Genomic DNA, 57671 nt, shown 5'->3' with positions numbered 1-57671 from the left:
GTGCGATGTAAGATTTGGCATCGTTTAGCCAACCACGCATCGCCGGATCCATCGAGATATATTCGATTTTTATCAGTAACTCACCGTCTGAAATAGTCGGCAATTCTGACTCGGTATAATCCCAAGTCTCAGCGCTTGGCTCGCCAACGGGTCTTTGTTTTAAACGCCACTGTTTATTCATTGTTGTCATTTTTTATTCCTTTAAATTTGTATTTATTGTTAATACTAAACATGATTAAAAATTCACTTAAAACCACTCTGCTTGCATATCAGTACATACCGCATTGTCATTCTTTAACAGCTCAATATCACGATTGATTAATGGCAACTCCCAATCGATAAAGTATTTTGCCGCTTGTATTTTGCCACGATAGAAATTTTGTTTTTCAGCATCTTGCGTGCCGCTATCGTTAATTTCGCTTAGCAATTGCTCCGCTTTGCTGGCTTGGCGAATCCAAATCCAGCTGACGACGATTGAGGCAAAAACATTCATCAATGCTTGCGCGTTACCAGTCAGTGTTAGCGCTTTTTCTGTCTGCAAAATTTTGCTCAAATGAACCAGCACTTCATGTAAATGACCCATATAAGGCATCAATTTACCCGCAAGTTTGGCGGTCTCTGGTGTGGTTTTTAGAGTGACTGCGCTTTCTAAATCTTGCGTCATTTCACGTTTTAGAATTTGAATGCCAAGCCCTTTGTTTTGCCATAACTTACGAAATGACAAATCCAAAGCTTGCACGCCATTTGTGCCCTCATGGATAGGATTTAGACGATTGTCGCGCCAAAATTGCTCGGCTTGATACTCACGGGTATAACCTGCACCGCCCAATACTTGGATACCCAAATCATTGGCTTTTGGACCATATTCAGACGGCCATGCTTTTAACACAGGCGTGAGCAGATCCAACAATTCTGACAACTCAGCCTTTAGCGTTGCATCTTCACAAGTATTGATACGATCAATGAGGTTTGAGCCGTATAAACACAAAGAAATTCCACCTTCGGCATAGGCTTTTTGCGCCAGCAGCATACGTTTGACATCACCGTGCTGAATAATCGCTGTTGCCGCATCTTCAGGCTTATTGTTGGGTGCGATTCTGCCTTGCGTTCTGTCTTTGGCATAATCAAGCGAATACTGATAGCCACGATACCCAATCATCGCTGCGCCAAAACCAACGGCGATACGCGCTTCATTCATCATTTTAAACATGTAGCGTAAGCCGAAATGCTCGTCACCGATAAGATAACCGTAACATTCGCCCTTATCGCCAAAGCTCAGTGCAGTAGAAGTAGCGCCTCTATAACCGAGCTTATGAATGAGTCCTGTCAAATGTACGTCATTGCGCTCGCCAACGGATAAGTCATCGTTTAAACGATACTTGGGCACGGCAAATAAAGAGATGCCTTTGACGCCGCCCGGACCACCTGGCACTTTAGCCAATACCAAATGCACAATATTGTCAGACAGCTCATGATCGCCACCTGAGATATAAATCTTGCTACCTTTTACGCGATAGCTGTCATCGGTTTGTTTGACAGCGGTGGTTTTTATATCAGCCAGTGACGAGCCAGCATGCGGCTCCGTTAATGCCATGGTGCCCGTAAAATCTCCCGTTAACATACGCGGCATAAAGGCGTTTTTAATCTCATCACTAGCAAAATGTGAGATGACATTAATTGCCGCCGTGGTTAAAAACGGATAAGCCGTCGTTGAAGGATTGGCCGCCATAAAATAACCTGCCACCGCTGTCATGACCGTTTCAGGTAATTGCATGCCGCCATCGTCAAAGCTATAACGACCAGCGATGAAGCCCGACTCACGAAACGCATCAAACGCGACCTTGACATCGGCTATCATGCTGACTTTTTTGCCATCGAACTGTGGCTCATTCTTGTCTGCAAGATGGTTGTGCGGCAAAAACAAATCAGTTGCGACCTTGTTTGCTGTATCCAATACCGCATCAAACGTTTCGCGGCTGTGTTCTGAAAATTTGGGATGTTCGGTTAGTTTTTCTGTACCCAGTACATCATATAACTGAAACGGTAATTCAAAATCATTGATAAGCGTATCGGCTGCCATAATATTCTCGTTAGTGTTGTTGCTGTTAACAAAATAAAATTGGTTATCAATAGATACTAAGCCAATTTAACGCGTTACCGTATTGTCATTTATGACATAATCATGGTCAAATAAGACATAAATTTAGAAAAATCCACTAAAAAAACGTGATTTTTCGTAAATAAAATAATGAAGTGAGAGACTGATGCCTAATTTTAAACCTTTTAAAGTTATTATTTTGGGCTTCGATGGCGTGCTTGGTAGTGTACTCGCGGGTGCATTAGACTTATTTTCATTTACGGGTGTCAGTTGGCAGCGATTTTTGGGTGAGGCCGTAGAACCTAGATTTAATGTGCAAATAGCAAGCTTAGGCGGCGTCGATATTAGATGTAGCAATCGCTTAATCATGCAAGCGCATTGCGATATTCGAGAGGTGACAGAGTGCGACTTACTATTAATCCCAACCATTGGCGATTCAATTGATAAGGTATTGAGGCAAAATAGCGCGTTATTACCGCATTTGAAACGACTGGCAAATACCAAAGCAGATATCGCCAGTAACTGTAGCGGTGCTTTCTTTTTGGCAGAGGCAGGATTATTGGATAATAAAATAGCGACAACCCACTGGGGCTATGCCAATAAATTTAAGGCAGACTTTCCACTGGTTGATTTGCAAGAAAATCAGTTTGTCACTCAATCAAAGAATCAATCAAAGAATCAATCAAAAAGCCAGTCAAAAAGTGACTCAACAAACCAATCAGGCACTATATTTTGTGCGGCAGGAGGCAGCGCGTTTTATGATTTGGGATTATTACTAATAGAACGTTATTGCGGGCGCGAGATTTCTACCCAAGTGGCAAAAACTCAAATTATCGATAGCAAAAGAGGCAATCAAAACAGCTATACCAATGTGACGTTGCATAAACCGCATGCAGACCAACTGGTCAAGCAAGTACAAGAATTCATTGAAGAAAATTTCAATCAACTTATTCAAGTCAGCCAATTGGCAGCCATGGTCAACATCACACCGCGTACATTAAACAGACGCTTCCAAGCCGCGGTTGCCATGCGCCCGATTGAGTATATTCAAGCTGTCAGAATCGAACAGGCAAAGCGTTTATTGGAATCAGGTGATGTGACCATCAAATCACTGGCTGAGCAAGTGGGTTACGATGACATTTCATCATTTACGCGTCTTTTTAAACGTGCCACTGAGTTGACCCCAAAAGAGTATCAAGAAAAGTTTTCGAGATTGGCGATTTGAAGATAATATCCTACACCGCTGTGGCTGTTAATACATTCCATTTAAAACCAGCATAGGTCTGCTGGGGTAAATTTTTGCAGCCTCTGTCACGCTGGCGAACAGCAAGCTAAAAAATTACCCCAGTAGCACGTAGCTACTAACGTATTTATTTTATTTCGGACGGTCTATAGCACAGTTACTGGGCTACTTGCCACAACCCTTCGACATGGATAGTATCGGCTTTAATCGTTGGATAATCAGCAAATGCCAACTGATAGCCACCGCTTGTATTTGGGCTAATTTGGCACGTCGACCCCAGTGGAAAGCTGTGTTTTTTTCCAATATGCCCAAAGCTCATGCCACTATAAATCGGTAATCCTGTCAGCTCATGCAATTGACGAATCACCGTAGCAACATCATAACGCTTGTCATAACTGTCTTCACCCGTGCTCGATAGCGCCCCAAATACAATCGCTTGCTGACCTTTAAACATGCCTGCCAGATACAAATCATACAGCATCCGCTCGATACGATAAGTTTGCTCGCCCACATCTTCCAAAAAGACAATGCCGCCCGCAATCCTTGGCAAATATTCACTACCTGCCAGCGCCGACACCACGCTTAAATTGCCGCCCCAAATAGTGCCCGTTACCGTTTTTGGCTCATTATTTGACAGAATACTAGGCAGATTTGGACTGGTTAAAGATGCATCTCGGATAGTAATTGTTAGATTAGGATTGGTTAATGCTTCAGCAAATTGTTGGCAAGTCACTTGATCTGGTTTAATTTTGCCAAACTCGCTATAAAGCATGGGGCCGGCAAGGGCGCTCATCTCTCCTTTTGCCAGTAGCGCACACTGGATAGCCGTTACATCACTAAAGCCTGTGAGTATCGTGCCGCGCTCCTTCATGACACGCCCAAGCGTTGGCCAATCAATCATAGGCAGTAAGCTCATCGCCCCATAACCGCCACGTACGCCAAGCAATAACTTGGGTGCCGCTATAGCGCCAGTAGCGATATTTTGCAAATCACTCGCTCGCTGTGAATCCGTACCAGCAAAACGCAAATACTGCCGAGTGGTAATCTCGGGGTTACTCACTTTAAAACCAGCACACGCCACGCGATCCAATGCCAATTGATTGCGCTCTTCACTGCCGCCTACGTTGGAGCTAGCAAAAAGCCGCGTCTCAATACTAGGAGTAATACAGCTCGTTTGCGCTTGCAATGTCTGCGATGACGGACGCTCTTGCATCAAAGCAGATGGCAAATCATCTTTCGTCAACGAGGTACTGTCATCTTGTTCAATCGTACTAGCCGCCAGCGCCTGAGTGATACTTTGCGTGGCTAACAATCCTGCCCCTGTGCTGATGCCTAATTGACGTAAAAACTGGCGACGATTCAGCCCAATCTTGGTGCACGGTATCTTTGAATCCATATCTTGTTATTACCTTTCAACTTTTATCTTCATAATATTTTGGACAATGGCTGTCTTTGTTATTTATCGCTATCAATCAATCAATCAATCAATCTATCTATCAATCAACGATCGTTAATCAGGGACTTCATAATTGGCTTTTTCAGGATTAAGACCGAATGAATAGACAAAGGTCGCAACGAGGCTATTGACAATAATAAATGGCAAATCAATAGTGGCGTGTCCAAGGGCGTAACGACCAATCAGCCACGAGGTCACCAGCATAATAATAAAAAACCCGCCCAAATACGCTAAGATTGTCGGATGTTTTAGATTATAAGGTTGCTCAGGTGTCGGCTTTTTATCGAGCACGTAGGTTCTGACTGCCCAACCAGCAGCGTAAGAAAATCCACCCAACACCACATAACTAAAAAAATTCATATTGCCTGACTCTAATGACATAACGGTTTATAACAAAAGGTAATTTATAATAAATGACGATTACTTAATAATGACGTTTACTTAATACCGACTCAAATGTTTACTTAAATAGGCTTATCAACATTATCAATAATAATATTGGCATGCGGATTCGCTAGGATATCGGTATTGACGTCATCACATTCCACGCGATAAATGGTATTGGCACCACGATAAATATAGGACAAATACTCACTGTCTAGTAATGGATCGATATTGGCATAAACGGGTTTGACATGAGCCAGCACCAACACTCTATCCGGACGGCCAATGACCGCATCGACGTTATCAGAGTCAATAGAGAAAAACTGCGGTATATCACTATTTTTAATCACTTCTAACGGCTCAGGATTGTCCCAAACACGTTTGGCACTCGCAGGCTCTTTCATTTGCATTACCCAAGAGCCGTCTTGTTGGCTGACTTTTATTTGGGCAGGCTCGTCATGACTGACCGTATAACATCCCTCAAAAACAGATAAATCTGTCGCCTCAGCCACTTTTGTATCGTTCTGCGTATGACTGTCAGTACAAGCCGTCAAAAACACCATACTACTCACAGCGATCCTGACCGTTAGGCATGTCAGTCTTTTAGAAAAAACGTTTGAGCATAAGGCCATAATAGGGTTATCCTGCATTTGTTAGCGACTGGCGTTATTTTAACAGAAAACTAAACCGTTATTATTATCATGAGAAAGGCGATAGATGGTTTTGCGATTTTGTGCATGGCAACTGCCCATATTAATGATAGATTTGTTATACTCAAGCCCAGCATATGAAGGCATTGCTATCGTGAAAATACCGTTAGAAATCCTCTGCGCTCTCCCCTACGTTTATCATTGATTAGGTTAATAAGCTTTTATGTCAGACACTCGCACCTCAACGCAGCAATTCAATACAAATAACGCGATGAACCCGTTGGCGGCTAAATCAAATACGACCGTTGCCTATACGGACGGCGCCTGTAAAGGCAATCCTGGCGCTGGTGGCTGGGGCGCGCACCTTATTTTTAGTGACGGACGCACGCAGGATTTGTATGGTGGCGATAAAGAAACCACCAATAATCGTATGGAACTGATGGGCGCGATAAAAGCATTAACACATAGCCCAATTGAACAAAATCTTGAGATTTGGACAGATTCAAGTTATGTCAAAAAAGGCATTACCGAATGGATTGATGGTTGGAAAAAACGAGGCTGGAAAACAGCCAGCAAAAAACCTGTGGCCAATCAAGACCTTTGGCAACAATTAGATACGCTATGCCAGCAGCGTCCTGTTGATTGGCACTGGGTCAAAGGCCACGCTGGACATGCTGGCAACGAAAAAGCGGACGAGTTAGCAAACTTAGGCGTAACGTCCAGCAGTGAAAACGTCTCGATAATAGAGGCTCAAGATAACGCTAAAAAAAAAGATCAGATAACGACTGATAAAATATCATCCTCATCTAACGACGATTGGCTCAGTTTTGATCCATTAGGTCTTGATGTAGTAGATGATGAGTATGATGACGAGCATAATGAAGAAGCACTAGAAAGTCATAACAATGACGATAATCCGATAAATAAAGACGCTATAATACAAACAGATCGCTATCAAGACCATGATTACAAACAGAGTCCTGCGACCAAACTAATGAGTACCACAGATATGCCAGAAGCCCATACGCCCATGACTGATACAATCATAGATAGTAATACGCCAGTAGCAGCTGAGGCAGAAAATTTCGATGGTGATACCAGTCGCGCCAATCCACACTTTAGACCACTGCTACCTAAGCCGATACATCGCCATGAATCTGATCGCCAACTCATTATGGATACTGAGACTACGGGACTTGATCCCCTAAAAGGTGATCGTATCATTGAGGTCGGTATTGTCGAGATGATCGGGCGTAAATTTACGGGCGAAAAACTCCACGTTTATATCAATCCACAGCGCGGTATGGATGACGTGGTCATTCGCATTCATGGTATCTCTGAAGCATTTTTGACAGACAAACCCACATTCGATCAAGTCGCACAATCACTATATGACTTTATGGACGGTGCAGAAGTCATCGCTCACAACGCCTCGTTTGATATGAACTTCTTGAACATGGAGTTTGCCAAAGTCGGACTGACAGACTTTGCACAGCGGGTAAAAGTGACCGATTCGCTCGCAATGGCTAAGCAGCAGTACCCTGGGCAAAAAAACACCCTAGATGCTTTAGTACGCCGCCTAGATGTGGGTAAGCAAGATCGTACCTTCCACGGGGCGTTACTTGACTCAGAAATTTTGGCTGAAGTATATTTGGCGATGACGGGCGGACAGGTCACGCTCGCCATTGAAGAAGACACACAAACAGATGGCGGGCAGACAACTCATGCAAGCTTTGCCAATCTAGCAGCGCTATTATTAGAATCGACCATAGATGAGAATACCGACCAGAACTGGTATGCCTCGCTTTCAGACGATTATCCTGCGCTCAAAGCCAATATGTAGCCGTCGTTTAAAAAGCGTATGGCATTATCATTTACACAATACAGTCTTGAACATTGTTATATTAGGGCGTGTTTGATCCTTCAACCATGGCACTGACATGAACTATTTTTTGGGCGATTCGACGTTAAAAATCGTAAGTTTAGTCATTCTAAGCGTCTTTTTTTAACAATGAAGCGGCAAAAAAGAGTTCTGTCCTCACTGCGAGCATAGCTCTTGTCTTGCGGACGGGCAAAGCAGTACTTTGCTTACTCCGTCCTCAGGGCTGATGCTAAAATTACCCCATACTACGTTGTAAGTCTCGCTAAGGTATTAACATTATCGTCGACTTGCTCCTTGTCTGGCGCTATTTTAGCCAACAGCAGTGCCTATTTGTGAAGACTCAAACACGCCCTAAGCGTTAAAACATCACTGATAAACACTTTTAGGCATCATTTAAACCATCGCTATTCTCATCAGCACGTTATGGAAAACTCCCTATGGAACAGTCTACGCAAATGAAGTTAACCGCCCCAACGCTTAGTGTTACTGATTTCAACCTACCATCATTACATTTGTTGCATGAAGAGATCATTGCGACCCTAAAAGATACTGAGATTCATCTGAGCGAGTTTACTGATGACAGTAGTCAAGCCCCTTTATTGTTAGACTCTATTACTATCCTAAAGCAGCTGTCTTATCTCTTTAAGCTCATCTCTTTGGTCGGTGGCGAGGTCTTGAACAACGCGATTGTTCACGGTTTACAGCGCCTTTATGATAATGGCGACAATAATGATATTCACTTAATTATGGATTTATCAGAAGCGATTATGATGCTGGATCGCTATGTCGAGTTTGTGCTATTAACAGAGTCGGTAGAGCCCACTTTATTATTGCCTGTCATCAATAGGCTAAATGCTCACGGGCAGCAGACTCCTATCGCAGCAGACTATTTTTCTACTTTTGGCAGCAGTAGTGTCATCATCGCCAATCCTGAAAAAAACTTTCAATCACTAAAAGCGCTCAACCTTGATGATGAGTTACTGACTTATGCTTATCGTAGTGGTCTTGGCGTTGCTCTGCTCAATCGAGATGGCAATATTAGCGCAGACGATCAGCAAAAGCTTGATGCCATGAGTGCAGCTTGTGCGTTGATAGCCGCAAATACTACTAGCCTATTTTGGCAAGCTGCCAATGCCGCCGTCACTGATATCGCCGCTATCTTACCGCTAAATCTTAGCCAAAAACATACGTTTATTTATTTAGAGCAACAGTTCCAAAGTTATTTACCGGTGATGGATAAGCGTTTTGCTGATTTAGTCGGTTTGGCTTGCCAGCGTGACAATAAAGAGGCGCAACACCTACGTGAGCAATATGCAAACAATCAGTTAGAAAGCTGCCAGCTTGAACAAATGAAACGTTTCTTGTTCGGTCCTAATCGCGCCCTCACCGATACGTTGAACACCATCATTCAGACTCAAATCAATACGATCAAAGAACATGTGGACAGTTACGCGCGTGGTGACTCAATTAATCCTATTGACATGCAAACTGCACAAATTATCAACGATCTCACTGAATTAAGTTCGGCGCTACGCTTGCTTGGTCTATCCAGTGCCGCCGATAGCCTCAGCACAGCCGCAAAGGCTGTCCGTCATTGGCAAGCGCCCTCGCCTGATGATTTCGATCATTTACTACTGGCATTGATGCATGCGGAGAATGCCGCTATTTCTATGGCAGAAATGCACACGCCAGGGGCTATCTATTTGCCACTCAATAATCCTCATATTTCATTACATCAGCTCAATACAGCTCATAACACTTTGGTACAAGAAAGTCGTACCGCCATTGCCAGTGCTGAACAAGCCATCAATGACTATTTGGATGAGCCAGAGCGAGATCTACTCAATATTCAAAACGTACCTGAAATGATGCGCCAAGTGTCAGGGGCTGTGCGCTTCTTACAGCTGCCAACACCTGCCAGTATGCTCAGTCAATTGGCCAACTATATTGAGCAACGTATCGAAAGCGGACACCGCATAGAAGACCATACACTTGCCTGTATCGCGGATGTCATTATGGCAGTCGACTATCATTTAGATGGCTTTGAGCACAACCGTCCTGTGAGCAAACAAGCACTTGATGTGGGTCAGCAAAGCTTGAGTCATCTACTCGCGGCCTAATTATCATATGGCTCAATATGTATACGTTCTAACTATAGTGAATTCTTGTAAAACCAATACAGTGCGACGGGGAATGCATATTTTTCGAATAACAGTTCCGCAGACTCCGTAATAACAGCAAGCAAGAAAAATTTACACGAGTCGCACGTGATTATTAATGTATCGACTCTATATTGAACTGACTATAGTTATGATGTCGATATTTTTTTCTGACAGACATTTTTATTTATCTTTCTCACTTTAAACAAGTCTGTATTTTAGATACTACAGACTTGTTTTTTACGTTTTGGAAATTTTATATGACCAGTGCCTTTGTATTTAGGGATGACACCCTCCTATGTCGCCAAACCTCTGATGGCTGGTGGCCACTGCAAGTTCAATTACCACCGTCCATGACAGGCTCAGACGATAGCGAATGCCAGCCAGCTTATCAGCTTGGTTCTGTAACGCTAATCGAAAGCCTAGCGCCAAGTCATTGGCTGGCTGATAGCGCTTTAGAGCATTCGATTGATATCGACAGTGACAATACTGATATTGATACCTTTACGGCTCAAGCGACCAGCGCCGTTACTTATGATTATGCCATCGCGCATAATATTAAACTGCCACTCATCTCTGAGAAAATCGCTGATAACGACGATAACGCTTTCTTGCCTTATAGACAGCTCATCACTCAATTGCCGATTGCATTATCTAATCAAATTAGCCAAGCCATGCAGTTATTGCGTTGGCAGGAAGACACACAGTTCTGTAGTCGCTGCGCCACCCCAGCCGTTCCTGCCGAAATAGATGAGCGTGCCATGATCTGTCCAGTGTGCCATCTGCGTCAATATCCGCGGGTACAGCCTTGTGTCATCACTGCCATCACTCGCCCAAATCCACAGACGGGAGAAATGCAAATTTTGCTGGCGCATCATCATCGCTATGGCGAGCAAAAACTGCCGCTCATGTATGGCTTGATTGCAGGTTTTGTAGAAGTGGGTGAAAGCCTAGAGCATGCGGTCGTACGTGAAGTAGCTGAAGAGGTGAATCTGAGTGTGACTGACATACGCTATGTCAGTAGTCAGCCATGGCCATTTCCCTCTAACTTAATGCTTGGGTTCCGAGCGTCTTATGCCAGCGGTGACATTGTCATTCAAGAAGAAGAGCTGACGCATGCTGATTTTTTTGATCTCTCAAACCTGCCCCAAATACCCTTTAAAGGCAGTATTGCTTATGAGCTGATCGCGCAAGTCGCTGATGAACAAGGGATTCGTCTATCAAGTTAAATCAGCTTAATCAGACTACCTTACGATCTACAAAACGTTGATGCTGCCATTTGACCAGTCTTGGTATCAATAACCCAGCAATCACAATGGCCATTCCCAATACTTGTAATGCAGTGACTTGTTGACCGTACGCAAATGCTGTGAGCGCTGCAAAAACGGGCACAAAATTAAAGAATAAAGACGCATTGGCCGCACCCAATTGCTTGACCCCAGAAATCCACAGCAGATAACCACCAACTGTCCCAAAGACACCGATAAATATCAGGTCACCAAAGACACTACGACTGATAGCAAGGCTTTCTTGTAATGGATGCACTTCTGCACTGAACAACACCATAAGCGAGATCACCCCAAGACCTGAGAGCATACCGACCAAGGTATAAGGAATCATCGGCATCCAGCGGCTGATTCCTTGGGTCAGATGGGTGTACAGACTCCAGCATAGCATCCCCAAGAAAATTATTTGATCCCCGTGGTTAAACTCAAATCCTAACAATTTGGCAAACGCACCATCGGTGAGCACCAGCAGTACACCAGATAAGCACACCACCAAACTAAATAGCGCACCTTTTGTTGGCAGTTGCCGCTGCGCCACAGAACCAATCAGAGAGGTCACCAGCGGACTAAGCGCCATAATTAGCGCGCCATTATTGGCATTGGTCTGCGCCAAGCCTGTAAACAGACCCAGATTCAAACCACCAACACCGATCACAGACACACCAATGGCCCACGCCCACTGTCTTGAGGTGAGATTGGGTATGGGCATATGTTTATATTTTGCATAAAAGTACAAACATACCGAAGCAATACTAAAGCGCCACATGACCAAGGTTAAAGCATTGACTTCACCCAAAGCATGTTTGCCCACAGGAAAGCTTGCGCCCCATAAAAACGTACATAGCAATAAATACAGTACGGCATTGGTATTCATCGAACGAGTCATTTTACCTCCAAAAATATTTGTACAGATATGAATGCCAGTGTATATATTTTAGATACGATATAAATCAGTAATAATGAGAGCGTACATTTTAAATATAAAACGTGCTCGCTAAGATTTCTCTTTGCCGCTATTTTATTTAGGACTGACTATCGCCATGCATGTTGCTGAATTCTGATTGCTATGTACTCGATACAGATGTTTTAAGCCCCCAAATGTGTTAATCTTTCGCTACATAAGCGCGATAAACGGCACCATTGTATAGTACTATCCTCTATTCAGTCATAGCACTTTTTATAATGCCTATAGCGCCCTACCAAACGTGTCCATTTTCACCTAACCATTTACGGATTATAAGCCAAAAAAGCTGATAATGACCGATGTTAAGGCCAATAATTCAATGCTCAAAAACAACGCCAGTACTCTCACAGAACCAAGCGTCAACACACGCGTCAAGCTTACACGACTGTCTGATTTACCCATTTTATTTGACAGCTTAAATATCACCACGCTAAATGATGACGTGCTAGATAAAATCGAGCGCATAGACGCTTGCCTTCCCCAAACACAATGCGGTTTATGCGAGCATCCAGATGGCTGTTTGCCGTACGCCACTGCCATCGTGCTAAATGATGAGCCATACAATAAATGTGTGCCTGGTGGTCAGCCCGTGACCAATGCTATTGTTCAAATCATTAATCCTGATAGCAATGAGGCGATACTTAACGCCGTTCCGTCTCAGTGGCCAATAGACGCCACATCTGCGCGGCCGACCGAGGTACGTGCTGTTATCCGTGAGGATGACTGTATCGGCTGTACCAAATGTATTCCTGCTTGCCCAGTGGATGCTATCGTCGGCACTGGCAAGCATATGCATACCATCTTTACAGATTTATGCACAGGCTGCGAGTTGTGTATCGCGCCTTGTCCTGTCGATTGCATTGATTTGATCACCATAGAGCGTGAGGTTTCTATATCTGAGCGTGTGTCTGAACAGGAAGACTTAAGACAGCGTTATCATACTCATTTGAATCGCGTGACTGAGCAGCTTGCTGATAGCAGCCATAGTAGACCTGTGGTCAGTATGGTCGAAGCCAAACTAAATAACGCGGCGAGCCAATCTTTGAACATCAGCGAAGCACAAGCAAAAAATACCATTGCGGCAGCTAAACTACGTACTAAGATTAAAAAGCTAGAAAAGCAGCTAAGTGTTCGTGCAAACGATCAAAAACAAGCCGATCTTGAAGCGTTACAAGCCGAGCTCGAATCATTACAAGTAGCGCTTTGATTACGCGATTGATACTTTAATAATTAACATAAACGTCATCGCTAGCATATAATTTTGCAACACCAATCACTAAAACAATAGTCAAATATCATGAGTAAAACGGTCAAACATAAAACAGCGGATACCCCGCCCTCAAGGCGGATGCCCAATCGTGATATTCGTCAATTCTTTGAAAAATTGGCAGCGACGATTGACGAACCAGTCACTGAGCTCAATTATGGCAGTAATTTTGAGCTGCTTATTGCGGTTATATTATCCGCGCAGGCGACAGATGTGAGCGTTAACATTGCCACCCAGCAATTATATCCGGTGGCAAATACGCCAGAGGCGATATTGGCATTGGGTGAAGACGGCCTAAAGTCTTATATCAAAAATATTGGCTTGTATAATGCCAAAGCCAAAAATGTCATCAAAACCTGTCGTGATTTGATCGAGAAATTTGACAGCACCGTTCCTGATAATCGCAAAGACCTAGAATCACTGGCAGGCGTAGGACGCAAAACAGCCAATGTGGTGTTAAATACTGCATTTGGTCAGCCCACTATGGCGGTGGACACCCATATATTTCGTGTGGGCAATCGCACTGGTCTTGCCACTGGTAAAAATGTCTTAATTGTTGAAAAAAAGCTGGTCGAACGCATTCCAGATGACTTCATTGTTGATGCGCATCATTATCTGATTTTACATGGACGCTATACCTGTCAAGCACGTACACCCAAATGCGGTGCATGCCCTGTCTATGACGAATGCATGTTTAAGGATAAAGCAGGATTTGTAGAGTTGTGACCTTCATTTATAGTGGTAACTTTCATTTATAGCGAGAGGTTCGATGAATTTACTCTTTGTTTGTACCAAAAATAAATGGCGCAGTCCGACTGCTGAAAACATCTATTCAAATCATCCTAATCTAAATGTTCGTTCTGCAGGCATTAGTCGTTCTGCTCGCAAACAAATACATTTAAAAGATGTAAATTGGGCAGATATTATTTTTGTGATGGAAAATAAGCATAAGCGTTATATTCATGAACAGTTTCAACACCAGATCAGTCAGAAAGAACTTATTGTCTTAGATATCCCTGATGATTATCAATACATGGATCAAGCATTGGTATCATGGTTACAGGACTCAGTAAACGCCCACTTATCTTTATAAACGTTATTTTTAAATAAAGGAAAACAAATGCAAACCCTTACTGCCCTATTATTTGATGATTTTGAGACCTTGGATCTTTTTGGACCTATCGAGATGTTTGGCTGCTTGCCTGAGCATTATCGACTTCAATTTGCCTCCATCAGCGGTGGCATTATTCACAATAAGCATGGTGTAGCTGTGCAGACAGTCGCTGTCACAGAATTAGAATATCAGACCGATATTTTATTGGTGCCGGGCGGGATGGGTACTCGGCTGCAAATCAATAATAGTTCCTTTTTGCAGACACTTATGACACTTATTGATCAGGCTAACTGGGTACTAAGCGTCTGTACTGGCAGTGCATTATTAGCTAAGACCGGGGCTCTAAATAGTAAACGTGCAACGTCTAATAAAATGGCCTGGCAATGGATCATATCTCAATCAAATCAGGTCAACTGGGTAGCGCAAGCGCGCTGGGTGGTCGATGGCAAATTTTATACTTCCTCAGGTGTTAGTGCTGGCATGGATATGGTACTAGGATTCATTGCTGATAGACAGGATATTGAGACGGCACGATATATCGCCAAATATACAGAATATCGCTGGCAAGAAGACAGTGAGGTTGATGACTTCTACCCTATTTAGTCAATACCCAGTTACTTCATAATACTATCCATCGCTAGAGTTTTGCGTCGATACACGTTAAAATATGCTAATTTTTTGATTCCTTTTCGTCTTTTGTTTTTCTATACATTTAATAATGACTGAATTCGTAAACGACAGTCCCTGCAACTAAGCGATCCCATTATGCGTGAATACAACTTATTTACCTCAGAATCTGTGAGTGAAGGCCATCCTGATAAAATGGCTGACCAAATATCCGATGCTATCCTTGACGCTATCTTAGCTGAAGATTTGCATGCACGCGTGGCATGTGAAACGTTGGTTAAGACAGGCGCGGTAGTATTGGCTGGTGAAATTACCACCACAGCCAATGTCGACTTTGAGCGTATTGTGCGTGATACGGTGAATGGTATTGGCTATCACCATTCAGACTTAGGCTTTGATGGCGAGACTTGTGCGGTGATTAATATGCTTGGTAAGCAATCACCTGAAATTGCTCAAGGTGTCGATCGCCAAGATCCTGAAGAGCAAGGTGCAGGCGATCAAGGTCTTATGTTCGGCTATGCCAGCAATGAAACTGACGTACTAATGCCAGCCCCTATCGAATTTGCTCATCGCTTGATGGAGCGTCAATCTGAGCTGCGTCGCTCAGGAGATCTGCCGTGGTTACGCCCCGATGCAAAAGCGCAAGTGACATTAAAATATGATGGCAATAAACCAGTGGCGATTGATGCCGTGGTATTGTCTACGCAGCATGATCCCAGTATCTCGCAAAGCGATTTACAAGAAGCCATCATGGAATCCATCATCAAACAAGTACTGCCAGCGGATCTATTACATGCTGGCACGCGCTATCACATCAATCCAACCGGTAAATTCGTCATCGGTGGCCCTGTTGGGGATGCAGGATTGACTGGTCGTAAAATCATTGTTGATACTTATGGTGGTATGGCGCGTCATGGTGGCGGTGCCTTTAGTGGCAAAGATCCCTCAAAAGTAGATCGTAGCGCCGCTTATGCTGTCCGTTATGTTGCCAAAAATATCGTCGCAGCAGGACTTGCGGAGCGCTGTGAGATACAAGTGAGCTATGCGATTGGTGTCGCTGAGCCAACCTCTATCTCTGTCAATACTTTTGGCACTAATAAAATCAGCAATGATGAGATCATCCGTCTGATTCGCGCCCATTTTGATCTGCGTCCTTATGGCATTACTCGTATGCTAAATTTATTGCAGCCCATGTATCAGCAAACGGCTACTTTCGGTCATTTTGGTCGTCAAGGATCAGAGACTGCCTTCACGTGGGAAAAAACAGACAAAGCAGATATCTTAAAAGCAGATGCTGGGTTGTAAAAGACATACTTTTAAATTTTTACAAACCTTCTTTATACATAGAAAATTACTGACACTTATTAGGAGTCGCTTATGTCTCAAGACAATATCCAAGACAGCAACACTCAAGGCAATAATGTTGATACCAGCATTGAGATTACCCCAGAAATGCAGTCATTTTATCAACGTGCTGATGCTATCATCGGTATTGCAAACAGTCAGTTAGGTCCTGAAGCACATTCAGGACAAGTAGGCGCTTCTTTGTTGTACGCAGCAGCACGTTATAGTGCGTCAGTCGCTTCTATTGGTTTCATCAAAGGTGATGATTTTGCCAAAGAAAAAGACGATATCGTCGAGTTTTATGTTAAACAATATCGCCAAATGCTGAGCGATAATTTGACTGATTATGCGCAAAATTTTGATAAATATGTAGATTTGAATCAAGAAGGGAAAAACGCTGAATAATAGCTGTTTTTAACTTATAGAAAAAACACTGTAAAACCCAAGTTTTAATATGAGACTTGGGTTTTTTATTGACTGTCATTCGATGAGTAGATGGTAGATGACTTTTTATAAATAGGCTACTATTGGCTTTAGATCACTCGATGATCGATAGAGGTAAAAAGATTAAAACCAATGATCGATAATGGGAATTTATCGAATTTTATCTATAAGGAGATATTATTATGCACAACATTTTAATCAAATCATGGCTTTTTTTACTCAAACAACCATTGCTCAAATCACTCCTATTGGGACTACCATTAGCCATGGCTTTGGCAAGCTGTAGTAGTGTGGTCAATATTCCCGCCCCCAACACGACGCCTATTCAAACAGAGCATGCCACCGCGACTAAAAACCAAAAAACGAATGCTGGTATTTTTACTCAGTGTGCGCCTAGTAGCTCGGACAAAACCATGTGTACCATGCAATATGATCCTGTCTGCGTCAAAGTTAAAACGCCAACAGGATTTAGCACGCAAACGGCAGGTAATGCCTGTTCCGCCTGTAATGTCACTGGTGCAGTCAGCTATACAAAAGGCGAATGTTCATAGAGATATAGTCGGTAAAAAGTTAAATGTATCCATCAATAGTCAGTTACTACTGGTATAAATTTTCTTCGCTTGCTGTGCCGTTGCAGACAGTGGCTTCAAGAATCCATTCCAGCGGTACTGTCGCGCTTTTACTGTTTGTTGACTATAACACGATAAATTTTTAAAAAATACGCCATCAATTGCAACTAAAAAGTCCCAGCTTAATCATAAGCTGAGACTTTTTAATTTATGCTAATAGTACGTATTTTTTTATAGTGAATTAATTATGCTTCACTTTTATACAATCTAATCATCAGGTTTTGCCAGATCAGGTGGTCCCGTTAATAGATCTTCATCACGGAACTCGTTGGCTGAATTGTGTTCTGCAGACTCTTCAGTAATAAACCATTGCTGCTGGCGATACAAGATCAAGCGATCTCGACTCAACCCTCGCAATAACGAATACATCATAATCAATATAACAATGGCAAAAGGAAAGCCTGACACGATAGACGCTGCCTGTAGCGCACCCAAACCGCCTGCCGCCAATAACACAGCAGCAATCACCCCTTCAGTACCTGCCCAAAATAGACGCTGAATCTTTGGTGGATTGGTATCACCACCTGAAGTCAGCATGTCAATGACAAAACTGGCTGAATCTGATGAGGTGACAAACCAAAGCACAATCATCACCACAATCAGTAAATTGACTGCTGATGTTAATGGATAAGATTCCATTAATTTAAAAATAGCACTGCCTGTATCCGCTTGAACGGCCTCAATAAGACCAGGGCTTGCTATATTAGGATCAAGTGCCGCCATTAGCTCCATATGTACTGCCGAGCCACCGAATGCGGTGAACCATAAGAATAATATGGTAATAGGGATTAATAATACGCCTAATATAAATTCGCGAATGGTACGACCACGTGAGATACGAGCGACAAACACACCAACGAACGGCGACCAGCTAATCCACCATGCCCAATAGAAAACTGTCCAAGACGACTGCCAATTATCTTGACCTTCATAAGACTCCGTCCACAGACCTAGAGGTATGACTTGATGTAGGTAATTGCCGATATTTTCAAAGAAACTATTAAAGATAAATTGTGTCGGCCCTAGGATAATCACAAAGCTTAATAATAAAATAGTAGAGAAGATATTAATATCACTTAAGCGCTTAATACCTTTATCAAGCCCCAAGAATAGCGACATTCCAGCCAGTACCGTAATAAATGCAATCAGTATAATCTGTACCGTAATACTATTCGGAATACCAAACAGCGTCTCAAGACCAGAATTGATCTGTAACACGCCAAGACCCAAGGTCGTTACCACGCCGAACATCGTGCCAAATACTGCCAACGTATCGACGGTATGACCCATAGGACCATATATTTTTTTGCCAATCAGCGGATATAACGTAGAACGGATGGCTAATGGCAAGCCAACGCGATAGTGGAAATATGCCAAAGCCAAAGCCACAATGCCGTAGATTGCCCAAACGTGTAGACCATAATGTAAAAATGCGATATTCATCGCTTGCTTGGCAGCAGCAATGGTTTCAGGTTCACCAAGCGGCGGTGCCATGAAATGATATAACGGCTCGGCAGTGCCCCAATAGAGTAGCCCAATACCGATACCTGCCGAAAACAGCATACCAATCCATGAAAATAAATTATATTCAGGTTTTTCTGTTTGATGACCAAGCCTAATATCACCGTATCGACTGAATATCATATAGATACTCATGACCAAGGCGAGATTGACCACCATAATAAAGAACCAGCCAAAACGTATAGATACGAATGCTTTTGCTTGATTAAATACAACTTCTGCTTGCTCGTTAAAAAAAGCACCAAAAATAATAAACACGACAATCAAAATCGCCGAGGTTAAAAACACGGGCTTACTTACCCGTGGAAAGGGGCCTAAACGGCCAACTTTAACGTGATCCATTTCATAATCTCAATTTTTAGAACACCCGCTTTGCTGAGCCATGTACCTATCATCGAACCAAGTACAGGGCATCAAACGAAGCCAGCAGCCTTAATGTCATAAAGCACAAAATCCTAAGATTCGTCGATATCTTAGGATTTTGTGCTACAAATATTTTATCGTTTTTAAAGTAAAAATGAATACAAAACTGACGATGTAAAAGCCAATGTATACACTGACTTTTACGGTTTATCAGTCACCCTTTACAATTTTGGGTGGACCTTTTAGTAAATGTTCATCAACGAACTCATTGGCTGAATTATGATCGGCAGACTCTTCAGTAATAAAGTATTGCTGCGCTCGGTATAAGATCAATCGATCTCGACTCAGTCCGCGCAGCAGCGCATACATCATCACAAATATCACCAAGGCAAATGGTAACCCTGCTACGATAGCAGCCGCCTTTAGCGCGTCTAGACCTCCTGCGGCCAATAATATCGCTGCAATAATTCCTTCTGTTGTTGCCCAAAATAAGCGCTGAATTTTTGGTGGATTGGTATCGCCACCAGCCGTCAACATATCAATGACAAAACTCGCTGAATCTGAGGAAGTCACAAACCACAATACAATCATAATAACGATTAGCAACGTCACAGGTTTGGTCATTGGATAGTATTCAACCAACTTAAAGATCGCACTACCGATATCTGCTTGCACGGCCGAAACCAATCCCGGACTCACGACATCAGGACTCATCCCTGCCAGCAGTTCCATGTGAATAGCGACGCCACCAAACGTGGTAAACCAAAAAAACAAAATAGTCATTGGGATCAATAAAACCCCTAATACAAACTCACGAATCGTACGACCTCGGCTAATACGAGCAATAAATACCCCAACAAATGGCGCCCAACTTACCCACCATGCCCAGTAAAATATCGTCCAACTGTTTTGCCAATCTGTATTACTATATGCTTCGCCCCATGTTGCCAAAGGGATAAATGATCCTAGATAATTACCAACATTTTCGATAAAACTATCAAAAATAAACAAGGTTGGACCAAGAATGACCATAAATGCGAGTAGCACGGCCGTCAGTCCCATATTGATGTCACTTAAGCGTTTAATACCTTTATCAAGGCCTAGCATCAAAGAGATGCAAGCCATAGCAGTCACAAAAGCAATGATCGCAAACTGTACGCCAATACTATTAGGAATGCCAAATAAGTTCTCCAGACCAGCATTAATCTGCATCACGCCTAAGCCGAGAGAAGTCACTACCCCAAACATCGTACCAAATACCGCTAGCGTATCAACGGTGTGACCCCATGGGCCATAAATCTTGCGACCTAATATCGGATAAAGCGTTGAGCGGATTGATAATGGTAAACCACGGCGAAAATGAAAGTAGGCCAAAGCTAAAGCCACGATGGTATAAATGCCCCAAGCATGTAATCCCCAGTGTAAAAACGAGAGGTTCATGGCTTGTTTGGCCGCCTCTAGGGTTTCTGCTTCACCGAGTGGCGGTGCCATAAAGTGATATAAAGGCTCTGCTGTACCCCAATAGACCAAACCAATACCAATACCTGCCGAAAACAACATACCTATCCAAGAGACAAGGCTATATTGCGCACGCTCGGTTTGATTGCCCAAGCGAATATCACCATAACGACTCATGATGAGGTAAATACAAAGAACCAGTGCCGTATTGACTAGGATAATAAACATCCAGCCGAACTTCTCAGTAATAAAATTCTGTAAGAAACTAAAAATTGCACCGGCAGCTTCTGTAAAAAAAGCACCAAAAATAATAAATCCAACAATTAAAACCGTCGATGCTATAAATACAGGTTTACTCACCCGTGGAAATGGACCCAATCTCTCTACTTTTACTTCGTCCATGTGCTCATCTCTTAATGCAAGGGAGGCCACCTTAACAAAATAACGTTTAATTATCAATTAATTACAAAATAAAGCGCCGTAGAAACACTTTATCTACTTTAATAAATTCTATATTTTAGAGTACAAAAATGATAAAACACGCTGGATTTGCCATAGAAACCCAGCGTGTGACTGTCAATTTATATACTTATGACATGCCCTAAATTATTTAACAAATCGGCCTATTATTTAGGCTGCAATTGCAATAATTTACCAGCGCTGCCATCCTCTAACGCCCATACCTCACCATCCACTGCCGATACACTACGAACACGTTCGCCCATATCATAGCGATAACGCTCAGAAGCAGTATTATCATCAGCGACACTCACCACAATAAGCGCTTTCGATGATAGACCACTGATCAATAAATTGTCCTGCCACGCTGGAAAATCGCTATGCGTACCCGTAGAATATATGCTCATCGATGAAGGCGATATAACCGGTGTCCATGTGATTTTGGGCGCTTCCAATTCAGGACGAGTATCATGGTCAGGAATATCGAGACCTGAATAATCGCGCCCGTTAGAGACCATCGGCCAGCCATAATTCTTGCCTTTTTCGATTAGATTAAACTCATCGCCTCCCTGTGGGCCCATCTCATTTGCCCAAAATCTACCACTATCATCTATCGCCATACCCAGTACATTACGATTGCCTGTTGTCCAAAACTGTGAGCGAATATCGTTTTTGTCATTGGCAAACGGATTGTCTTTTGGCACCGAGCCATCAGGATTTAGTCTGATAATTTTACCCATATTCACGCTCATGTCTTGCGCTGGTTCTTTTTTCTGACGTTCACCTGAGCTGATATACAGATACTGTCCATCAGGTGAGAAGAGCAAACGGTGGCTATAATGACCTTGTCCTTCCACTTTTGGTGTCTGTTGCCAAATTGGCGCAATTGCTTGCAAGCTTGGCGTATCCGTATTTAATCCTGACAGTCTGGCTTTTATAACCTTGGCACCAAATTTATTACTGTCGTCTCCTTTACCCGCTTCTACATAGCTCATATAGACGTTATTGGAAGTTGCAAAATCTGGCGCAATGATAATGTCGCCAAGTCCGCCCTGCCCGCCATAGGCAACTTTTGGCACACCACTTACCATAGTCTTAGCACCAGTGGCAGTATCAACCACAAATAGCTCACCTGTTTTTTGTGTGATAAGGAATTTCAGTGGTTCATCATTGGTTTTAGGTAGGGCTGTCATTGCCCAAGGCTCGTTAAAAGTAGCAACGGAATTAGTGGTGAAAGTGGGTTTTTCAGTATTGGTTGAAGACTCAGTAGCAGCGCTTCTCGCTTCCTTGTATTTTGTGAGATCTTCACTGGTATTGACTACCGATTGATTGGAGCAAGCAGCAGTACTAAACAGTAATGCTGCTAGGGTAATCGGTAAAGTTAACGGCGTGCTGATATTGATTGTCGTCATTTTTTCCTCTCTATCCATTTTAAGGTCATGTTATGAAATCTTAAATTATTTATAGCATAGTAAATGTGTTAAAAAGGTAAAATAACACTAGGGCACCAAGCAAAAACCCCTTACTTGCTATTGCAAATAAGGGGTTTGATTTAACACATCATGATTAAAATCAACTCATTCTAAGCTTATCAAAAGTCAGTTTATCATCCGCACCGACCTCTACTTTTATGATATCGCCAGCGACGAAATAACCCGCCAGCAGTTTCAATGACAATGGGTTTTCGATCTCTTGCTGAATGGCACGTTTGAGTGGACGCGCCCCATAAACAGGATCATAGCCAACCGCGACCAATTTATTCATAGCATCGGCTGATAGCTCGATATCCATCTCGCGCTCGTGCAAACGTTGACGCAAGCGACCTAGCTGAATATCAGCAATGCCTGCCATCTGTGACAAACCAAGCGGATGAAAGACGACAATCTCATCAATACGGTTGACGAACTCTGGGCGAAAATGCTGACCAACGGAGTCCATAACTTCAGCCTTGATGTCCTCATAGCTTTCTCCAACCATCTCTTGGATTTTATGCGAACCCAAGTTACTGGTCATAATGATAACGGTATTTTTGAAATCGACCACACGACCTTGTGAGTCGGTCAAACGACCATCATCCAATACTTGCAGTAGAATATTGAACACATCAGGATGCGCTTTTTCGACTTCATCAAACAAAATCACGCTATACGGTTTGCGACGTACGGCCTCAGTCAATGCGCCACCTTCTTCATAACCGACATAACCTGGAGGCGCGCCAACCAAGCGACTGACGCTGTGCTTCTCCATGTATTCGCTCATATCGATACGTACAATCGCATCTTCAGAGTCAAATAAGAAGTTTGCCAATGACTTGGTAAGCTCCGTTTTACCGACACCCGTTGGTCCTAAAAATAAGAACGAACCTGAAGGACGATTGGGATCAGACAAGCCTGCACGACTACGACGTACGGCATTTGCCACCGCTTCGACCGCTTCATCCTGTCCAATGACGCGCTCATGCAGTTTTTCTTCCATGGCGAGCATTTTGTCGCGTTCGCCTTGCATCATTTTACTGACTGGAATGCCCGTCGCCGCTGCCACTACTTCTGCAATTTCATTATCTGTGACTTTATTGCGTAGCAGTTTTATGCCACTACCCTCACCTGTCTGCTCTTTTTGCTCTGCCAAGTCAGACTCATGAATACGGCGCTCTAACTGCGGAATGGTTTCATATTGCAGCTTACTCATGATCTCATAATCGCCTTCTCGGCTGGCTTTATCATAAGCAATACGGGTTTTGTCCAGCTCGTCTTTGAGCTGTTGACTGCCTTTGACCAATGCCTTTTCTGCTTGCCAAATCTCATTGAGATCAGCATATTCTTTTTCTAGCGCTTCAATTTGAGCATCGAGCACTCTACGCTCTGCTTGCGCTCCAGCATCTTCTTCATTTTTGAGCACTTCGCGCTGCATTTTTAGTTGAATCAAACGGCTATCAAGTTTACCCAATGATTCAGGCTTACTGTCCATCTCCATGCGCAAGCGACTGGCCGCTTCATCAATCAAATCAATCGCTTTATCCGGCAATTTGCGATCAGTGATATAACGATGGCTCATGCGCGCAGCAGCAATAATCGCACTGTCTTGAATATCAACGCCATGATGCAACTCGTAGCGCTCTTTGAGACCCCGTAATATCGCAATGGTGTCTTCGACCGTTGGCTCATCAACCAGTACTTTTTGGAAACGACGCTCAAGCGCCGCATCTTTTTCGATATACTTGCGGTATTCATCTAACGTCGTCGCACCGACGCAGTGCAGCTCACCACGTGCTAATGCAGGTTTTAGCATGTTTCCTGCATCCATCGCCCCTTCTGATTTACCAGCACCAACCATGGTATGCAGCTCATCGATAAATAAGATGACGTTGCCTTCTTGCTTGGCTAGGTCGCTGAGTACGCTTTTGAGACGCTCTTCAAACTCACCGCGGAATTTGGCCCCTGCAATGAGTGCGCCCAAATCTAGCGACAGTACTTCTTTACGGCGTAAACCTTCTGGCACATCGCCATTGATAATTTTTTGTGCAAGACCTTCAACGATAGCGGTTTTACCCACACCCGGCTCACCGATGAGCACTGGATTGTTTTTGGTACGACGCGATAGCACTTGGATAGTACGGCGAATCTCTTCGTCACGGCCGATGACAGGATCTAGCTTGCCAAGTTCCGCCTGCTCAGTCAGGTTAATGGTATATTTATTTAGCGCATCACGCTGATCTTCTGCATTTTGATTGTTTACCGTATCATCACCGCGCAGCTGCTCAATGACTGTCTTTAATTTGCTTGCTGTCACGCCCGCACTTTCAAATATTTTTTTGGTGTCGCCTTGCTCAGCGAGTGCCAATATTACCCATTCGGTTGCGATAAAATCATCGCCTTCTTTTTGTGCTTGACGATCTGCCAAGTTCAAAATTTTAACCGAGTTTGGGTTTAGGTTGACATCACCTGTCGGCTCACTAATCGTCGCTTGGTTGTCTAACGCTTTTGCCACGCCATTTTTTAGCGCAGGGATAGACGCGCCCGCTTGCTGACAGATAGACAAGTTAGATTCATCTTGTAGCAGTATGGCAAGCAAATGCACCGGATCGATACCAGTATGATCACGTCCTAGTGCCAGACTTTGTGCTTCTTGAATCGCTGATTGCAATTTTTGGGTAAATTTTTCGAACCTCATGATTGTGTCCTTTTATAATTGCTTATATAACTAAGCTTATATCGTTAATTAGTAGCGGTGGTTTTTTATAAGTATTAAATATTACCGCCAGCTTTTCGTTATTAACTATATAAGGTTTGTTGAGTAATATTTCAATATCAATTTAACTGTATTCAATAATAGTTGATGGCTTTTTAGGGCAAGTTGATACGAGTTAACGCCAGTAAAGAATAATGCTTTTCACATTAAACCTTACTAATAACAATGATATTGAATATAACCCCTTAATAGGCACGCTAGACAACTATTTCAAGAGAATAAACGAAAGAAATATGAGCATTCAAAAGACAGGAATGGGAATGATATATTAAAATAGAAAGGACAGAAAGTTAATATAAAAGATTACCAGTGGCTTTATAAACGCCGCTTACTCAACGATTTCAATAGGTGTGCCAACCTTGACGGCCGCCATAATTTCATCCATTTCATCATTGGTCACTGCCATACAGCCAGCCGTCCAATCACGTTGCTGATTAAGCATTGCCAATGCACCAAAGCCATTTTTTTGTCCATGAATCATGATAGCGCCGCCTGGACTGACGCCTCGTGATTTCGCATTGGCTTTATCGATGGCATTGGGGTAACTGACGTGCATAGAACGATAATATCCAGATTTTTCATTTTTATAATCGAGTGTATAACTGCCTATTGGCGTACGATTATCGCCTTCTTGTTGCTTATGACCAATGGGATTACCGCCGAGCGCAATATGATAAGATTGAATCACTTTGTCACCGCTCATTAACTGCAGACGACGCTCTGATTTATCGACCAAGACTTTATCGATAATGACGTCATGAGAAATAGACTGTTTTTGTTCTACGGCATTCTTAGCAGCAGCGATGGTACTCGTGCTAATAATAGTAGCAAAACTAAGCCCTATCGCGATGAAGAGCCAGCTTGAGTACTTATTAGAATTTGGACGAAAAAATGACATAGGCTTTAATCCTTATAATCAATGCGTGATAGCAATGAGTCATAATATATCAAAGCACTATGCCCTGTTTGATGATCAAGTTTTGTGCAAAAATGATGAATAAAATAAAAACGTGGTCTAGCAGTCGCTACACCATACGAATAGCGCCATCTAGACGAATGACTTCTCCATTTAAATAAGCATTATCAATAATGTGAAGAACCAGTTTGGCGAATTCATCAGGTGCGCCTAAACGTTTAGGATAAGGAACGCCCGCCTCTAGCTGCTCACGTGCCTTTTCAGGAATACTTTGCATCATTGGAGTAGCAAAAACACCCGGTGCAATCGTCATCACGCGAATACCATGACGCGCCAGCTCGCGAGCAAGCGGTAAAGTCAGACCGACCACACCCGCTTTTGATGAGGCGTAACTGGCTTGTGCTACTTGTCCATCAAAGGCAGCAATAGACGCGGTATTAATAATAATGCCTTGATCGACATTGGCTTCATCTGATGGTTTAGCAGCCACTCGCTTAGCGATACTAGCAGCGACAAGACGCGCAACATTAAAAGAGCCAACCAAGTTAATATTAACCCCGCGACTAAACGACTCAAGATCGGCGGGATTATTTTCACGATCCAATAGCTTTTGTACGACGACAATACCCGCGCAGTTAATCGAACCTTGCAGACCGCCAAATGCTTTTTCAGCCATAGCGACAGCCGCTTGCACGTCATCGCCACTGGTGACATCACAACGGACAAAACGTGCGTTATCGCCCAACTCGTTGACCAAGGCATTGCCAGCGGATTCATTGAGATCAGCGATGACGACTTTACCGCCTTTAGCGACAATAGCGCGAACCACTGCCTCGCCCAAACCGGATGCACCGCCAGTAACCAAAAAGCTGTGTTGTTCAATTTGCATAACTATTCCTTGGTATTATTATTTACGTCCGTTTTATTATTTGGTACATACTTTGATTTATTTAAGAAGCGGATAAACTTCTCAGTAAAAACCGTTGAATCTTACCACTTGGTGTCTTTGGTAGCTCAGACACAAACTCAATTTCGCGCGGATAGGCATGTGCCGATAGACGCTTACGTACCAAATCTTTGATTTGTTGCGCAATTTCTTCAGTGCCTTCGATACCGTCTTTTAACACCACATAAGATTTGATAGTATGACCGCGCTCCTCATCCGGGATGCCAACGGCGGCTGACTCTGCAACAGCGTCGTGTTCGAGTACCGTATTTTCAACATCGGTCGGACCCACTCGATAACCTGCGGTAGTAATGATGTCATCGTCACGCCCTGAGAACCAATAACTGCCATCACTATGGCGCTCGACCACATCACCAGTCAGATAATAATCATCGACGAACGCTTGTTTTTCATTCCAGCTATAACCACGGAAATAAAACGCGGGTGATTGACTGACCACCACAGCTAACTGTCCTTGCTCACCATCAGGCAATACATTTATATCATCATCTAATACCACCAGCGTATGCCCAGGTAGCGCCATGCCCATCGAACCTACGGGAGATTTATGCGCCAGCGCATGATGGGCACAACACGTCATGCCTGTCTCTGTCTGACCATAATGATCGCAAATTTTGCAGCTTAAATAAGTATCAACCCAATTCACCACTTCGGTATTTAAAGTCTCGCCTGCTGAATTGGCACAGCGTAGCGATAACTTGGCATTGACATCATTATGCGCTTTTTCAAAAATGCCACTCGACTTCATCATGCGAAATGCCGTTGGTGAAGAGGCTATATTGGTAATCTTGTGACGTACCATGAAGTCACGGGTATTCTGAGCATCAAAACCCGCTTCATTAAAATAAGTGGTAACGCCTAACAATAAAGGACCCGTAATCGCATAATACAAGCCATATGCCCAGCCTGGATCGGCCATATTCCAGTAATGATCGTCCTCGCGTAAATCAATGGCATAGCGCATATATAAATAAAAGGCTGATAACGCCGCTAACGGCACGCTGACGCCTTTAGCTTTACCAACCGTACCTGAGGTAAACATCTGTAAAAATGGCGAATCGGTATCTAAAATGACGGGCTCTATCGTTTGTGACTGCGCTGCTGTCATTGCAACATAGCTATCATCGCCCCAACTTTGCGCATCCTCCTCGCTACCCACCAAGACCATCTTGGTCTGCTCAGCCAAGTCTTCAAACTTGTCACGATTCTCTTGATTGGTAAAGACGACCTTGGTATTCGCTTTGTCCATGCGATATTTGATAGAATCATAACCAAAAGCGGTAAATAGCGGTTGATACACCGCGCCAATCCGCCAAATTGCTAATACAATCGTCAATAACTCGGGAGTACGCGGCAACATAGTGGCGACTTGATCGCCTACTTTTACACCATAAGACTGAAGTAAATTGGCGACTTGCGCGCTTGCTTTATCTAGCTCAGCAAAGCTCATACGTGTCACAGTGCCTGCCGTATCTTCATGCACTAATGCAAGATTATCCGCGCGGCCATCACGCACATGGCGACCGCAACACGCCATATAAGCGTTCAATCGATCGTCCAAATGCTCGCCAAAGATTTCTGTCGATAATGCATTGATATCGAAGTTATTGTAGTAATCAGTATAGTTTTTTGGCGTAATTGAACAGTCTGTAGCAGTAATCGTAGAGTTATCAGTGGAGGTATTCATAAGCTAATCCTTTAGCAATAGCAGGTAACTGGTAAAATGGTGTTTATGATTGCACGTCGGTCACATCCTATAGGCCGTTTTGCAATCGTATTTAACATGACCTATTAGTAACGCATTTTTATATTTATTTCAATACATAACGTATCATTTATCATAAATCTCGTCCAGATAATTATATGACTGCTCATGCATCATCAGCGCCTTATCTATTCGATCTGTTGCGCAAATCAGTATCTTAGCGAGATTTTTAACACAGTATTGGATGATTTTAGCAATCCGCTCCTTATTTATTAATAATAAAAGGCAGGATTATTTTTCGCCGCATCGAAGTTAAAATATCAAATTAAAATGATTAGACTAAATATGTCCAACAATGAATCGAGCAAAAAATAGTCGCTATCTAAGATACTAAACGATGACGAATTATGCACGCATCCTGTCATTCATTGCTTTATTATTTTTTTACTGTGCTCAAAAATCCAAGCAACGCCTTCTCTTCAACGCTTTGATACTTCTTAGTACGTCCGCGATGTGCTTCCTTATAAGACTCAAAAAACTGACCCGCTAAGAATTGCTCAATAATGATAGGATTAATATAAGAAGAACGGCAGACAGCGGGGGTATTACCAAGTGCTTCTGCCACCTCCTTGACCATATCCGTGACCAACTGCTGGCGGTCAGAGCTTTCAGGCTCACTGGCTAGTATGTTTTTGCCGTCTGCTGTATCAAGCACGTCATACAGATGACTCGCAGCCAATACGCTTGCCATCCACGTACGAAAATCTTTGGCACTGTAACGTTTATCCACACAATCTTTAGCACTGCTACCACTATCCGCACAAAGATGCTCACGTAGATAATCATTAATATCAGCGCTATCGACGGCTTGCTTGTCACCATTTTCATCGAGATACTTAAAAACTTGATAACCAGGCAACTCAGAGCACGCTTGCACAATTTCAATCAAACGCTCATCTTGCAATTCAATATGATGCTCTTTTGAGCTTTTACCAACGAAATCAAAGGCCAAACCTGTGTCCGTTTCGTTGACATGCTTGCTTCTGAGCGTACTTAAACCATAGCTCTTATTCAACTTAGCATAACGACTATTACCGATACGAATCAAAGTCGTCTCTAATAATTTGACCACCGCCGCGAGGACATTGGCTCGTGATAAAGGCGCTGCCTCCAAGTCTTTTTCGACTTGAGCGCGCAAATTTGGCAATGCTTCTGCAAAGCCAATCATCGCATCAAACTTGGCTTGGTCGCGGACCCGATCCCACTCTGGATGGTACAAGTACTGTTTACGTGCTTTGTCATCACGCCCTGTTGATTGCAGATGTCCTTTATTATCTTGGCATATCCAAACCTCTGACCACATTGGCGGTATCACTAGCGCATCAAACCGCTTACGCAATGCTTTGTCTTTTACCGTTTTGCCAGTCGCATCTCGATAAGTAAACCCTTTGCCCCAACGTCTGCGTCCATATCCCGGTTCATCATCGCTCACATAGCGCAGATTTGCCAAACCAGCTAAGTGCTCATAATCATGACGCACATCTGGCGTGGTGGTCTGTTGGTCTGCCTTAGTCATAAGAATACTCGTTTGATAAATGAATCGTTTTAGCATAATGAATTCAGGCTATTTTTGCTGTTTGTTTGCCACGGATAAAGTGTAATCCTGTGTAAAATAAAATGGATACAAGGGTTCTAAACTATTCGTTTTTGAGGCATAATTTAGCAAAAATTAAAACTTAAGTTGAAAAAATTATGACAAATTCATCTGTAAAAATAACACCATTATCTAAAGCTGATTACGACCTTTGGTTAGAATTGTGGCAACGTTATCTGACGTTTTATGAAACGGTATTACCACTTAGCACAACTGAACATACATGGCTCAATTTACTAGATAAAGACTTAGCTATCTATGGCTTTGGGGCGTGGAAAAATGATATCTTGGTAGGCATCACTCACGTGGTGCTGCGTCCCAATACTTGGAATACTACAGAGTGTTGTTATCTAGAGGATTTGTACGTTAGTGAGTCTGTGCGCGGGCAAGGCGTGGGGCGAGCGTTGATTGAGTATGTGTACGACTTTGCCAAGCAAAAAAACTGCAACCGTGTCTATTGGCATACTCAAGAAAGCAACACATCAGCTCGTACACTTTATGAAAAGATAGCGACTAAGACCGATGTGGTTCAGTATAGTAAAACCTTATGAGTTTGATTCACTCTATAATCAAAAAAATTCAAAAGCGCGACAGTACTACTGGGATGAATATTTCGAAGCCTCTGTCAGCAACGACACAGCAAGCGAGGAAAATTTATACCAGTAGTAACTGACTATCAGTGCGTCGATTTAACTTTTAACCGACTGCATATCGATAAATTTTGCTCAAATAATATCCATAAAAAACGCCAAGCGTTAGATACTTGGCGTTGGTTGTTTTAAGACAGCGTTAGTCATATAAATGTAGTTTTAACTTAACAAATGTTATTTACCATACACACATAAATAAGCGGTTTCGACGTCTACTTTTACCTGAAACTTTTTATTGGCGTCAACGGTAAATTGCTCGCCAGCGTTAAAGGTTTGCCAGTCATCACTTTCTGGTAGCTTGACCGTCAATGCGCCGCTAACCACGCTCATGGTTTCGAATTCGCTAGTACCAAATTCGTACTCACCAATTTCCATCACACCAACAGTAGCTGGCTTAGTTGCTGTTTGGAAAGCAATAGAAGTGACTTTATTATCAAAATAATTATTAACGCTTGGCATAATGGTTCCTTAATAAGGTTTTAGGTAATATTTCAAAGATGTTTTTATAGACCTGCTTTTAGACTCGCTTCGATAAATTGATCGAGGTCGCCATCGAGCACAGCACCGGTATTAAAAGTCTCGACGCCAGTACGCAAATCCTTAATACGTGAGTCATCCAATACATAAGAGCGAATTTGACTGCCCCAACCAACGTCGGATTTGCCATCTTCAACCGCTTGCTGTTTTTCCATCCGTTTTTGCATTTCAAGCTCATACAGCTTGGCACGCAGCATTTTCATGGCAGTTGCTTTGTTACCGTGTTGGCTACGCTCGTTTTGACAGGTCACCACCACCCCACTCGGCTCATGGGTAATACGAACGGCAGAATCAGTGGTGTTGACGTGCTGACCACCCGCACCCGATGAACGATAAGTATCGATGCGCAAGTCAGCCGGATTGATATCAATATCGACATTATCATCGATTTCAGGCGAGACAAAAACGGCGGCAAATGACGTATGACGGCCATTGTTACTATCAAACGGTGATTTGCGTACGAGACGATGTACACCAATCTCGGTACGAAGCCAACCAAAGGCATAATCGCCTTTGATCTCAATGGTCGCTGATTTAATTCCAGCGACACCGCCAGCGGAGACTTCGATCACATCAACCTTGAAGTCGTGAGCTTCTGCCCAGCGTGTGTACATACGCAGCAGCATTTCTGCCCAATCTTGCGCCTCTGTACCGCCACTGCCTGACTGGATATCCAAGTAGCAGTTGTTCGCGTCCATCTCACCACTAAACATGCGACGAAACTCTAAATCCGCAACGCGTTTTTCTGCATTGTCCAGCTCGCTTTGCACATCAGCAAGCAGTGACGCATCGTCTTCTTCTACTGCCAGCTCTAGCATCGCAGACGCATCTTCTAACGTGGTTTCTAGTGAGACCACGACATCAATGACACCATCAAGATGACTTTTTTCTTTATTAATCTTGGTCGCACGCTCTGGATCGTTCCATAGCTCGGGATTTTCTAATTCTAAATTGACTTCTTCTAAGCGTTCTTGCTTACCATCGAAGTCAAAGATACCTCCGCAAATCCTGCCCACGCTCGGATAAATCTTTGATTTGTTCTTGATACGGATTGATTTCCATAAATTTTCCTGTTTTTAAATGATGCCTGTTTTTGAATAATGCCTGTTTTTTGCATGATAAATGCATAATAAATACGGTGCTATTTTAAATGAGATTAAGATCAAATGGTTGGCTAATTGCTATTGACATACACTATAAAATAATCACAGTGCTACTGGATAATTTTTGCGCCGCCTCTGTCTGCGCAGGCACAGCAAGTAAGGAAAACTTATCCCAGTAGCGCATGATAGTATTTGACCTTATTTTATGTAGTGTTGACGATATTGACCATACATTGAACAAACTACATTGACCAATCTTCTACTGCCCAGCGATGGGCGAGCGCATGCGCATGTAATGACTCATCAGGTGACACACAAATAGCCACGTCTGCCCATTCAAGCAAAGGAATGTCATTTTTGGAGTCTGAATAAGCATACGTCTTCTCAAACGTCATACCGGCTGCTTGCTGCTTATCGAGCCATTTATTGAGGTGATAAATCTTACCTTCTTTAAAATTTGGTTTATCCGTCAATTTACCTGTGTAGCGCTCGTTTTTAATCTCAAGTGGAGTCGATAACACATTGGCATCTTCAATACCAAATCGTTTCGCAATAGCAGAAACCACAAAATCATTGGTTGCAGAGATAATCACGACATCATGACCACGCTCAATGTGCTGACACAATACCTCCATCGCTTTCGGACGAATATGCGGCTCGATTTCACTTTTAATATAGTCTTCCCGCAGCTCATGCAATCTATCTAGTGGCAGACTACTCAAAAACTGGGCGACAAACTCATTGTACTCAGTTGCATCCAGCGTGCCTTCGATATAATCTTGATAAAACTTCTGATTGGCCGTGCGATATTCAGCTTCGTCGACAAGATTGTGCTTGACGATATATTCACCCCACAGATAGTCGCTATCAACATCTAGCAAAGTATGGTCTAAATCAAATAATGCCAATTCTTTTTGAGAACGCTGTGCTTGATTTGTCTGCATAATGAGACCTTATCGTGGTTTGTTAAAAGATAGAATTTTTAGTACTGGTTATAAACGATTGCATGAATAGAAAAATTGACGTTATAAATAAAAAACGTCATCAATAAGTTTTTGAGAATATTACGCCGCGCCAAGCAAAATCATGGTAGCTTATTTTATATAATAGTATCTACTGCGTTAATGAAAATTTTGAGGGACTTTATGAAATTGCTCAGTAATAAAAACCACTTGTCCCGTAGACCACGTCGCCCTGCTCGCTCAATTAGAGAAATCAGGCAGCGTCAACTAGGTAATAGCTATCAGTCAACCTTAGATCGTACGATTTACGCGCTTTTGAACGGTTTGATGTACGGCTTTGGCGGCTTACTCATTGACATGGCTATTGTGGTCATCCGCTCAATATTTGGTAGTGGTAACGGCGATATTTTTTGGTTGTTCACGCCTTTCATGTTGATACTTGGGGCTTTACTAGGTTTTATCGTTGGCAAATCTGCTGGTGCTGAAAGCGTCAACGCATTGAGTATCGACGATGCGACCAATAATAACGCTTATCTCAATGACTATTCTGTACGCCATGATATTTTTCGCGGTCTTGTTATTGGTATTATCATTTTTGCCATTATTTGGCTGGTAATGATGCTGATGGCATAAATTTAATGTTTGGCAAAAATCAGCTATTTTGAAATGGCTGATCTTAAGCGCATTTGGTTCAGCCTCATTAAACGCATCATATACTCTCTGATGGCAGAATCTAGTTTGGCATGGCGATTTCTTTTAGACCTGTTTTAAACTTTTGACAACGCTCCGCATAATGCATTGCTGATGCTTTTAGCATGGCTGCCTGCTCATCGGTCAGTGTCTTGACCACTTTTGCAGGCGCGCCCATGACCAATGAATTATCTGGAATCTGCTGACCCTCAGTGACCAATGCTTTGGCACCAATTAGACAGTTTTTTCCAATTTTGGCATTATTTAATACAACTGCGCCAATACCAATCAAACTATTGTCACCGATTTCGCAACCGTGTAGCATCGCTAAGTGACCAATCGTGACATAATTACCAATTTTTGCGTGCACGCCTGCATCCGTATGGATGACGCTGTTTTCTTGTACATTACTGTAGTCACCGATGTGAATACGTTCATTATCACCGCGTAACACCGCGCCAAACCAAATGCTGGCTTGATGCCCTAAATATACATCACCAATCACCTGCGCTGAGTCTGCCACCCAACCATTAAATGGTACCGCGAATTCAGGGACTTTGTCTAAATATTGATAAATCATAGTCTATCCTTAGTTTTTATTAATAAGTGTTCGATGATATAAAAAATTAGCTAAATTTTATAGTACAATCGCCGCAGAATTAAGACCAGTCAAACTGATTATCTCAAGAAGACAATGACAAGCCACTAGCATCTGTTTGATGATTTACAAATAGACATTGCTGATCGCTAAAATCATTACTGAAAAAGCGTTATTAGTTATTAATAGCATCTTGCCATCTGTAGTAGCAAATTATAGCAAAAACATCTTTAGGAATGAGGCTATGAGCCACAAAAAACAAGCTGCACTACTGTTATTATCGTCAGGCTTGATAATGACCAGTCCGATTTGCGCTGCTAATAACTCCGATATTGAGCGTGCAGGTAATATTATAGCTGTTGCTATCCCAGCGATTGCCTACGGTAGCACTTATTATATGGATGATAAAGCGGGTCGTCAGCAATTTTATAAATCATTTGCAACTAACATTGCTGCAACTCAAGCGCTTAAATTGACTGTCAATAAAGAGCGACCCAATGGTGAAGATAATAATTCTTTTCCATCGGGGCATACCTCCGTAGCCTTCCAAGGGGCTAGCTTTATCCATAAGCGTTATGGACTACAATACAGTATCCCCGCTTATGTAGGGGCAGGTCTTGTCGCTTATAGCCGCATTGAATCCGATCAACACGACACCACTGATGTGCTAGCAGGAGCGGCATTAGGTATTGCCAGCAGTCTATACTTAACCAAAAGCTATAGTGACCAGTTGCATATCGCTACTGACTTAGCGCCAGATTATTATGGCTTAAGCGTTCATTACGAATTCCCATAGCTTCTACAATATTAGGGCATGTCCTCAATCTGAACAAAAGCGAATAAATGGGCTAAAAATAGCTAAATCTTACCAAACGTCGTCAAATAGCTAGTCAATATCTCGATATTATCTGCACTATTTTCCTTGTTTGGCTGTCATTTATCTTATTTTTATCACCATTTTCAGATTGAGGACACGCCCTAATCAGCTTTGCAAATTTTTTACAGATGCTGATTTTGCGGCAATATTTATAAACACTGGCCCTTAAGCAAAAATTTTAGTATAATGCGCAAAATCTGTGCCTAAGCGAGCGGACATGATGCAAGTTACCTATTCACTATCTAGTGAGTTTTGTAGTTTTCATCAATAATGTCTTCTCGCTTTTTTGTGGAAAAATTTTAGGGTTAGTTCTTTTTTTATACTTATTTAGCAACAGTTAGATAGATATAAAGAGGCATTTTGATCAAAAAATTTATCGCAAAAAATGATGGCACTCACACATAATAGCGGAGGCAACCCTTGAATTCATCGACAGAAATACAAGCAATTTTGGCACTAGCAGACGGTACGATTTTTCGCGGTGTCAGTATCGGCAGCCTTGGTCATCGTGTCGGTGAGGTGGTATTTAATACAGCCATGACAGGGTATCAAGAAATCCTAACTGACCCAAGCTACGCGCGTCAATTGGTCACCCTCACCTATCCGCACATCGGCAACACTGGCACCAACAGCGAGGACACCGAGTCTGGTAATGGCCATCAAATATGGGCCGACGGTCTCATCATCCGTGACGCAACCATGGTTACCTCAAATTTCCGTAATTCTGAATCACTGAGCGACTATCTACAGCGTAACGAGACAGTGGCTATCGCTGAAATCGATACACGCCAGCTGACTCGTCTACTACGTGATAAAGGCGCGCAGAACGGCTGTATTATGACTGCATCAGACGGTGAGACGATTAGCAGCGACGATGAGCAACAAGCGATCAAACTGGCACAAGCATTTGCTGGTCTCGAAGGTATGGATTTGGCAAAAGAGTGCTGCACGACAGAGAGCTTTGAATGGACAGCGGGTACATGGGATTTATCAGATACCCTTCTCAATCGTGATCTAATAGGCAGTCACGACAGTGGTACGGGCGGCTTCTTTAAGCAGCTGGGCACTCATATTGATGCAAAATACAATGTCGTGGCTTATGACTTCGGTAGTAAAACCAATATCTTGCGTATGCTCGTAGACCGTGGTTGTCATGTGACAGTTGTACCAGCCCAAACGCCTATCGCAGACGTGCTCGCAATGAACCCAGACGGTATCTTCTTATCAAACGGCCCTGGTGATCCTGCGGCTTGTGATTATGCCATCGATGCGGTCCGTCACATCATTGAAGAGACGAACATTCCCACTTTTGGCATTTGCTTAGGTCATCAGCTGATTGGTCTTGCCAGCGGCGCAAACACTATCAAAATGAAAACGGGCCATCATGGTGCTAACCATCCAGTACAAGATCTAGCGACAGGCACGGTGATGATTACCAGTCAAAACCATGGTTTTGCGGTTGATGAAAATACATTGCCAGACAACGTCAAATCTACGCATCGTTCACTATTTGATGGTACCAACCAAGGCATCGAGCTGACCAATAAGCCTGTGTTTAGCTTCCAAGGTCACCCAGAAGCCAGCCCTGGTCCACATGACTGTGCGCCACTGTTTGATAAGTTTGCTGAGATGATGGCTAAGGCTAAAGCGTAAGCTGTTAAGTAGCTTTTAACTATAAGCCATTAGCAATCAGTAGATATTCGTTATATAGCTTAGATCACGAACGATGGTTTAAGCTGACCTACGCAAAATACGATAGTACTTATTCAAATTATAAATAAATTAAAACATCATACTAACGAAGGTAGCCCTAACTATGCCAAAACGTACCGACATAAAAAGCATTCTTATCATTGGCGCAGGCCCCATCGTCATCGGCCAAGCATGTGAGTTTGACTACTCAGGCGCGCAGGCTTGTAAAGCACTAAAAGAAGAAGGCTACCGCGTCATCTTGGTCAACTCTAACCCTGCGACCATTATGACTGACCCAGCCATGGCTGATGCGACCTATATCGAGCCAATTACATGGCAGACGGTTGAGCAAATCATCGCCAAAGAACGTCCTGATGCAATATTACCCACCATGGGCGGACAGACAGCGCTAAACTGTGCGCTAGAGCTGGATAAGCATGGCGTATTAACCAAATACAATTGTGAGCTGATTGGCGCGACCAAAGACTCAATCGAGATGGCAGAAGATCGCAACTTATTTGATAAAGCCATGAAACGTATCGGTCTTGAATGTCCTCGTGCTGAAACGGCTGAGACGATGGAAGAAGCCTTTGTTACTCAAGAAAAAATGGGTTATCCGTGTATTATTCGTCCGTCATTCACTATGGGCGGCTCAGGTGGCGGTATCGCGTATAACCGTGATGAGTTCATCGAGATTTGTGAGCGCGGTTTTGACTTATCGCCTAACCATCAGCTCCTTATCGATGAATCATTAATCGGTTGGAAAGAATATGAGATGGAAGTGGTTCGTGACAAAAACGACAACTGCATCATCATTTGCGCCATCGAAAACTTTGACCCAATGGGCGTGCACACAGGCGACTCAATCACGGTCGCACCAGCACAAACCTTGACAGATAAAGAATACCAAATCATGCGTAATGCATCATTAGCCGTACTGCGTGAGATTGGTGTCGAAACAGGCGGCTCAAACGTACAGTTCGGTATCAACCCTGACACGGGTCGCATGGTCGTCATCGAGATGAACCCACGCGTGTCACGTTCGTCTGCATTGGCATCAAAAGCGACTGGCTTTCCGATTGCCAAAATCGCGGCGAAATTAGCGATTGGTTATACCTTAGATGAATTGCAAAATGACATCACTGGTGGCAAAACCCCAGCCAGCTTTGAGCCTGCACTCGATTATGTCGTGACCAAGATTCCACGTTTTAACTTTGAAAAATTCGCCCAAGCCGATAGTGTTTTATCCACCCAAATGAAATCGGTTGGTGAAGTGATGGCGATTGGTCGTAACTTCCAAGAATCGATGCAAAAAGCACTGCGTGGTATGGAAACAGGCAATGATGGTTTTGATGAGCAAATTGACTTATCAAAAGTGCCGGCTGATAAAGCCCGTAGCGAAATCACCAATCGTTTGACCATTCCAACACCTGAACGCATTTACTATATCGCGGATGCTTTCCGTATTGGTATGAGCGTCGATGAAGTATTTAATCTCACCAAAATTGATCCTTGGTTCTTGGTTCAGATTGAAGACATCGTGAAAACAGAAGCCACAGTAAAATCGCTTGGCTTTGGTGAACTTAACGAAAAAAATCTACGTGGCTTTAAGCGTAAAGGCTTGTCAGATTTGCGTTTAGCCAAATTGCTGGGTGTGTCACAAAAGCAATTGCGTAAAAAGCGTTGGGATTTAAACGTCTATCCAGTCTATAAGCGCGTCGATACTTGTGCAGCAGAATTTGCGACCAGCACCGCTTATATGTACTCGACATACGATAGCGAATGTGAAGCCAATCCAACGGATAACAAAAAAATCATGGTTATCGGTGGCGGGCCTAACCGTATCGGTCAAGGCATCGAATTTGATTATTGCTGTGTACACGCGGCCCTTGCGATGCGAGAAGACGGCTACGAGACCATCATGGTCAACTGTAACCCTGAAACGGTTTCAACCGATTATGACACCTCTGACCGTCTCTACTTTGAGCCAATTACCTTAGAGGATGTGCTAGAAATCGTCCGTATCGAAAATCCTGATGGCGTAATTGTACAGTTTGGTGGTCAAACACCATTGAAACTTGCTCGCGCGCTTGAAGCAGCTGGCGTCAAAATCATTGGTACGAGTCCTGATGCGATTGACCGCGCAGAAGACCGCGAACGCTTCCAGCATATGATTCAGCAATTGAACCTTACTCAACCAACCAATGCGCTAGCAACTAGCTTAGAAGATGGTTTGGTCAAGGCAAAAGACGTTGGTTATCCATTGGTCGTACGCCCCTCTTACGTATTAGGTGGTCGCGCGATGGAAATCGTCTACAACGAAGACGAGCTAAGACATTATCTGCGCACCGCCGTACAAGCGTCAAATGAGGCGCCAGTATTGTTAGATCGTTTCTTAGACGATGCGATTGAGGTCGATGTGGACTGTGTGTGTGACGGTACAGACGTGATAATCGGTGGTATCATGCAGCATATCGAACAAGCGGGTGTTCACTCTGGTGACTCAGCTTGTTCATTACCGCCCTATTCACTATCTAAAGAATTATGTGATGTGATGCGCGCACAAACCGTCGCTATGGCAAAAGAGCTTGGTGTCATTGGTCTAATGAACGTACAGTTCGCGGTAAAAGGCGAAACGGTGTACATCTTGGAAGTGAACCCACGTGCCGCACGTACGGTGCCTTTCGTTTCTAAATGCATCGGTACATCATTGGCGCAAATCGCTGCACGCTGTATGGCTGGCACGTCTTTAAAAGACCAAGGATTTACGACTGAGATTGTTCCTTCGTTTTTCGCGGTCAAAGAAGCGGTATTCCCATTTGCTAAATTCCCTGGTGTCGATCCCATCTTGAGCCCTGAGATGAAATCAACAGGCGAAGTCATGGGCGTGGGCAAAACCTTCGGCGAAGCATTTTATAAAGCCATTATCGGTAGTAACGAGCGTCTGCCAGGTCTACCAACTGAGGGCGAAACCAAGACGGTCTTTATTTCAGTTCGTGATAGTGACAAAGCGCAAATTGCTCCAATCGCTCGTCAGCTTGCAGACTTTGGTTTTAATATCGTATCGACAGCAGGCACTCAAAAAGTACTGAGTGACGCTGGTATTGAATGCGAGCAAATCAATAAAGTCACTGAAGGTCGCCCTCATATCGTTGATGCCTTGAAAAATGGCAAGATTGACCTTATCATCAACACCACTGAAGGCAAGCAAGCACAAGAGGATTCATTCTCTATTCGCCGTAGCGCGCTACAAGGCAAAGTTTTCTACGTGACCACGTTAGGCGCGGCAGATGCGGTCTGCAAATCGTATACGATTGACTTGCCATTTGAAGTATATAAGCTACAAGATTTACATGAGCAAGCAAAGACTATTGACGTGGCTGAATAATTTCAGTAGATTAAGCATAACCGTGAGGCTTATATAAGAGCTTATACGACGCTTGTTGTTGGTTTTATATGACAATAGTGCTTTAAAAAAATAATACCTTTAAAAAGATAAACCTGAAAAGCATAGTGGCTAAACTGCGACTATGCTTTTTATTACATAAGGTTCAGTGCGCCTCAATCTGTAAATATAGACGTTCATACATGACAGTCCATTTGCTGGTTGCGAGTCTGAACCTCACTCTTTTTATATTTCATACCCATTGCAACAACACTGACACCATCTCACTATTCACTAGGAGATGGTGTGGTTTATTGGTTTAAGGAAAAAACATGCAACGTTATCCCATGACTCCGCAAGGACATGCGGCTTTAGAAGCCGAGTTAAAACAGTTAAAAAGTATCGATCGTCCACGCATCACAGCTTCTATTGCTGAAGCCCGCGAACACGGTGATTTAAAAGAGAATGCTGAATACCATGCGGCACGTGAGCAGCAAGGTTTTTGTGAAGCCCGTATTCGTGATATCGAAGCCAAACTTGGTGGCGCACAAGTCATTGACATTGCTACTTTACCAAAAGAAGGCCGCGTGGTATTTGGCGTGACCGTCGTTATCGAAAACATGAGCACCGAAGAAGAAAAGCAATACAAAATCGTTGGTGACGATGAAGCTGATTTCAAAGCAGGTAAAATCTCTGTCAACTCACCGATTGCTCGTGGTTTGATTGGTAAATCCGAAGGCGATGAAGCCCGTATTGAAACGCCAAAAGGCGTGGTTGAGTACGAAATCATGAAAGTCACATACGATTAATTTCATTGATTCTCGCAGAGTTTGCTTGATAAAGATTCTTTGATAGCGGACGCGTTTTATAGAGGCACAGTTACACAATGCTGCTTTTTTACTTAATTCGTTTTAGCGCATAATTGCTTGAATACAGACAGTTGAGCCGTGTATTTAATGATGAGTGCTTGGCTTGGTATCTGATAAAAATAATGATGGATAAATAGCTGAACTTACTCAGCTATTTCCAATACTTTGACCCTCGTTATTTGACATGTATTGTCATTTAACGAGGGTTTTGTTTATCTAAGCGTTATTCATTGCTGTTTCATTTATCGTTATTTTAAGGGAATCTTTTATGGACATGAACTTTGCCACATCAGCCTCAATGGTTATTGCTAAAAAAACGGTTGTTAAAAAAACATCCATTCTCACTGCTGTTTCAGCAATTTTGGCAGGTAGCGTATTTGCTATATCTTCAGCCAATGCCGCTCCAGAAATAGCCATTAGCTCGCCTGTCGGTAGCAGCACGACGGTCGTCGAGCAATACTCTAATGGCAAAACGGCGACTATCACGGCAACCCCTAACGGTATTAGTATGCAAGACGGGATGCCGTATGCCGTAACGCAAGTCACCACTGTTCCACGTTATGTCATTAGTCAGGGTGGCGGTAGTAATACAGTTGTGACGCAAGGCAGCACCACTGTCACTAGCGTGCCTGTGACCAATCAGATGACTAATACCGTCTCTAAGGTTAATGTTATTACTACGCCCGTCAACACCGTGACCCAAGTATCACCTGTTGCGGTGGCGACACAATTGCCAGTTACCAATCAGGTAACGACGACCTCTGTAGACGCTCTACAACTGACCCCTACTTTCAGCACACCGGATGTTGTTAACGCCCAAACTAAGGTCATGAAAATCCTAAAAAATAGCGCTGGGCGTGAAGTTGCTGTTCCTGCCAACCATATCGCTCCCGGTGACATTATCGAATATCACACCACTTATACCAACACCACCGCACAACCGGTCAATGACATCAACGCAATGATATCTTTGCCAAGTGGTGTGCAACTGGTGTCATTGAACAGCTCGCTACCAACGCTTGCGACCATGGGCGGTGACAGCTATCAAACTATTCAGCAAGTGGGCAACACTATCGTTGTGCAAGAAAATTACTCTGGACTCAAATGGAATTTAGCAAATTTGGCGACGAATGCCCCGCAAACAGTCGTGATTCGCGCTAAGGTTCAGTAATTAAACCTTCTATAATTTACTCAGTATGAAATCTTAAAGATCTTGTTTGTTCAAGGTCTTTTTTATCTGCAAAAATACGTAATAAGTGAACAATAATTTGCTATAGTTTGTTTAATTTAAAAATTTGTGGTCATTCTTATGCATAAATCCATACTGTTAAGATCACTTGTCATACTTTGCTATAGTTGTATTTTTAACAATACATTGTGGGCTAAAACAACTGAGCTGCCTCTTGATGATAGCTTTTACATGTCCAAAATTTGCACTTCTTACATAACTAAAAATGATGTTGAATATTGCGATGATGGTTATATCCTTAAAAGCGAAACCTTAAATAATGGCAAAGTAACAGAAACCGTGCTTATGGATGGAATGGGCGGCTATGGTTGGGATCATACTTCGCTTAAAAAAATTGATAAAGATACTTATCATGTTTATATTGGTTGTGGTAGTCCATGTGGTTCTAATATATTATTCGGTCGTGGCGATAAAAAGCAAAATTTTGACTTATACTTCAACTTTAGTGCAAAAAGTCGATGTACTGTTGAATATGATAATGATAAAAAACTATGGATTGCCCGTCGTTTCTTTTCTGACAAAAAGATAGTATTGCCTTCAACTTATGGTATAAGTGAGTCCGCAGTACAGCCAAAATATGACGTTGAATTTGACAAAAAAGGCGGTCTTATCGTCACAGCGCTTATGGATAGTAATGATACTTTCTATCTACCTAACCCTTGCATTGTTGGTTAGCGTTTAAATTAGGCGATAAAGATATAAATGCACATAAATAGTAATAGAAGCCAAATCAATGAGCCTCCTAACCCTTAAAATACTGCTCTTCTGTCTTGTTCCTATCGGCATATTTATTTTGTATAAAGGTGTTAAGCTGTTTAGAAGTGCTTTCACAGGTCAAGTATTATTAGAGCTACCGTACCTTGATAGAATGGGCTATTTCACCATTTCAGAATCAGGTATTTATTCCATTTGGCAAAAAGGGCCGCTTTTAAAAAAAACACCTATTACCAAATTTCGTCCTCAAATTTGTAACACCTCTACTGACCAAGTCATTAATCTCAGTCCCTCAATCATGTCGCCAAGCTCTAATAACTTCTCAACGGGCAGTATGGAGATATTTACTTTCGCTGCTGACGTCGGTCATTACCAATTAAATCTCGTTGCAGGCTCAAGTGTCTCAAGCTTTCAAAAAATCATTGGAGACGTACTGCCCTTCGCAGATATAGATCTAAAAAAATACTCAATCGAGGTTCGAAAGAGTCAGTCGCAGCTGCTTACTATGCTTTCAATTCCTATAATGTTGCTTGGCTTTGCATGTACATTGGGTGGATTTGTCTTAGGATTGCTAGCTGAGCAGATATTTATATAATAGAGTCCACACAAAGGCGATACAGTACAACTGGTGTTCATTTTTTGCAGCCTCTGTCTGCGCAGGGACAGCAAGCAAGCAAAATTAATACCCGTTTTACGCTATGAGTTGTGTATCATTTTTATATTAAACTGACTATATAATCCATAAATATACTGTCAACTCTCTATTAGTGACACGACAACAGTTGTCGTATGATATTGCCATTTCCTCAATTATTACAGTGACTTACCATTCAATTTGATAAAATAGCATTCTGTTAATGTATTGGTAAATATCGCTATGGCAACTATCAATTATGAACGACTCCAAGGTAAGCTCAATATTTTAGCCGATGCCGCTAAGTATGATGTCTCTTGCTCCTCCTCCGCTGGTACTCGCAAAAATCAAGGCGGTGGTCTTGGTGATGCCTCAGCAACGGGTATTTGCCATAGCTACACTGAAGATGGTCGCTGTGTCAGCTTACTTAAAATCCTACTGACCAATCACTGTATTTACGACTGTGCTTATTGTACCTCACGCAAGAGCAATGACACCCCGCGCGCCGCTTTTAGCGTTGAAGAAGTGGTTGATTTGACCATGCAGTTTTATCGTCGTAATTATATCGAAGGGTTATTTCTCAGCTCAGGTATCTTTAAAAGCGGCGATTATACGATGGAGCGTTTAGTCGAGGTCGCCAAGATATTGCGGACTCGTGAGCGTTTTAATGGTTATATTCACCTAAAAACCATTCCCGGTGCGTCAAAAGAGTTGTTGTTAGAAGCAGGGCTATACGCAGATCGCTTAAGCGTCAATATCGAAATTCCTACCATCTCAGGACTGGCATTGCTCGCGCCAGAAAAATCTCACGAGCAGCTAAAAGCGCCGATGGAAACGGTAAAAGAAGAGATTATCACCATTCGTGAAAGCCGTAAGACCCATAAGAAAGCGCCAAAATTTGTACCAGCTGGTCAGACTAGCCAAATGATTGTCGGTGCTAGTAATGAAACCGATCTACAAGTGATTCAGCTATCGAGTCACTTTTATCAGCAGTATGATCTCAAGCGTGTCTATTATTCCGGTTATGTGCCCATGTTGTCCGACAGTCGCCTGCCAGCGATTGGAACGCCTGTGCCGATGATACGGGAGAATCGCCTTTATCAAGCCGATTGGTTGATGCGTTTTTATGGTTTTGGCGCGCACGAAATTGTCGAACCAGAATCACCATTTTTGGATTTAGACTGTGATCCCAAACTGGCTTGGGCAATACGCCATCGTGAACACTTCCCTGTCAATATCCAAACTGCCACTTATGAGATGATTGTACGAATTCCTGGTATCGGTACGAAAACGGCTAAAAAAATAGTGAAAGCGCGTAAGTTTAATCAATTGACGTTATATCATCTAAAAAAGATGGGCGCTGCGGTTAATCGTGCCAAATATTTTATTGCCACAACGGGTAAAAATGAGCATCTGGCGCACTTAACCCGCGATAACTTTCGTCAATATGTGCTGGCGCAAACGCAGACCAAATTTAAAGATCAGCGTACTGGTCAGCTTTCTCTGTTTTAAATACTCAGCAAAAACACTATTTTCGAAATGAGCGGCTATTTTCTAAAGTTATTTTAGGATAAAAAATGTCACAACTTGCATTAAATGCTTCTTATGCTGTTGGTCAATTGACACCCAGTATCGTGCTCTATGAGCCAAGTTTTGAGGGTTGGCTCAGTGCGGTATTTTATGTTTATGCCAACAGATTACAAGACGATCCAGTATTACAACTAATCGCTCAGGACGGTTATGTGCCTTCATTAATCGCTCAAGTAGTTAGCGTGGATACGAATAAAGACAATGCTGAGCGCGTACTGACAAAACTGCATAAACTCTTAGGTCGCTCTGGTATGCGCAATATCCTGTGGGGTTTTTTATCTGAGAAAAACGATATCGGCACCACTTTATTTCATGTGGTTAAGTATGCCATTGACTATCCTAGCCGCCCTATCATGCAAGACTTGGGTAATTTAGAGGTGCTTGAATTGGTGCAAACGGTCAAGTCTGTAGGACGCGAAAAACATCGTATGGAAGCTTTTGTACGCTTTGAGCACACGACTGATGACATTTACTTTGCGCGTGTGGCACCCGATTTTAATGTGTTACCATTAATTGGTGAGCATTTTCGTCAACGTTACCAAGATCAGCATTGGGCGATTTATGATCTGACTCGCGGCTACGGTATTTATTATGATAAGAGTAAAAGCACACGCGCACGTCCTGCTGAGTTGCAAACCATTACGGATCTGGATGATGCGGTACTTCGTAATCCCGCCAGCATTCATAGCGCTGATGAGCAGCGCTATCAACGGTTTTGGCAAGGTTACTTTACCAACGTCAATATTAAAGAGCGCAAAAACACTCGACTGCACAAGCAGCATATGCCTCAACGCTACTGGAAATACTTGAGTGAAAAACAAGTACTGCCCAATGCCGAGCATCTACAAAAACGTCGCTAAGTATCTTGGTCGTTTTTTAATTTTACCCGTTATTACTGACTTAACTTTAAAAATAGCCATAGTTTCAATGCATCTTTTTATCTGGATGGTTGAGTTTTGGGCGTTTTTAACTGACAATAGCAGCTTGATATTATCAACCAGTGACCTCCGCTATTATGAAAGTTATGCGTCTATTATCGTCTCTAAAGCATGATGAATCCGAGCGCGGTATTTTTCATCTTGGACGCGCATTGGTTAAAAATGGGCATACCTCCATTATTGTCTCTAGTGCTGACGAAGACAATGATTTGGTGCGACGTCTCAAGCGTGACGGTAATGACTATCATCAATTGCATATGAATAAAAAGTCTTGGCTGTCATTATTGCAAGTCCCTACGCTACGCCATCTGATTGAAAAATATGATCCTGACGTGATTCATGTACATTCGCGCACCCCTGCTTGGATACTACATTTTGCCTTGCGCCGCGCGCGTGTCAAACGTATGCCAAAGATAGTTTCAACCATGTATGGCTTTTATCCTATCAATAAATACTCACAAGCACTACTTGATGTTGATACTATTATTACGGTGTCTGATAGTGTCACCAATTATCTAAAAAAAGGGTTACGTCTTGAAGACGCTGACCCTAAAGTCATCAAACGGATTTATCGCGGAGTCGATACTCGTCGCTATCCTTATCGGCACAACCCTTCTGTCTATTGGTTACGCCACACTTTCGCTGAATATCCTGAGCTTGAGCATAAAAAGTGGCTGGTATTTCCCACCATCATTGGTAACGAATATGGCCAAGAATGGCTGATTGATATTTTGGGTAATTTACAAGAGCAATTTCCCAACATCCACGCCATTATTATGGACGAAGATTATAGAGACAATAATGTCGCTCATGAAGATTTTCGTCAGCGCACTAACGCATTAGGTTTGGCTGACCGCATCACTTATGTAGGTAGCAAACGCAATGACATGCGTGAGTGGCTCTCAGCGACCAATATCGTAATGGCGCTTGCTAACGAGCCCGAATCGATTGGTATCAATGCGCTACAAGCGATTCATTTAGGAACACCCGTTATTGGTTGGGATCAAGCGGCTTTTAGTGAGATTCTACAGCCTCTTTATCCGCAAGGACTGGTAAAAAACTATAACGCCAAATCGCTTTGTAAGGCTGTTAGAAATCAGCTAGAAAGTGTCACACGTCCCGAAATGACAAATCAATTCACCATGCGTGAGATGATTGAAGAAACCCTTGGGGTCTATCAAAACTTGCACGACATGGCGCTAGCAGAAGAACAAGCCGCAATCGATGCTATAGCCATAAGAAGAACGAGAAAAACCTTAAAAAAATCCGCTAAGCCTATCCGCGAGATTAGTGATAAAGATTCTGAGTCTGTTATTCCATCGCTTGAAACTGCTGATAAAAACGCTAAAGTACAACTAACCAAACGAACGCCGAAAATAACAGATATCTCGAAGCCGCTCGTTGCCTCAAAAACCATTCCAGACAATAATACGCTGCAAACCTAGTGTAAATCACTATTTAGCCTACTGATAACCATATAACTTAAGCAAAAAAAACGCTACTTCCATTTTTAGAAGTAGCGCAATTAGTGACTGTGAAAGTAATGAAACTTTAATCATTAAGCAGCTTGAAAAAGTCTTTGCCCAGCACCAAGTAGTGGGAGTACCAACGAGAGAGAGTGTTTTTGGTGGCAGTAATATTCACTGTATTACTCAGCAGCACCCAAAAATATCAGAATAAAAAATGCACACAAATGGATTTTGAACCCAAGGAAATAACTATGAGCGATTATCAAATTGACAACCCAGCCACTGGTGAAGTTGACGCAACCTACCCTACAGCAACCGAACAAGATATCCAGCAAGCCATTGAACAGGCTGACAGCGCATATCAAGACTGGCGTCCGGTTTCATTAAATGAACGTAGCGCGCTGCTTCATAAAATTGCCGATATCTATCTTGAGCGTCAAGATGAGCTGGCTCGCATCGTCGCCAATGAAATGGGCAAGCCTGTTGCACAAGCAAAAGGTGAGATTGGGCTGGTCGCTGAAATTTATCGCTACTATGCAGACAACGCAGAGCAGCTACTAGCGCCAAATACCATCGACGTTGATTCAGGTTCAGCTTTGGTAGAGAAACACCCTGTCGGCGTGTTGCTAGGTATCATGCCGTGGAATTATCCGCATTATCAAGTAGCACGATTTGTCGCGCCAAACTTTATGGCGGGTAATACCATCATTTTAAAGCACGCGCCTCAATGTCCTAAGACCGCAGAAGTTATCGTTGATATTTTCAAAGACGCGGGCGTACCTGATGGCGTTTATAACAATATTTTTGCTACCAATGAGCAGGCAGCAACCATTATTAACGACAAACGTGTACAAGGTGTTTCATTGACTGGCTCTGAACGCGCGGGACAAGCCGTCGCAAAAGAAGCTGGCGGCGCACTCAAAAAAGTCGTCTTAGAACTGGGCGGCTCAGATGCTTTCATCGTTGCGGCTGATGCCGATATCAAACAAGCCATAAAAGGTGCTATCTCTGGTCGATTTGGTAACGCCGGACAAGCCTGCAACGCGGCCAAACGCCTCATCGTCATTGAATCTGTCTACGATCAATTCGTTGAAGGCTTTACTGATGCCGTACGCACGATGACTTTGGCTGATCCTTTGGATGAAAAAACCTTTATCGGCCCAATGTCTTCAAAGGCTGCTGCGGTCAATCTGCAAAAGCAGTTAGACAGTGCTGTTCAAGCAGGCGCAACGGTTCTAGTAGAAGGCGGTATGGTCAAAGACAAGCCCGGTGCTTGGTTCAAACCTGCTGTACTGACAGACGTCAATGAGTCAATGGATGTCTACCGTGAAGAGCTATTTGGCCCTGTCGCCGTCATCTACAAAGCTCGTGATGTCGACCATGCTATCAAAATCGCCAATGATGTGCCTTTCGGACTTGGCGCTTCTATTCAAACCCAAGATGCAGTACTGGCCGCTGAAATTGCCGACAAATTAGAAGTTGGTATGGTGACCATTAACGCGCCTTCTGGTACTGAAGCAAATACTCCGTTTGGCGGCGTTAAACGCTCAGGATTTGGCCGTGAGCTTGGTACGCTGGGTATCACTGAATTCTTGAACTATAAATTGATTCGCGATAAATCTTAGTAAATAAACCTTGATAAATAAAGCCTTAATCAATGAAAAAAAAATCCTAACGTCAAACGTTAGGATTTTTTTATGTCATTAACTAGGGCATGTCATCAATTAGCACACTTAATCATTTAGTGGTCTTAAAATCTAAATGATGACACGCTCTAATTAAAATAACGCTATTTTTTATATGGATTTTCTTTTAACCATTGCTGGTTCATGATTTTCAGCTCACGCAATTCATGATCCATGACTTCTTTACTCTTACCAGGATTCTTCATCGTGGCATAGCCATACAACGCGATACCAAGCACTGTCCAGCCTAGGAATATCCACCACTCAATAGCGACGAGTGCAGATGGCATGCCCGGTAGATAGAGCGCCAACATACCAAGACTGAGAATAATGGTGATGATACCAACCAATTTACCCGCTGGTACTCTAAACGGACGTACCATATCAGGCTCACGGTAACGCAATACTAAGAACGAGATAGCCACACAAGTATAAGCGATCACGATACCAAAGCCGCCCGCATCAACAATCCACACGAGCATTTTGCGACCAAACAATGGCGCTAGTGTCGCCAAACCACCGATCAACAAAATCGCATTGACTGGCGTATTGTACTTAGGATGTAGTTTGCAGAGAAATTGCGGCAACATGTGCGTTTTGCCCATCGCATATAACAAACGACTGCCACCGATAAGAAACGCATTCCAGCTCGATAAAATACCCAGCACACCGCCAATAACCAGCAAAGTACCCGCCCATTTACCATTCCAAGCATTGGTCATTGCATCCGCAGTGGCCAATGTTGAGTCTTGCGCTTGTAATAGCGGTAATGTCTTGCCCACACTCCAAGCGACAGCCACATACCAAAGTACGGCAATAATAATAGAGACAATCAAAAATTTGCCGATATTTGGACGAGTCAGGTTAATTTCTTCTGCCGCCTGCGGAATCACGTCAAAGCCAACGAACAAAAACGGTACCATTACCATCACGGTCATGATGCCGCCCATACCGCCGATAAAGTTAGGCGCTTGTACCGAGTTTGACGTTTCAGGATTGAACAGCACAGCACCAACGAACAGTAATATACCGACGAGGAAAATACCCACTACTGCTGTTTTTTGGAACCACGCACTGACTTCCATACCACGTATGTTCAGCCATGTGACAATCACTGAACCGATCATTCCGACAGCCACCCACGTGGCATAGACATCCCAGCCAGCGATATTCCAAAGATAACCTTGGCTATAATTGGGAATGACATATTCGACAACGGTAGGCAGTGCCACCGCCTCAAATGCTACGACAGAAAAATAACCAAACAAAATACTCCACGAACAGATAAAGGAGACATTCACTCCCAATGCTCTGTGCGTATAGGTATGTTCGCCCCCTGTGATGGGCATTGATGCGGCCAGTTCAGCATATGCCACGCCGATCAAGATAACCACAAGTCCACCGATCAAAAAGGCGCTCATTGCGCCCCATGTACCTGCCGAGATTATCCAACCACCTGCCAGTACGACCCAGCCCCAACCGACCATCGCACCAAATGCCAGCGCGATGATATCAAACACACCCAACGTTTTTTTTAACTCAGACATAACTTACTCCTTGTCTTTTTGTCATCCATCTCAATCCTTGTAAACTCTCTAAATCCTAATGGTTCAGACAGCACCCATAATGGTTGTATATTGATGAGTAAAGCCTAATTATAACCAGTACCGCACTCATCAATAATGACCAAGCCATCAATTATCATTCATCATTATTCGATAACTAAAACGATAAAACGGCGCCTTGCGATACAAGACGCCGTTGTTGAACACACGCATGCTGCGATATGCGCCAAAAGTGGCCTTGTTGCTTACAGTGGTCACTAACCATCAATTGCGATGGTTTTTTATCAGACAAATTATGCGACGAGTATCGACTTGATGATATCAAGGCCTTCTTGTAGCACCTCATCTTCAACCGTCAACGGCACCATGACACGAATCGCGTTGCCGTACATGCCGCAAGACGCTAGTAGCAAACCTTGCTCAAATGATTTTGCTTTTAGGTTAGCCGTTGCTTCAGCATCTGGTTTGCCTTCGCTATCGACTAAGTCGAACGCTAACATGGCACCTTTGTGACGTATATTACCGATACTGCTTAGATTGAGGTCTTTTAAGAATGATTCGATTTTATCGCCAATCTCAATACTACGCTCCAGCAGGTTTTCTTCTTCGATTACTTCTATAACAGCGAGCGCCGCCACACAAGCAAGGGGATTACCCGCATAAGTACCACCCAAGCCGCCTACTTGCGGGGCATCCATAATGTCAGCACGACCGATGACTGCAGAGATAGGATAACCACCAGCCAAACTCTTGGCACTGGTCATAAGATCCGGCTCAACACCCAATTGCTCACCCGCAAACAACGTACCTGTTCTTGCAAAACCACACTGCACTTCATCAAAAACCAGTACGATGCCATGCTCATCACAGATAGCGCGTAACGCTTTGGCAAATGATGGTGTAACCTGATGGAAACCGCCCTCGCCCTGTACCGGCTCAATTATCATCGCCGCCACTTCACTAGGATCGATATCCGCTTGAAAAATCATCTCAAGGCTATGCAGTGCTTGTGCTTCTGTGACATTCAATTCTTCAGCAGGGAATAGCGCATGAAAAACAGGACCTGGCATCGGGCCGAAGTTCTTTTTGTATGGCAATACTTTACCCGTTAGGCTCAAACACATTAACGTACGACCATGCCAGCCACCAACGAAAGAGATGACACCTGGACGACCTGTTTTCGCACGAGCAATCTTGATACAGTTTTCGACTGCTTCAGCACCTGTGGTCAAAAAGAACGCTTTTTTCTCACCACTGATAGGGGCTTTTTCGCAAAGCTTTTCAGCAAGATCAACGTAGCATTCGTAGTTGATCATCTGTGCGGCAGTATGAGTAAATTTATCGAGCTGCTCATGCACACGCTGAGTGATTTTTGGATGGCTGTGACCCGTATTTAATACTGAGATACCACCGACAAAATCGATATAGCGCTTGCCTTCCACATCCCAAACTTCTGAGTTCTTTGCTCTTTCTGCAAAGATAGGAAAAGCCACACCAAGTCCTGTTGGTAAAACAGCTTTGCGGCGCTCAAGTAATGATTGGTTGGTCGTAGTCATAGGAATGTCCTTTTCTTTATTTTTAATATGAGTGCCATTGATTAGATGGCAGCTCATTTAACAAGCATTAGATGCTAAGTAGTGGAACTTTTTAATGAACAGCTAAAAGTATGATGTTGAAGTCAAAAATTAACTGACGTCAGAACACCAATATTTGGTCACGACATATTCTTCGATGCCGTATTTTGAGCCTTCACGGCCAAAACCAGACTGCTTCACGCCGCCAAACGGGGCAACTTCTGTAGAAATTAAACCTGTGTTATGACCAACGATGCCGTATTCAAGGGCTTCCGTCACACGCCATGAGCGAGCATAACCGCCACTATAGAAGTAAGCCGCTAAGCCATAAATAGTGTCGTTGGCAGCACGAATAACTTCTTCTTCGTCTTTAAAAGTAAAGATGGTCGCAATAGGGCCAAAGATTTCTTCAGAAGCAATGTCCATATCACTATTGATATCGGTAACTATGGTCGGATTGTAGGCCAGCTCTGAGGTGTCGTTAGTGCTGCCACCTGTCACTAACGTCGCGCCTTTATCTAGCGCATCTTTAAGCAATGCCTGCACTTTTTCTAAGGCTTTTTTGTTGATAAGAGGGCCAATATCCACGCCTTCGTCCATGCCGTTACCGACTTTTAATTCGGCTACTTTTTTCACGAATATGTCTAAGAACTGATCTTTGATGCTGTCTTGTACATAGACACGGTTAGCACAAACGCAGGTTTGACCCGCGTTGCGATATTTAGAAGCAATTAAGCCTTCCGCTGCTTTTTCGAGATCAGCATCATCAAAGACGATAAATGGCGCATTGCCGCCAAGCTCCAATGACAGCTTTTTGATGGTTGGTGCACATTGAGCCATCAACGTACGACCGACTTCGGTAGAACCTGTGAAAGACAATTTATGAATGCGTGCATCGCCCGTGAGGATTTCACCGATGGTAGATGATTTGCCAGTGACTACTTGAATGACGCCTGCTGGAATACCTGCTTGCTCAGCCAACACGCCTAATGCTAATGCAGAAAATGGCGTTTCGGTAGCTGGCTTGATGATGATCGTACAGCCTGCCGCTAATGCAGGTGCTGCTTTGCGAGTAATCATGGCAGCTGGGAAGTTCCAAGGCGTAATAGCCGCGCAAACACCGACTGGCTGCTTTAAGATGACATGGCGTAATTGCGATTTATTGGCAGGAATGACATCACCATAAACACGCTTGCCTTCTTCTGCAAACCAGCGAATAAAGCTATTGGCATAACCCACTTCACCACGAGATTCGGTTAAAGGCTTGCCTTGCTCAGCAGTCATGATAATAGCAAGATCTTCTTTATTGGCATCAATGAGGTCTGCCCATTTTTGCAGTAACTCAGCACGTTCTTGCGCTGTTTTAGCAGCCCAAGCGATTTGCACTTCATGAGAGTAAGCAACAGCGTCATTGACGTCGTCTGTGGTAAGACTTGGCACTGTACCAATGATGTCACCATTAAAAGGATTGTTTACATCAATGGCAGCGTCATCACTGGCATCATGCCAACCGTCTTTAATGAAGCATTTTTGTTTTAGTAGATCTGGGTTCGATAGCTGTAGCGTATTTGACATATTAACGCTCCTTGTTAATTAGGAATTGCAGGTTTATAACGAGAAGTAAATAGTTATAAATAAAAGGTTAGGTATAAAATAATTATTGATAACTTATTATTTGTTCAATATACTGAACACAAATTCTATATGCGAGACATCATTATAGAAAGGATAACCTTCACTTTGCAACCCTTAATGTCATTTTTTTAATCAATTAATAATTTTTTTATTGTCACAATTTTTTATTTTACTAACTTTTAGAGGTTTTTATGAGCTTGACTGCCGTTCCTGCATTGGACAAAACCTTTCAAATTCTGGATTTAATTACCGACAGCCCGCAGCCTTTGACGGCGGCTTATATTGCTAAAGAATTGATGCTGCCTCGTAGCTCAACCCATAATATATTGCAAAGCTTATTGGCCAAGCATGTCATCTATAAAGACACTGACAGTCGCTTTCATTTAGGCTCGTATTTGATGTATTGGGCAGGTAAGTATGAGCAGCAGCAGGGCGTGGTTCAGTTATTCAAAGACCTTATCGTGCAGTATCCTGTGTTACTTCAGCACACGGTTACCTTGTCGAAACTGGATTTAGGGGAAGTGGTGTTTTTGGCCTGTCATGAGTCGCCCGCGCCGCTCGGTTTTACTTTCCGTGCGGGTGTTCGCATTCCTGCGGTTTTTTCTGCCACGGGTAAAGCCATGCTTTCGACATTGTCTATGGACAGTATAAAATCCCTATATGCACAAGGCTTTCCTACACCTATGACGCCATACGGTGTCGATAATTTTACCGATTTATCTAAGGAGCTCACGGCAATTCAAGACAGCCGCATCTCACTCGATGATGGGCAACTGCGCGAGGGTATGTATTGTTTGGGCACGTACGTACGCAATGCCTCAGGCAAAGCGGTTGCAGGTATGGCGGTGAGTTTTTTACAAAGAGAGTATGAAGTCAAGCGGGCTGAGGTCAGCGCGGTGCTGATTGAGTTGGCTGAGGAAATTGAGCAGCGTTTGGGGTTTATTCCTAACGCTGGACGATAATGTCATGAGCTTTATGATGAAATGATATATAGTTAATCCACTATAAAAAATACAGTAAGGCTAAGATAATTTTTCACAGAATTGATAATAAATAATCGTTCGGCTTTAAAAAAATCAAACAATCCCATCCGCTTTAAGCTTGGCAATCATGTCACTGTCATAACCAAGATCATGAAGTGTGCTATCGGTATGTTCGCTCAATTGCGGTGGCGGTGTACGATAGCTGACAGGCGATGCGGATAATTTAATAGGGTTGCCCAGTGCTCTGACAGGGCTGCCTTGTGCTGCGAAATCAATGATCATCTCGCGCGCTTGCACTTGCGGCATAGCTAAGGCTTCAGCCACGTTATGAATCGCGCCGCACGGAATACCTGCCTGATCTAGGACTGCCAACCAATGCGCTCGCGGTTGCTGTGCAAACTTATCCATCAGCCAATCGCATAGCAGCTTGCGATTTACAACTCTTGCTGGATTGGTCAAAAAACGCTCGTCAGTATGCCAATCAACGTCTAACACATCACAAAGCTTGGCAAACTGGCTATCATTGCCGCAAGCTAAGATAAAGTGCGCGGCGCCTGCAGCGGCAAACACTTGATAAGGCACGATACTTGGATGTTGATTGCCCAATCTCGGTGGTATTTTGTCCGACGCCAAATGATTCATACCAACGTTGGCCAGCATAGAAAGCGCACTGTCTAAGAGAGCAACATCAACGTGTTGTCCAAGTCCGCTATGTTGACGTGCCAATAATGCCGCTTGAATACCAATCGTCAGCTGCAAACCGGCAAACAAATCAACGACTGCCACACCGACCTTGTGTGGTTCGCCATCGCTCGGGCCAGTAATACTCATCAGCCCAGACAGACCTTGGATAATATAATCGTAACCAGGGCGTTTGGCATCAGGCCCAGTCTGACCAAAACCCGTTAAAGACGCATAAATCAGGCGCGGGTTGTCCAGTTTTAGACTATCGTAATCTAGACCGTATTTTTTGAGACCGCCGACTTTAAAGTTCTCAACGACGATATCACTATCAGCGATGAGTTGCTTGATAATGGTCTGCCCTGCTGGCGTGGTAATGTCTACGGTTAATGATTTTTTATTACGATTGATGGTCGCATAATAGGCAGACGTGTCATCACTGAATACTGGCGGTGCCCAATGGCGCGTTTCATCACCAATGTGCGGACGCTCAACTTTGATAACTTCTGCGCCCAAATCAGCAAGTACTTGGGTACAAGAAGGACCTGCCAATACTCTCGATAAATCGAGTACCTTGATACCATGCAATGCACCTTTTGGTATATCGGCCATATCCATCATAATATTCCCTTACTGTGTAACGTATTCTTTGTTTATTTATTAAAAAAATTGCCATTCATCATTTAGTTTTCTGTATCTTTCAATAAGAAACTGATAGATAAATGATGAATAACAACTAAAAAACGTACGCTA

Annotated in this window: 48 protein-coding genes (1 of these 48 cut by a window edge); 26 read left to right on the top strand and 22 right to left on the bottom strand. The window is 43.2% G+C overall.

Annotated features, from left to right (window positions below; genetic code table 11):
• Both JMX48_RS04845 and JMX48_RS04840 read right to left on the bottom strand, forming a co-directional pair.
• On the bottom strand, positions 1-190 hold the 5' portion of the coding sequence (locus JMX48_RS04845; protein WP_201535000.1) for an NADP-dependent oxidoreductase. Its footprint begins 818 nt before the window's first position; 190 of the gene's 1008 nt are visible here — the first part of the coding sequence; its start codon is at positions 188-190; its stop codon lies off the left edge, out of view.
• Positions 191-247: 57 nt separating this feature from the next.
• Positions 248-2080, bottom strand: coding sequence for an acyl-CoA dehydrogenase (locus JMX48_RS04840; RefSeq protein ID WP_201534998.1), 1833 nt, complete (start codon positions 2078-2080; stop codon positions 248-250).
• Between the two features lie 184 nt (positions 2081-2264).
• Here JMX48_RS04840 and JMX48_RS04835 point away from each other — a divergent pair, with 184 nt between their 5' ends.
• Positions 2265-3323, top strand: a complete 1059-nt coding sequence (locus tag JMX48_RS04835) for a GlxA family transcriptional regulator (protein WP_201534995.1) — start codon at positions 2265-2267, stop codon at positions 3321-3323.
• 175 nt (positions 3324-3498) lie between these two features.
• On the opposite strand, the gene JMX48_RS04830 is transcribed toward JMX48_RS04835, so the two are convergent.
• The 3 genes from JMX48_RS04830 to JMX48_RS04820 all read right to left on the bottom strand — a co-directional run bounded on the left by JMX48_RS04830 (position 3499) and on the right by JMX48_RS04820 (position 5744).
• Entirely contained in the window at positions 3499-4737 is a 1239-nt protein-coding gene (locus tag JMX48_RS04830; protein ID WP_201534992.1) for an LD-carboxypeptidase, read from the bottom strand.
• 114 nt (positions 4738-4851) lie between these two features.
• Entirely contained in the window at positions 4852-5157 is a 306-nt protein-coding gene (locus JMX48_RS04825) for a hypothetical protein (protein ID WP_201534989.1), read from the bottom strand.
• Positions 5158-5261: 104 nt separating this feature from the next.
• Positions 5262-5744 (bottom strand): hypothetical protein, encoded by a 483-nt coding sequence (locus JMX48_RS04820; RefSeq protein ID WP_227687906.1) that lies wholly within the window; start codon positions 5742-5744, stop codon positions 5262-5264.
• Positions 5745-6054: 310 nt separating this feature from the next.
• On the opposite strand from JMX48_RS04820, the gene dnaQ reads away from it, so the two are divergent.
• The 3 genes from dnaQ to nudC all read left to right on the top strand — a co-directional run bounded on the left by dnaQ (position 6055) and on the right by nudC (position 11101).
• Positions 6055-7674: a DNA polymerase III subunit epsilon gene (gene dnaQ, locus JMX48_RS04815; protein ID WP_201534986.1), complete on the top strand. Its 1620-nt coding sequence runs from the start codon at positions 6055-6057 to the stop codon at positions 7672-7674.
• 476 nt (positions 7675-8150) lie between these two features.
• Positions 8151-9833: a hypothetical protein gene (locus JMX48_RS04810; RefSeq protein WP_201534984.1), complete on the top strand. Its 1683-nt coding sequence runs from the start codon at positions 8151-8153 to the stop codon at positions 9831-9833.
• Positions 9834-10132: 299 nt separating this feature from the next.
• Positions 10133-11101: an NAD(+) diphosphatase gene (gene nudC / locus JMX48_RS04805; protein ID WP_201534982.1), complete on the top strand. Its 969-nt coding sequence runs from the start codon at positions 10133-10135 to the stop codon at positions 11099-11101.
• A gap of 10 nt (positions 11102-11111) precedes the next feature.
• On the opposite strand, the gene JMX48_RS04800 is transcribed toward nudC, so the two are convergent.
• The gene (locus tag JMX48_RS04800) at positions 11112-12044 is read right to left on the bottom strand and encodes a DMT family transporter (RefSeq protein WP_201534980.1); all 933 of its coding nucleotides are present in this window, start codon (positions 12042-12044) and stop codon (positions 11112-11114) included.
• Positions 12045-12414: 370 nt separating this feature from the next.
• Between JMX48_RS04800 and JMX48_RS04795 the strand changes: the two genes are divergently transcribed.
• The 7 genes from JMX48_RS04795 to JMX48_RS04765 all read left to right on the top strand — a co-directional run bounded on the left by JMX48_RS04795 (position 12415) and on the right by JMX48_RS04765 (position 17469).
• Positions 12415-13329, top strand: coding sequence for an RnfABCDGE type electron transport complex subunit B (locus JMX48_RS04795; protein ID WP_227687900.1), 915 nt, complete (start codon positions 12415-12417; stop codon positions 13327-13329).
• A 90-nt stretch (positions 13330-13419) separates the two neighbouring features.
• On the top strand, positions 13420-14115 hold the full coding sequence (gene nth / locus JMX48_RS04790) for an endonuclease III (protein ID WP_201534978.1): 696 nt from the start codon (positions 13420-13422) through the stop codon (positions 14113-14115).
• A gap of 43 nt (positions 14116-14158) precedes the next feature.
• Positions 14159-14482, top strand: coding sequence for a low molecular weight protein tyrosine phosphatase family protein (locus JMX48_RS04785; RefSeq protein ID WP_201534976.1), 324 nt, complete (start codon positions 14159-14161; stop codon positions 14480-14482).
• 27 nt (positions 14483-14509) lie between these two features.
• The gene (locus JMX48_RS04780) at positions 14510-15106 is read left to right on the top strand and encodes a DJ-1/PfpI family protein (RefSeq protein WP_201534974.1); all 597 of its coding nucleotides are present in this window, start codon (positions 14510-14512) and stop codon (positions 15104-15106) included.
• Positions 15107-15268: 162 nt separating this feature from the next.
• Entirely contained in the window at positions 15269-16435 is a 1167-nt protein-coding gene (gene metK, locus JMX48_RS04775) for a methionine adenosyltransferase (RefSeq protein WP_201534971.1), read from the top strand.
• A 72-nt stretch (positions 16436-16507) separates the two neighbouring features.
• Positions 16508-16879, top strand: a complete 372-nt coding sequence (locus JMX48_RS04770) for a DUF3144 domain-containing protein (protein WP_227687899.1) — start codon at positions 16508-16510, stop codon at positions 16877-16879.
• Positions 16880-17100: 221 nt separating this feature from the next.
• Positions 17101-17469 (top strand): hypothetical protein, encoded by a 369-nt coding sequence (locus JMX48_RS04765; protein WP_201534969.1) that lies wholly within the window; start codon positions 17101-17103, stop codon positions 17467-17469.
• A 285-nt stretch (positions 17470-17754) separates the two neighbouring features.
• On the opposite strand, the gene JMX48_RS04760 is transcribed toward JMX48_RS04765, so the two are convergent.
• The 8 genes from JMX48_RS04760 to JMX48_RS04725 all read right to left on the bottom strand — a co-directional run bounded on the left by JMX48_RS04760 (position 17755) and on the right by JMX48_RS04725 (position 30760).
• Complete coding sequence (locus JMX48_RS04760; RefSeq protein ID WP_201534967.1) at positions 17755-19410, bottom strand: BCCT family transporter; 1656 nt, start codon at positions 19408-19410, stop codon at positions 17755-17757.
• Between the two features lie 231 nt (positions 19411-19641).
• Positions 19642-21291 (bottom strand): BCCT family transporter, encoded by a 1650-nt coding sequence (locus JMX48_RS04755; protein ID WP_201534966.1) that lies wholly within the window; start codon positions 21289-21291, stop codon positions 19642-19644.
• A 224-nt stretch (positions 21292-21515) separates the two neighbouring features.
• Positions 21516-22760: a PQQ-dependent sugar dehydrogenase gene (locus tag JMX48_RS04750; RefSeq protein ID WP_201534965.1), complete on the bottom strand. Its 1245-nt coding sequence runs from the start codon at positions 22758-22760 to the stop codon at positions 21516-21518.
• Positions 22761-22920: 160 nt separating this feature from the next.
• Positions 22921-25518 carry an ATP-dependent chaperone ClpB gene (clpB, locus tag JMX48_RS04745; RefSeq protein ID WP_201534964.1) on the bottom strand — a complete coding sequence of 866 codons (2598 nt, stop codon included), beginning with the start codon at positions 25516-25518 and terminating at the stop codon, positions 22921-22923.
• A gap of 406 nt (positions 25519-25924) precedes the next feature.
• Positions 25925-26494, bottom strand: a complete 570-nt coding sequence (locus tag JMX48_RS04740) for a L,D-transpeptidase family protein (RefSeq protein WP_201534963.1) — start codon at positions 26492-26494, stop codon at positions 25925-25927.
• A 127-nt stretch (positions 26495-26621) separates the two neighbouring features.
• Positions 26622-27401, bottom strand: coding sequence for an SDR family NAD(P)-dependent oxidoreductase (locus tag JMX48_RS04735; RefSeq protein ID WP_201534962.1), 780 nt, complete (start codon positions 27399-27401; stop codon positions 26622-26624).
• 61 nt (positions 27402-27462) lie between these two features.
• Positions 27463-29166 (bottom strand): AMP-binding protein, encoded by a 1704-nt coding sequence (locus JMX48_RS04730; protein ID WP_201534959.1) that lies wholly within the window; start codon positions 29164-29166, stop codon positions 27463-27465.
• 454 nt (positions 29167-29620) lie between these two features.
• Positions 29621-30760 carry a DNA topoisomerase IB gene (locus tag JMX48_RS04725; RefSeq protein WP_201534956.1) on the bottom strand — a complete coding sequence of 380 codons (1140 nt, stop codon included), beginning with the start codon at positions 30758-30760 and terminating at the stop codon, positions 29621-29623.
• Between the two features lie 176 nt (positions 30761-30936).
• Between JMX48_RS04725 and JMX48_RS04720 the strand changes: the two genes are divergently transcribed.
• On the top strand, positions 30937-31389 hold the full coding sequence (locus JMX48_RS04720) for a GNAT family N-acetyltransferase (protein WP_201534953.1): 453 nt from the start codon (positions 30937-30939) through the stop codon (positions 31387-31389).
• Between the two features lie 273 nt (positions 31390-31662).
• Here JMX48_RS04720 and JMX48_RS04715 read toward each other — a convergent pair whose 3' ends face one another.
• The 3 genes from JMX48_RS04715 to JMX48_RS04705 all read right to left on the bottom strand — a co-directional run bounded on the left by JMX48_RS04715 (position 31663) and on the right by JMX48_RS04705 (position 34072).
• Complete coding sequence (locus tag JMX48_RS04715) at positions 31663-31947, bottom strand: pyrimidine/purine nucleoside phosphorylase (protein ID WP_201534950.1); 285 nt, start codon at positions 31945-31947, stop codon at positions 31663-31665.
• 44 nt (positions 31948-31991) lie between these two features.
• Positions 31992-33087 (bottom strand): peptide chain release factor 2 gene (prfB, locus tag JMX48_RS04710; protein ID WP_201534948.1). Its coding sequence is split into 2 segments (ribosomal slippage): positions 31992-33014 and positions 33016-33087, totalling 1095 coding nucleotides; the frame shifts between segments, so codons are not numbered across the junction.
• A 283-nt stretch (positions 33088-33370) separates the two neighbouring features.
• A complete protein-coding gene (locus JMX48_RS04705; protein ID WP_201534946.1) occupies positions 33371-34072 on the bottom strand; it encodes an HAD family hydrolase in 702 nt (233 codons plus the stop codon).
• A gap of 201 nt (positions 34073-34273) precedes the next feature.
• Here JMX48_RS04705 and JMX48_RS04700 point away from each other — a divergent pair, with 201 nt between their 5' ends.
• Complete coding sequence (locus JMX48_RS04700) at positions 34274-34723, top strand: hypothetical protein (protein ID WP_201534944.1); 450 nt, start codon at positions 34274-34276, stop codon at positions 34721-34723.
• Positions 34724-34823: 100 nt separating this feature from the next.
• Here the strand turns inward: JMX48_RS04700 and JMX48_RS04695 are convergent, their stop codons facing one another.
• The gene (locus tag JMX48_RS04695; RefSeq protein ID WP_201534942.1) at positions 34824-35360 is read right to left on the bottom strand and encodes a gamma carbonic anhydrase family protein; all 537 of its coding nucleotides are present in this window, start codon (positions 35358-35360) and stop codon (positions 34824-34826) included.
• Between the two features lie 262 nt (positions 35361-35622).
• Between JMX48_RS04695 and JMX48_RS04690 the strand changes: the two genes are divergently transcribed.
• The 12 genes from JMX48_RS04690 (at position 35623) to JMX48_RS04635 (ending at position 50420) form a co-directional block, all read left to right on the top strand.
• On the top strand, positions 35623-36174 hold the full coding sequence (locus JMX48_RS04690) for a phosphatase PAP2 family protein (protein WP_201534940.1): 552 nt from the start codon (positions 35623-35625) through the stop codon (positions 36172-36174).
• A 501-nt stretch (positions 36175-36675) separates the two neighbouring features.
• Positions 36676-37908, top strand: coding sequence for a glutamine-hydrolyzing carbamoyl-phosphate synthase small subunit (carA, locus tag JMX48_RS04685; RefSeq protein ID WP_201534938.1), 1233 nt, complete (start codon positions 36676-36678; stop codon positions 37906-37908).
• A gap of 163 nt (positions 37909-38071) precedes the next feature.
• The gene (carB, locus tag JMX48_RS04680; RefSeq protein ID WP_201534936.1) at positions 38072-41335 is read left to right on the top strand and encodes a carbamoyl-phosphate synthase large subunit; all 3264 of its coding nucleotides are present in this window, start codon (positions 38072-38074) and stop codon (positions 41333-41335) included.
• A gap of 329 nt (positions 41336-41664) precedes the next feature.
• Positions 41665-42141 (top strand): transcription elongation factor GreA, encoded by a 477-nt coding sequence (greA, locus tag JMX48_RS04675; protein ID WP_201534925.1) that lies wholly within the window; start codon positions 41665-41667, stop codon positions 42139-42141.
• A gap of 328 nt (positions 42142-42469) precedes the next feature.
• The gene (locus JMX48_RS04670; protein WP_227687898.1) at positions 42470-43372 is read left to right on the top strand and encodes a hypothetical protein; all 903 of its coding nucleotides are present in this window, start codon (positions 42470-42472) and stop codon (positions 43370-43372) included.
• A gap of 249 nt (positions 43373-43621) precedes the next feature.
• A complete protein-coding gene (locus JMX48_RS04665; RefSeq protein ID WP_201534922.1) occupies positions 43622-44125 on the top strand; it encodes a hypothetical protein in 504 nt (167 codons plus the stop codon).
• A gap of 58 nt (positions 44126-44183) precedes the next feature.
• The gene (locus JMX48_RS04660; protein WP_201534919.1) at positions 44184-44759 is read left to right on the top strand and encodes a hypothetical protein; all 576 of its coding nucleotides are present in this window, start codon (positions 44184-44186) and stop codon (positions 44757-44759) included.
• 282 nt (positions 44760-45041) lie between these two features.
• Positions 45042-46310 (top strand): putative DNA modification/repair radical SAM protein, encoded by a 1269-nt coding sequence (locus tag JMX48_RS04655; protein WP_201534917.1) that lies wholly within the window; start codon positions 45042-45044, stop codon positions 46308-46310.
• Between the two features lie 65 nt (positions 46311-46375).
• A complete protein-coding gene (locus JMX48_RS04650) occupies positions 46376-47248 on the top strand; it encodes a TIGR03915 family putative DNA repair protein (protein WP_201534915.1) in 873 nt (290 codons plus the stop codon).
• A 155-nt stretch (positions 47249-47403) separates the two neighbouring features.
• Complete coding sequence (locus JMX48_RS04645; protein WP_201534913.1) at positions 47404-48771, top strand: glycosyltransferase; 1368 nt, start codon at positions 47404-47406, stop codon at positions 48769-48771.
• A 61-nt stretch (positions 48772-48832) separates the two neighbouring features.
• Positions 48833-49006 carry an agmatine deiminase family protein gene (locus JMX48_RS04640; RefSeq protein WP_201535154.1) on the top strand — a complete coding sequence of 58 codons (174 nt, stop codon included), beginning with the start codon at positions 48833-48835 and terminating at the stop codon, positions 49004-49006.
• A gap of 40 nt (positions 49007-49046) precedes the next feature.
• Complete coding sequence (locus JMX48_RS04635) at positions 49047-50420, top strand: NAD-dependent succinate-semialdehyde dehydrogenase (protein ID WP_201534911.1); 1374 nt, start codon at positions 49047-49049, stop codon at positions 50418-50420.
• A gap of 164 nt (positions 50421-50584) precedes the next feature.
• Here the strand turns inward: JMX48_RS04635 and JMX48_RS04630 are convergent, their stop codons facing one another.
• The 3 genes from JMX48_RS04630 to JMX48_RS04620 form a co-directional block, all read right to left on the bottom strand.
• Entirely contained in the window at positions 50585-52027 is a 1443-nt protein-coding gene (locus JMX48_RS04630) for an APC family permease (protein ID WP_201534909.1), read from the bottom strand.
• A gap of 311 nt (positions 52028-52338) precedes the next feature.
• Complete coding sequence (gabT, locus tag JMX48_RS04625) at positions 52339-53601, bottom strand: 4-aminobutyrate--2-oxoglutarate transaminase (RefSeq protein WP_201534907.1); 1263 nt, start codon at positions 53599-53601, stop codon at positions 52339-52341.
• Between the two features lie 129 nt (positions 53602-53730).
• Positions 53731-55194 (bottom strand): NAD-dependent succinate-semialdehyde dehydrogenase, encoded by a 1464-nt coding sequence (locus JMX48_RS04620; protein WP_201534905.1) that lies wholly within the window; start codon positions 55192-55194, stop codon positions 53731-53733.
• Between the two features lie 251 nt (positions 55195-55445).
• Between JMX48_RS04620 and JMX48_RS04615 the strand changes: the two genes are divergently transcribed.
• Positions 55446-56216 (top strand): IclR family transcriptional regulator, encoded by a 771-nt coding sequence (locus JMX48_RS04615; RefSeq protein WP_201534902.1) that lies wholly within the window; start codon positions 55446-55448, stop codon positions 56214-56216.
• 114 nt (positions 56217-56330) lie between these two features.
• Here the strand turns inward: JMX48_RS04615 and JMX48_RS04610 are convergent, their stop codons facing one another.
• On the bottom strand, positions 56331-57539 hold the full coding sequence (locus JMX48_RS04610) for a CaiB/BaiF CoA transferase family protein (RefSeq protein WP_201534900.1): 1209 nt from the start codon (positions 57537-57539) through the stop codon (positions 56331-56333).
• Between the last annotated feature and the right edge of the window lie 132 nt (positions 57540-57671).

The sequence above is a fragment of the Psychrobacter immobilis genome, assembly GCF_904846225.1.
In the GTDB taxonomy this organism is placed as follows: Bacteria; Pseudomonadota; Gammaproteobacteria; order Pseudomonadales; family Moraxellaceae; genus Psychrobacter; species Psychrobacter immobilis_F.
Note: the sequence above shows the minus strand (reverse complement) of the source record. Positions and strands in the feature narration are given on the sequence as shown.

Coding starts and splice junctions, on each gene's coding strand:
- JMX48_RS04840 (WP_201534998.1), bottom strand. CDS start 2,080: ATGGCAGCCGATACGCTTATCAATGATTTTGAATTACCGTTTCAGTTA.
- JMX48_RS04835 (WP_201534995.1), top strand. CDS start 2,265: ATGCCTAATTTTAAACCTTTTAAAGTTATTATTTTGGGCTTCGATGGC.
- JMX48_RS04830 (WP_201534992.1), bottom strand. CDS start 4,737: ATGGATTCAAAGATACCGTGCACCAAGATTGGGCTGAATCGTCGCCAG.
- JMX48_RS04825 (WP_201534989.1), bottom strand. CDS start 5,157: ATGAATTTTTTTAGTTATGTGGTGTTGGGTGGATTTTCTTACGCTGCT.
- JMX48_RS04820 (WP_227687906.1), bottom strand. CDS start 5,744: ATGGTGTTTTTGACGGCTTGTACTGACAGTCATACGCAGAACGATACA.
- dnaQ (WP_201534986.1), top strand. CDS start 6,055: ATGTCAGACACTCGCACCTCAACGCAGCAATTCAATACAAATAACGCG.
- JMX48_RS04810 (WP_201534984.1), top strand. CDS start 8,151: ATGGAACAGTCTACGCAAATGAAGTTAACCGCCCCAACGCTTAGTGTT.
- nudC (WP_201534982.1), top strand. CDS start 10,133: ATGACCAGTGCCTTTGTATTTAGGGATGACACCCTCCTATGTCGCCAA.
- JMX48_RS04800 (WP_201534980.1), bottom strand. CDS start 12,044: ATGACTCGTTCGATGAATACCAATGCCGTACTGTATTTATTGCTATGT.
- JMX48_RS04795 (WP_227687900.1), top strand. CDS start 12,415: ATGACCGATGTTAAGGCCAATAATTCAATGCTCAAAAACAACGCCAGT.
- nth (WP_201534978.1), top strand. CDS start 13,420: ATGAGTAAAACGGTCAAACATAAAACAGCGGATACCCCGCCCTCAAGG.
- JMX48_RS04785 (WP_201534976.1), top strand. CDS start 14,159: ATGAATTTACTCTTTGTTTGTACCAAAAATAAATGGCGCAGTCCGACT.
- JMX48_RS04780 (WP_201534974.1), top strand. CDS start 14,510: ATGCAAACCCTTACTGCCCTATTATTTGATGATTTTGAGACCTTGGAT.
- metK (WP_201534971.1), top strand. CDS start 15,269: ATGCGTGAATACAACTTATTTACCTCAGAATCTGTGAGTGAAGGCCAT.
- JMX48_RS04770 (WP_227687899.1), top strand. CDS start 16,508: ATGTCTCAAGACAATATCCAAGACAGCAACACTCAAGGCAATAATGTT.
- JMX48_RS04765 (WP_201534969.1), top strand. CDS start 17,101: ATGCACAACATTTTAATCAAATCATGGCTTTTTTTACTCAAACAACCA.
- JMX48_RS04760 (WP_201534967.1), bottom strand. CDS start 19,410: ATGGATCACGTTAAAGTTGGCCGTTTAGGCCCCTTTCCACGGGTAAGT.
- JMX48_RS04755 (WP_201534966.1), bottom strand. CDS start 21,291: ATGGACGAAGTAAAAGTAGAGAGATTGGGTCCATTTCCACGGGTGAGT.
- JMX48_RS04750 (WP_201534965.1), bottom strand. CDS start 22,760: ATGACGACAATCAATATCAGCACGCCGTTAACTTTACCGATTACCCTA.
- clpB (WP_201534964.1), bottom strand. CDS start 25,518: ATGAGGTTCGAAAAATTTACCCAAAAATTGCAATCAGCGATTCAAGAA.
- JMX48_RS04740 (WP_201534963.1), bottom strand. CDS start 26,494: ATGTCATTTTTTCGTCCAAATTCTAATAAGTACTCAAGCTGGCTCTTC.
- JMX48_RS04735 (WP_201534962.1), bottom strand. CDS start 27,401: ATGCAAATTGAACAACACAGCTTTTTGGTTACTGGCGGTGCATCCGGT.
- JMX48_RS04730 (WP_201534959.1), bottom strand. CDS start 29,166: ATGAATACCTCCACTGATAACTCTACGATTACTGCTACAGACTGTTCA.
- JMX48_RS04725 (WP_201534956.1), bottom strand. CDS start 30,760: ATGACTAAGGCAGACCAACAGACCACCACGCCAGATGTGCGTCATGAT.
- JMX48_RS04720 (WP_201534953.1), top strand. CDS start 30,937: ATGACAAATTCATCTGTAAAAATAACACCATTATCTAAAGCTGATTAC.
- JMX48_RS04715 (WP_201534950.1), bottom strand. CDS start 31,947: ATGCCAAGCGTTAATAATTATTTTGATAATAAAGTCACTTCTATTGCT.
- JMX48_RS04705 (WP_201534946.1), bottom strand. CDS start 34,072: ATGCAGACAAATCAAGCACAGCGTTCTCAAAAAGAATTGGCATTATTT.
- JMX48_RS04700 (WP_201534944.1), top strand. CDS start 34,274: ATGAAATTGCTCAGTAATAAAAACCACTTGTCCCGTAGACCACGTCGC.
- JMX48_RS04695 (WP_201534942.1), bottom strand. CDS start 35,360: ATGATTTATCAATATTTAGACAAAGTCCCTGAATTCGCGGTACCATTT.
- JMX48_RS04690 (WP_201534940.1), top strand. CDS start 35,623: ATGAGCCACAAAAAACAAGCTGCACTACTGTTATTATCGTCAGGCTTG.
- carB (WP_201534936.1), top strand. CDS start 38,072: ATGCCAAAACGTACCGACATAAAAAGCATTCTTATCATTGGCGCAGGC.
- greA (WP_201534925.1), top strand. CDS start 41,665: ATGCAACGTTATCCCATGACTCCGCAAGGACATGCGGCTTTAGAAGCC.
- JMX48_RS04670 (WP_227687898.1), top strand. CDS start 42,470: ATGGACATGAACTTTGCCACATCAGCCTCAATGGTTATTGCTAAAAAA.
- JMX48_RS04665 (WP_201534922.1), top strand. CDS start 43,622: ATGTCCAAAATTTGCACTTCTTACATAACTAAAAATGATGTTGAATAT.
- JMX48_RS04660 (WP_201534919.1), top strand. CDS start 44,184: ATGAGCCTCCTAACCCTTAAAATACTGCTCTTCTGTCTTGTTCCTATC.
- JMX48_RS04655 (WP_201534917.1), top strand. CDS start 45,042: ATGGCAACTATCAATTATGAACGACTCCAAGGTAAGCTCAATATTTTA.
- JMX48_RS04650 (WP_201534915.1), top strand. CDS start 46,376: ATGTCACAACTTGCATTAAATGCTTCTTATGCTGTTGGTCAATTGACA.
- JMX48_RS04645 (WP_201534913.1), top strand. CDS start 47,404: ATGAAAGTTATGCGTCTATTATCGTCTCTAAAGCATGATGAATCCGAG.
- JMX48_RS04635 (WP_201534911.1), top strand. CDS start 49,047: ATGAGCGATTATCAAATTGACAACCCAGCCACTGGTGAAGTTGACGCA.
- JMX48_RS04630 (WP_201534909.1), bottom strand. CDS start 52,027: ATGTCTGAGTTAAAAAAAACGTTGGGTGTGTTTGATATCATCGCGCTG.
- gabT (WP_201534907.1), bottom strand. CDS start 53,601: ATGACTACGACCAACCAATCATTACTTGAGCGCCGCAAAGCTGTTTTA.
- JMX48_RS04620 (WP_201534905.1), bottom strand. CDS start 55,194: ATGTCAAATACGCTACAGCTATCGAACCCAGATCTACTAAAACAAAAA.
- JMX48_RS04615 (WP_201534902.1), top strand. CDS start 55,446: ATGAGCTTGACTGCCGTTCCTGCATTGGACAAAACCTTTCAAATTCTG.
- JMX48_RS04610 (WP_201534900.1), bottom strand. CDS start 57,539: ATGATGGATATGGCCGATATACCAAAAGGTGCATTGCATGGTATCAAG.